Consider the following 57,671-nt stretch of genomic DNA (forward strand, 5'->3'; position numbering starts at 1 on the left):
AAAATTAAAAGGAAGAATATTGTAAAAATTCTATTCATTTACAAAACAATCTGCCCATCCTTCATCACCAACTTTCTATCCGTGCTTTCTGCCAAAACAGAGTTGTGGGTTACGATGACAAAGGTCTGATGATACTTGTCCCTTAAATCAAAAAATAATTGATGAAGCGCATCTGCATTTTTGGAATCGAGGTTTCCTGTTGGTTCATCGGCGTAGATAATTTTTGGAGAATTAATCAAAGCTCTTGCAACAGCAACTCTCTGAGATTCACCGCCGGAAAGTTGAGATGGCTTGTGATGCAATCGGCTCGCAATATTCAAATCTTCGAATAAAGAATGTGCTTTTTCCAAAACTTCTTTCTCGGAAATTCCGCCAATTCTGGATGGCAGAAGAACATTTTCCAAAGCCGTAAATTCCGGCAATAACTGATGATTTTGAAACACAAAACCAATATTTTTATTCCTGAATTTTGACAATTCACGGTCTTTCATTTTCAGAAAGCTATTGCCGTCTAAAGCGATGTCGGTTCCGTATTTATCAGGGTCAGAAGGATTATCCAAAGTTCCCAGAATTTGAAGAAGCGTGGATTTTCCTGCACCGGATTCTCCAACGATTGAGACCACTTCTCCGGCTTTTATCGTGATGTCAACGCCTTTCAGAACTTCCAGAGTTCCGTAGAATTTATGTATTTTTTTTGCTCGAATCATAGTATTGCTTTTGGCTTCCGGCAAATTGCTTTTAGCTTTTTTATTTTTTTGAATCTTTTGACTTTTTTCTTGTTTCTTAAATCTTCGTCAATTTAGCAAATTTCAGGATAAGATTTTTCTCGCCTTCATTTTTGAAAATCACTTTAGCTTTGATGTTTTGAGGGTCCGTTCCGTCCAGGAATTTCACTTCTCCAACACCGAAACGGTCGTGTCTCACCATATCTCCCACTTCTATATCTTGTGAGGATTGTCCGGCAGGATTGATGATTCTTGCTGTTGCAACATGTTTCAGTTGCTTTGGTGGTGTAACATTTAAGTTTCGTTCCAGTGTTTTCTTTTCCTCTTTCTTTTTAAAAAATCGAGGTTCGGAAGGCGCATCATCGAAGATATTGGAGTCCAGGCCGGAACGGTTGATGAATTTCAGTTCTGTGACTGGATTTATCATCTCAAGATATTTCGAATCGATTTCGCTTAAAAATCTTGAAGGTTCCGCATCTGTAATTTTTCCCCACTGGAATCTGGAAACGGCATAAGTGAAGAAAACTTCTTTTTCTGCTCTTGTCAAAGCGACATAAAACAAACGTCTTTCTTCTTCCAATTCTTCTCGTGTGGACGAACTCATAAAGCTCGGGAAAAGATTTTCTTCCAATCCAACCAAGTGAACTACAGGAAATTCCAATCCTTTTGACAAGTGAATGGTCATCAACGAAACTTTGTTTGTATCATCATCTTTATCATTTTGAGTATCAGCAGATAATGCAATATTCTCCATAAAATTGGACAAACTTGGATCGCCATCTTCCACCTGAATTTGCTCCTCGATAAAACCCTGCATCGAGTTCAGCAATTCCTGAATATTTTCCACTCTGGAAACACCTTCCGGCGTTTGGTCTTCTTTCAATAACTTAATAAGTCCGCTTCGTTTTGCCACTTCCATCGCAACGTCGTAAACATTTTCAGTTTTCAACATCACCTGGAAGGCTTTTATCATCGCCCAAAAATCGCCGAGTTTTGTGAGGATTCCATTATTCAAGCCTAATTGTGGCGCATAAAATCCGAGGTTGTCCAAAACCTGAGTTGTTGGAACATTCTGAGAATCTGCGAAAACAATTAGCTTATTCTGAGTCGTTTCGCCGATTCCTCTTGCCGGAAAATTGATGATTCTTGCTAAAGCTTCAGAATCGTTTTCATTTACCAAAAGCCTAAGATAAGCCAGCAAATCCTTCACTTCTTTCCTTTGATAGAAAGACAATCCGCCGTAAACCCGGTACGGAATGTTCTTTTTTCTCAACGCATCTTCAAACGCTCTGGTTTGCGAATTGGTTCTGTAAAGAATTGCAAAATCCGAGAAATGGCGTTGTTGGGTATTGTGTTTTTCGTAGATATTGGCAGAGACAAAGTTGGCTTCGTCCGCATCAGAAAGGCTTCGGTAAACTTTTATCTTTTCCCCGACTTCGTTCTCACTGAAAACATTTTTCTTAAATTGCTGTAAGTTTTTGGAAATCACAACATTTGCTGCATCAACAATATTTTGTGTCGAACGATAGTTTTGTTCCAAGGAAACCGTTATCGCATCCGGATAATCTTTTTTGAAATTCAGAATGTTGTAAATATTCGCACCACGGAATGAATAAATGGATTGTGCATCGTCCCCAACCACGCAAATATTTTCAAACTTGGAAGCTAAAGCTTTGACAATCAAATATTGAGAATGATTTGTATCCTGGTACTCATCCACCAGAATATATCGGAATCGGTCTTGATATTTTGCTAAAACTTCTGGAAATCTCGTGAGTAATTCATTGGTTTTCAACAATAAATCATCGAAATCCATTGCGCCGTTTCGGAAACAGGCTTCTACATATTTTTTATAAATCTCGCCAATCAGTCTCATATTCGCTTTTTCATCAGCTTCCATTAATTCAGGATTGTTGAAATAAGCGTTGACAGTAATAAGATTATTTTTATACTGAGAAATTCTCGAAAGAACTTTTTTAGCTTTATAGATTTCTGAATCGATGTTTAGGTCTTTGATGACCTTCTTCATCACATTCAGTGCGTCCTGCATATCGTAAATCGTGAAGTTGGATGGATAGCCGAGATAGTGACCTTCACTTCTCAAAATCCTGGCAAAAACCGAGTGAAAAGTTCCCATCCAAAGCGACTTCGCATCACTTGGACCTACGACTTTTGCGATACGCTCCTTCATTTCCTTCGCCGCTTTGTTGGTAAACGTCAACGACAAAATATTGAAAGGGTCTACTCCATTTTTTATCAGATGGGCAATCCGCATTGTCAGAACTCTGGTCTTGCCGGAACCTGCGCCTGCCAAAACCATCAACGGTCCTTGTAATGTGGTAACTGCCTCAAGCTGAGGCTCATTCAGTCCTTTCAGATAATCCATTCTATTCTCGAAATTTTAAGATAACAAAAATAGCGTTTTTTATGCAATTTTCCAGTCCATTATCATTTGATTTTGGTCGATTATGGGTAATTTTGCACTTGTAAAAAATGAAACCCTTGAACACTACTAAATCTAATAAAATCAAAGTTTGAAATCTGACTATCTTAAAAACGAACTCCTCTCCTTTTTCAAATTAAAACCTTCGCCGAGAAGCTGGCATATTCCTTTTTTGGCGGGACTTGCGGTTGGAATTCCTTTGATGTTTGGCTACTTTTTGGGCGACATCAGGTCTGCTCTCACAGCTAGTCTTGCGGGATTGGTCATCATTTATATTCCCAGCAACAGTGGATTTATCGAGACGATGATGAAGATGTCTGTCTGCTCGTTTGGGATGATTATTTCGTATAGTTTGGGATTGGCGTTTAGTTTTAATCTTTGGATTGCATCTTTGGTTTTCGGGATTATATCTACGGTTGCTTACTTTGTTGCAAGATATTTTAATCTAAAACCGCCGGGAAGTTTTTTCTTTATAATGATGGCCTCAATGGCAATCGGACTTCCACACGCGCCGGAATTGCTTCCAAAACGCGTTGGGATTTTCACGATTGGAACTTTGAGCGCTTGTCTTATTTGTTTGATTTATAGTTTGTTGATTTCAAAAAAGAAATTAAATAAAAGCGTAACAACTTTTAACATAAATCCTTATGTCAATCTCGTAGAATCCTTTATCATTGGGATTTGTATGTTGGTTTCGGTGTTTATTGGTAAGTTTTTTCAACTCGATTATCCTTATTGGATTCCGATTTCCAGTTTGGCGGTTTTACAAGGTGTGAATCAATATCATATCTGGAAACGAGGTGTGCACAGGATTATAGGAACAACCATCGGACTTGGAATTGCCTGGTTGATATTCTCCTACGTGACTTCTCCTTTGTGGATTTGTGTTTGTATTATCAGTTTACAGGTCATAGTGGAGATGCTGATCACAAGGCATTACGCATTAGCAGTTATGTTTCTCACACCAATGGGAATTTTGCTTGCCGAAACCGGAAGCGCTACTTCACTTGATCCTGATTACTTATTAAAAATGAGACTGATAGAAATATTAATTGGAAGTGCAATAGGTTGCATTGGCGGATGGTTTTTATATAATGAAAGAATCAGATTCAATTCTATTAAGCATCTGAGAAGATCAAAAGTGGTTTTGAAGAAAAGTTTTCAGAGAGATAAAATTTAAAGGTTTTCAAGAAGCAATTTCAATCTTTTAGAAACTTTTTCTTTTGAGTAATTATCAAAATTAAATTTCTGATTTTTCGTTTCTGAAAATTGAGTTTGCAAATCTGATTTTTCCTCATTAACAAATTCTAAATCAGAAGGATAACTAGATGGGAAAATAGCTGGTTTACCATATTTGACAGCGTCACCAATATTTCCGCTGATTTTTGTTTTCCCATAAATTTCTTTTATGGAAAAAAATTCGGTTTCAGTTTGAATTGGGCAATATAAAACATCAGATTTCAACATCCATTGGTCAAATTCTTTTTGTAAAATTTTTTCTTCAAAATATTGAATATTAACAAATTGAGGAATATCATTTATAATTAACTTCAATATTTCTAATTCTTTACCGGAAGCTTTTCCAAGAAAAATAACTTCATAGTTTTGATTAATATCTTTAAAGTTTTTCAGCTTTTCAAGGAAAGAAAAGTAATCTCGTCTGCTCTGGGAAACTGCACCAGGAATTACAATTCTAATTAAATCTTTTTCCGAAGCCTGAAAATTAAACTGATTGAAATAAATCGGGAAGAATTTCAAATTATTTTTCTTTGATGTTAATTCGTCTATTCCCAAAAGATATTTTGCTTTCTGGTAGACTTTTGGCGCTTCAAATAATCCTTCTTTTAATAATAACTTGAGTCTGTATTGCTGATCTTTCTTGAAAATACTTTTGAACAACTGCCATTTTTTAGCTTTTGTAAAGTTCAGATTATGGACCAGAACCGCCGTATTAAATTTCTCTGCAAGCATTTTGTAAAAAATAAAATGGCGATGAACAGTTCCAATAATTACCAAATCATATTTTTTCTTTTCCAAGACTTCCAAAAGCTCGGAATAATCCGTCAGGAAAACATTTTCGTAATGCAACTTCAGAATTTTATAAATCTTCTCTGAGAAATAAAAATCTACAGAAATTTCAGGCAAATCCTTTGCTAGTTCAAAAAAATTGTTGGCTAATTCTGCGTGTGTATCCAGTTCTATGTAAGCTATTTTCTTCATAATCCGAAGTTTTTGAAGAACTCTTTCCAGCGTAGATTTCGGATAAATTTGATTTCATCTTTATTCAGATCTCGTTTTTCTTTTTGACTTAAAAAGGAATTAATTGTAATCAAAAACTCTTTTGCGGAACGGTTTTTAAAACTGGATTTTGCAGAAGAAATCATTGCTAAAGGCAGATTAAGACCAATATTATAAAAATACTGACCGAGTTTTTCCGCCTTTTGATCTTTGTATTTATAAGCTGTAGGACGCAAATGTTTTACCCAAAGATCCTTAATCGTCACAACTTCCCAACCATTTTTTTTTGCCAGCAAAACATCCAGATTATCCCAGCCCAAAACTGCACGCAAACCGTTCATATCGTCGAAACAAGTCTTCCTGTAAGCTTTTATTGGACCACGAACGTGATCTTTGGATGATAAACTTTCGAAAACCCAGTCCTTTTTTGTATTGTTGAAATCAAAAATATTTTCACTTGGTAATTTGAGATTTTTAATCTGAGGATTTTGCTTATAATTCCTGATATAAACCAAACCGGAAACAACGCCGGATTTGGGATTTTTTTCAAAAACCTGATTTACTTTTTCTAAATAATTCCGGGGGAAAACAATATCTGCATCAAATTTACAAACCACGTCAAAATCATTAATATCAATAGATTCCAAACCTTTGTTAAAAGTTCTGACAACCTTCGCACCAGGCTGATGTTCAGATGTTTCCAAATCCAAAATTCTAAACCTTAGATCCTGACTTTTAAAATGATTAATAATTTCCGAGGTTCTGTCGGTAGAACCATCATTCACAACTATGCAAACGAAATCCTGAAAACTCTGCTTCTGCAAAGATTCCAAACAAAATGAAATGCTACTTTCTTCGTTGTGTGCCGGGATAATGATGAGGAATTTCAAATTGAATCAAAAATATTAGATGCGGAAAGTTACTGAATTTGCCGTAATTTTTACCATTGCTCAAAAAAATGTATTTTTAAAAATCACTTATTTATTAATAATGAAAAAATTAACACTTCTATTTTTACTTTTATTTATCCAATTATATTTTTCACAAAAAAAGTCAAGCCTGGAAATTCAATTACCTGATTTAAAGATAGATTCTATTTATATCACCTATCCTAGCGGTGCAAGAAATACACATCTTTTACATCATTACGAATTATCAACCACAGGCTCAAAAGTAATCAACGAGCAAGGCGATATCAAGCTTCCAGTCTCTGAAAATGTGAAAATCATTACAAAAATGGCTTATCCACAGCCTGCAAATGTTTCTTACTATGATGCTGTCAAAAATTATGGGATGCAGTCCAAAACATTTTTTATTGAAAACGGTAATTTAAAATTATTAATAAAAGACAATGAACTGAACTACGACTTTTTAGCATCTTCTCCTGCAAATATCGAGTATGATAAGCTTAAAATAATTCTTGAAAAATCTAATTCAAAACTAAAGCCTTTTGAAAATAATGATCCTAAAGATATTAATGCTAAAGAATTAGAACTTCAAAATTATATTAAAAAAAATACAAAATCCTTTGTGGCATTGTGGGAAATGGTGGATGACCTTTCCAAATATGGCTATCAACCAATCTATTCTGAAAATTTAAAATTATTTGATACCACAGTTAAAAAAACTTTTGTGTATAACGAATTCAGCAAACTTTTGAAATTGGAAGCTGATAATATTTTCCCAAATATTAATCTTGATAACAATAATCATTTATCAAAAGAAACTTTCAAAAATCACAGACTAACTCTGATTGATTATTGGGCAACATTTTGTCAACCTTGTATAAAGGATATGCCAAAATTGGTAGAACTTTATAGTCTATACAAGGATAAAGGCGTCAATTTTATTTCAGTTACGGATGAGCAAACACCTGATAGAATTGATAAAGCGAAACAAATCCTGAAAAAAAATAATGTCACCTGGGAAAATTATTTTGATAAAAACAAGGAATTCCCGAAAAAGCTGAATGCTGCAGGTTATCCGCTGCAAATTTTGGTAGATTCTGATGGGAATATTATCAAAAGAACTTACGGCGAATTGGATATAATCACAGAATTTTTGAAAAATTATTTGAATTGACATTTGGTAAAATTATCCATTTCTTAATATTATAAAATTCTGTAAAATTATTTTCCGAGGTATCTTTGCAGATTAATTTTTCAGTTATGGATGCAACGATTGATCAATCAGGGAATACTTCTGCTTCACTTATTTCTTATATTTTTTTCACATTTATAGGTTATTTCATTATCGGATTGTCGCTTTCTGTTTTACCTATTTTCATTCATCAGGGTTTGGGATTCAGTATGTTGGTTGCAGGAATTGTGATCAGTCTGCAATATGTAATGACGTTTGTGATGAGGGCGTATTCTGGAAAAATAGTAGATAACAAAGGTCCGAAACCTGCAGTTTTGGCGAGTATGCTGAGTTTTTCTGCAACAGGTTTTATTTTGATTGCTGCTTTTTATTTTAAATTCTCTCCTATTACGAGTCTTGTATTTCTTATCATAACTCGATTATTGACAGGTTGCGCCGAAGGAATGATTGGTGCAAGTCCCATTAATTGGGCAATTATGACTTTCGGAGAAAAACATACTGCAAAAATAATTTCTTACAATGGTGTTGCATGTTATGGCGCGTTGGCTTTAGGTGCTTCTTTGGGTGTTATGATTGTAAAGAGTTTCAGTTTTTACGGATTGGGATTTCTGATTGTTATTTTAGGATTAATCGGATATTTTTTTGCCAGAACCAAGGAAAATAAAACCGGAAAAAAATCTGAGGAAACACAAAAATCCTTCTGGAATGTTCTTGGAAAAGTCGCGCCATTCGGAATGTGTTTGGCATTGGGTGGATTGGGATTTGCAACTATTTCCACTTTTATCACTTTGTACTACGATTTTCACCATTGGGAAAACGGCGCACTTTGTCTCTCGGTTTTCGGGATATTATTTGTTATTTCAAGATTGATTTTCAGTAATGCAATCAATAGATTTGGCGGAATTAATGTCGCAATTGCCAGTTTAACTGTTGAAACATTGGGATTGACGATCATTTGTCTGGCAACACATCCGTACTTCGCTTTGTTGGGTGCAGGAATTACAGGATTAGGTTTTTCATTAATTTTTCCTGCTTTGGGCGTAATGGCAATGAAAACCGTTTCTTCTTCTAACAAAGGTTCTGCTTTGGCCGGTTACGGATTATTTATCGATCTTTCTTTAGGTATTACTGGTCCATTGATTGGCGGCGTTGCTGATTATTTTGGATTGGCATATATTTTCCCATTCAGCATTGCGATTGTTTTGTTAGGATTGGCGTTGGCCTATTTTCTTAAAACGAAACTGTCTGAATAAGGTCAGAATCTGGAAATATTTCATATTACTAGCATCCGAAATCTCAATTTTTATTTATAAGGAAATTTAGTTTTTATATGTCTTCGAGAGCCTCAGACTGATAATACTGACGTTTCCAACTCCACTCAGACTGACATTTTTTTGATGTAAAAGTTAATACTGGAACTGTCACACTGAGCTGAACTAAAGAGTTTTTCTGAGAATGACAGACAATATATTTTTGTGAAAGTTTCTTAGTCTGCAAAATCTGCAGCCCGACTTGAGTGGAAATCCTTTTTTGTGGCTGGAAAAGCCAGGCAAAAAGATTGAGAACAGAAGGCGGAAATAGCTGCCAAAATTATTATCATCCATAATTAAAAACTCGATTTTCAGAATTCGATAAAAAACACGATTTTTGCAGTCTCAAATTTTATTATGTCTTTAGAACAAGAAATCAGCAGGAGAAAAACTTTCGGGATCATCTCTCACCCCGATGCAGGAAAAACGACGCTTACAGAGAAACTTCTACTTTTTGGAGGAGCGATCCAGGAAGCGGGAGCGGTGAAATCCAACAAGATCAAAAAAGGAGCAACTTCCGATTTTATGGAAATCGAGCGTCAAAGAGGGATTTCCGTAGCAACCTCGGTTTTGGCTTTTGAATATAAAGGATATAAGATCAATATTTTGGATACGCCAGGTCACAAGGATTTTGCTGAAGATACTTACAGGACATTGACGGCTGTTGACTCCGTAATTGTTGTGATCGACGTTGCTAAAGGTGTTGAAGAACAGACGGAAAAGTTGGTTCAGGTTTGTAGAATGCGAAATATTCCGATGTTGGTTTTCATCAACAAATTGGATCGTGAAGGTAAAGATGCCTTCGATTTGCTGGATGAAGTGGAACAGAAATTGGGTCTTCGTGTGACGCCACTTTCTCTGCCAATCGGTATGGGAGCGGATTTTCAGGGGATTTATAATATTTGGGAAAAGAATATCCAATTGTTTTTGGAAGAGAAAAAACAGAAAGTTGGTGAGGCTATTAAGTTTGATGATATCAATGATGCTCAAATCGATGAGTTGGTTGGTGCAAAAGCAGCTGCGACGCTTCGTGAAGAATTGGAATTAGTAGAATCTGTTTATCCGGAATTTGACCGGGATGATTATATGAAAGGTGACTTGCAACCGGTTTTCTTCGGTTCGGCATTGAATAATTTTGGAGTTCGTGAGTTGTTGGATGCTTTCATCGAGATTGCGCCGAAGCCTCAGCCAAAGGAAAGTTCGACAAGAGTTGTGAAGCCTGAAGAGAAAAATTTCACTGGATTTGTGTTCAAAATCCACGCAAATATGGATCCGAAGCACAGAGACCGTTTGGCGTTTGTTAAAATCGTTTCCGGAACATTCAAAAGAAATGAAAATTACCTGCTTGTAAGAGAAGGCAAAAAAATGAAGTTCTCCTCTCCTAATGCTTTCTTTGCGGACAAAAAAGAAGTTGTGGACGAGAGTTTCCCTGGCGACATCGTGGGACTTCATGACACTGGAAATTTCAGAATTGGCGATACTTTGACAGCTGGCGAGAAGATCAGTTTCAAAGGAATTCCGAATTTCTCTCCTGAACATTTCCGTTATATTAACAATGATGATCCATTGAAAGCTAAACAGTTAGCTAAAGGAATCGACCAACTGATGGACGAGGGTGTTGCTCAGCTTTTCACATTGACAATGAACAACAGAAAGATCATCGGAACGGTTGGAGCGCTGCAATACGAAGTTATTCAATATCGTTTGGAGCACGAATACGGTGCAAAATGTACTTACGAACCTATCGGAATCCACAAAGCTTGTTGGGTTGAGGCTGATGAAAGGTCTGAGGAATTCCAGGAATTTGCGCGATTGAAGCAGAGATTCTTGGCAAGAGACAAATATGACCAATTGGTTTTCTTGGCAGATTCATCTTTCACGATCGTGATGACGCAGGAGAAGTTTCCGAATGTGAAGCTGCATTTCATAAGTGAGTTTGCTACGGCAGAGTAAAATATATGATCCGCAGAGTTTTCTGCGGATTTTTTTAGTATTATTTTTTAAGAAAAATAATTTATATTTGACTATTAATATTTCTAATTAATGGTTGACAAGATTACAAAATTTTATCAAATATTTAAAGAAACTAACTTCTATAAAAACATTTGGACTGACGCTGTTTGGAGTAAAGTTATATCTGCTGGAATCATTGCAATTTTAGGAAGCATTTGCGCTACTATATTCTTATTATGTAAAAGTTTAATTCTAAATATTTCATTTAGAGATTTGTATTCAAATTCACTTTTATTTTTTACTGAAAGTACAAGAATTAATAATACGCTAATTAGTTTATGTACATTAATAATTCTAGTTGCATTATTCTTTTTTTCAAAATCAATATACTTAAAATCTACCCTTTATAAAAGTAAGGATTATAGAAACTTTGAAGAAGAGCTTCCTTTAATTACAGAACATTCCACATCATTTTTTTCCTATAGAATAGCTAAAGCATTTCCTGGACAAAGAGGTTTAAGATGGTATGATGCTGAAGAAGCAAATAAAAGATTAAAAATTCTTTTAAAAGAACCTATAAGATTCAGAACAAATGGAAATTACGCAACTGGAGATCCAATTTGGTGGTTTAGAGGTCAAAGAGCAATGTTTATTGATATATTTAAGCCCTTAAGTAAAACTAAAATCTTATTAGGAATTGAACAAATTGAAATTGAAAAAATGGCTGTTTATGTTAGTGATTCATACTATAAATCCTTTATTTATATTCAAGCTAAGGCAGAAGAAACCACAGGAATTTATGATTTAAAAAAAGATGATATTGAATTATATAAAGAAATGTGGGGTTACTATACTGAGGAATATGGATTAATAGGAAAAAAGATAATTAGCAGACAAGAGTATGATGATGGTGCAGCAATAATTAATGGAAAAATTGTGGATGCATCAAATTCTGAACTTAGACTAAGACATCTTACGCCATATAATTTCATAATTGCGGCAAAGCAATCACCTTATAATAGTCGAAATTTTATGCGAGAAACTGGTGCTATGTTTGATGATTTATTAAAAAATAAACTTGAATTTGAAAGCTTTTTGATTTATTTGGATTCTTTAGAAAAGAAAGAATAATATCTCTTATTTTTCTCTATAACCTTATCCCAGGTATTATAACTAAAAATTAAAGAAACAATATTCTGCATTATACTTTTTTTTAAAAACAATTTTTAAAAATTATTGTAAATCACTTGTAAAACAAATTCAAAATCTTGATTTTCAAGCTATTAAAATATTACAAAAACAATCCATTTCATTTACAAATTAATCTTTGACAGCCTTGGTAGTTTTACATCAATAAAATTATCCAACATGAAAAAATTAATATTGACCGTTTTTGTTCTGACGACACTCACAATGTGCAATAAAGCAGAAATCCAAAGTGCAAATGAAACTATCAGCAATGCAGATTCGTTAATTGATAAAGCTTCAGAAAACGCAGAAAATTTTGATTCTACAGCTAATACAATTGTAGATTCAGTTAATCTGAAAGCTAAAGATCTTATCAAAAATAAAGAAGAAATTGAAAAAGCTTTTGACGACAGCAAGCAAAAAATCGATTCCATTTCCAAAGATGTTGAGAAATTTAAAAAAGAAATTGATGAGAAAAAAATCAGTTCCAATCTGGATTCGATAAAAAATTCAATAAAAAAAGAAATTCCGAAACCTGTAACGAAAACTGTAAATAAAATCGTTTACAGAGACAAACCAAAACCAGCTTCGATTATGAAGAAAGGCTATGTAGAAATTAATGTTGATGATATTGCAACCGGAAAATATTTGGTTCAGGAGCAAGTCCGAAAGTATGATGGCATCATCAAAACTGAAAATCTGATAAGTAATGATGAATTCCAGACCTACTATATCACAGCGAAAGTTCCGCTTCAGAAATTTGATTATCTAGTTGAGGAATTGGCAGATCTTGGAACTGTGAAAAATAAAAATGTTGAAATTGTCGGAAACGATTACAATCAAAACAGAATGTGCGACATCGAAATTACACTCTACGGCAACAAACTTCATCCAGCTGAAGATGACAAAGACAAAAGTTTCGGTTCAAAATCCATAGACGCAGTTTCCTCAGGCTGGGATGTCATTGGAAGCATTTTATTATTTCTCCTTCCCTTTTGGCCTGTATTTCTAATTGCAGGAATTGGATATTATTTCTACAAAAAGAAAAATAATAAAGATCAAAATATACCAGAGAATAAAGATACAAACCAGGATTCTTAAAATGAAAAAGACGCTTAAATTAAGCGTCTTTTTCTATAATAGAATAGTGTGTTTATTAGTTCATCAAGCTTTTGCTTAGATTAAGCGCATCTTGATTTGAACCATCATATTGCAATGATTTCGCAATATATTGTTTTGCTTTTTCCTTATCAGTATCCTTATCTTGGAACGCAATGAAGAAATATGCATAAGCTAAATTCTGTTTCGCAGCATCAATTTCCGCAGGTTTTACTTTAGCAATATATTGTTCGTAAGCCGCTTTTGCACCTGCATTATTCTTAGCAGATTGATTGGCATAGCCAATACTGTAGTAGGCTGGTGCCCAGTCCGGAATCACGGTTGTAATTTTATTCCACGTTGCAATTGCGGAGTTCCAGTCGCCTGCATCCTGATAAGCGGTTGCCAGTGTCACCATTGCCTGCGTATCATCTGGTTTTGAAGCAATTTGTTTTATAAGTGCATCAATTGTTGGATTTGCAGCGTTTGTTTGTGTTGTTGCGTTTGTTTCAGTTTTTACACTATCAGATGTTGTTTGCGTCGTTTGTGCATTTACGTAACCTGCTGTCAACATTGTTACTCCAAAAAACAAGCTTTTAATTTTCATTTCCGTTTTCATAACTTTTTGTTTTAATGTTGTTATAAGAATGACAACAACGGTTCCACAAACCCAAAAAATTTTCAAACTTTAAATTTTTTAAGACTTCGTTAACGAAAATCGACTCATAATTAAGAAAGTTTAAAACTCATATCGCATTTTAAGATTATTTTTTAAGAAAATTGGATTCACAGTTCAGTATTGGCATGAAAATTAGTATATTTACGTACTAAAAATTGACACAATTGGATATTAATTTACTAAAACAAATTATAGATCTTGCAGAAAAATTTGAAGATGAAACTATTAACAATGGTTACACTTGTGATATTGAAGGCTTTAAATCCTGGATCTCTAATTTTGAATTAAAGAAAAATCCTTCAACAGGTGCAGAACCGCAGTGGGAAGGAAAAGAAAATGGTAGAACAGCTGAAAGTTACATCAGCACTTTATTGGTTCACCTCAATAGATATGCTAAAAATTATTCTAAGTCAGCCATCGCTAATTCTGATTTTCATACGCAGGATGAGTTTAGCTATATGATCAATCTAAAAGCATTCGGATCTATGACGAAAACGGAACTTATTAAAAAGAATATTCACGATAAATCTTCCGGAATTCTGATCATTAATCGATTGATAAAACAAGGCTGGATAGAACAAACCAATTCTGCAATAGATAAGAGGTCAAAAGTGCTTCATGTTACGGAAGAAGGCGTTTCTGCGTTAGACAATCAAATGGAGAAAATCCGGTATGCAACCCAAATTGTGAGCGGAGATCTAACCCACACAGAAAAAATGGAACTGATAAGAATCCTTATTAAATTGGATAAATTCCACCAGCCCATATTCTCACGAAACATTGACAGCCAAAATCTTGTAGAAACGGTTTACAAAGATTATTCTTTCGGGAAAAATTAAAATATGAAGAAAAAAATTGCCATCATAGGTTCCGGATTTTCAGGAATTTCAGCTGCAGCTTACTCCGCAAAACTAGGTCACGAAGTTTATGTTTTCGAGAAAAACACCAGCGTGGGCGGACGTGCCAGAAGTTTCCAGAGTGAAAACGGGTACACTTTTGACATGGGTCCAAGCTGGTACTGGATGCCGGATATCATTGAAAATTTCTTTCATGATTTTAATAGAAAGGCTTCTGATTTTTACCAATTGGTTCCGCTAGATCCGCAATTTGAAATGGTTTTTTCTGATGGTTTGATGGCAATTCCTCAGGATTTTGATGCTATGAAAATTCTATTTGAAGAAACAGAGAAAGGCGCAGGGAAAAAGCTGGAAGAATTTATGAAAGATGCGCAGTTCAAGTACGAAGTCGGGATGAAGGATTACGTTACCAAACCATGTAATTCCTGGTTAGAATTTGTTTCGATTAAGATTCTAAAAAGTGCTTTCAGTCTGGATTTGTTAACAGATTTCAGCCAATTTGTTCGGAAATATTTTTCCAATCCAAAACTGATAACGCTGATGGAATTTCCTGTGATCTTCCTCGGTGCAGCACCAAAAGATATTCCGGCCTTATACAGTTTGATGAATTACGGCGGTTACAAATTAGGAACCTGGTATCCGATTGGCGGCTTCATCAAAATTATAGAAGCGATGCAGGAAATTGCTGCTGAACAAGGTGTTAAGTTCCATTTAAATGCTGATGTTGAGCAGATTGTCATTAATGATAAAAAAGCAAACGCAATCATAGTCAACGGAGAAAAAATTGAATTTGATTCCATTATTGCATCTTCCGATTATGAACATACAGAGAGCAAATTGTTGGCAAAAGAATACCGGAATTACGATGAAGATTATTGGAAAAAGAAAACCTTTGCGCCTTCCTGTCTCATATTTTATCTTGGAATCAAAGAAAAAATCCCGAATCTGAAACACCACACATTGTTTTTCGAAAATGATCTGGATCTACACACCAAGGAAATTTATGAAGATAAAAAATGGCCTTCCAAACCTTTGTTTTACGTTTGTTGTCCTTCCAAAACCGACAAAAATGTAGCACCGGAAGACTGTGAAAATGTGTTTTTATTAATGCCAATTGCTACCGGAATTTCAGATTCTGATGAGATGCGGGAAAAATATTTTCTGGAAATGATCAGCCGATTGGAAAAACATACAAAGACAGAAAATTTAGCTTTAAAAATTGATTATAAAAGAAGTTACTGCATCAATGATTTCGAAAAGGATTATAATGCTTTTCAGGGAAATGCTTACGGATTAGCCAATACACTAGCCCAAACAGCAGTACTGAAACCTTCTCTCAGAAATAAAAAAATAAAAAATCTATTTTATACAGGACAATTGACGGTTCCAGGCCCAGGTGTTCCACCAAGCATCATCTCCGGAAAAATTGCCGCAACAGAAGCCAATAAACAAATAACATCTAGCTATGAAAAAACTATTTGATGACCTATCCTTCAAGATAAGCAAACAGACCACAAAGCAGTACAGCACAAGTTTTTCGCTGGGCATTTTGGCATTATCTTCCAAGATCAGAAATCCAATTTACGCCATTTATGGCTACGTAAGATTGGCGGATGAAATTGTAGATAGCTTTCATGGTTTCGACAAACAGAAGCTTTTGTCCAGATTTCGGGATGAGACTTTTTTGGCTCTGGAAGAGAATATTTCCCTCAATCCTATTCTGCAGTCTTTCCAAGAAACGGTCAGTAGATATAAGATAGACCACGATCTCATCAAACAATTTCTCAATAGTATGGAGATGGATCTTCATAAGATTGATTATAATTCAGAACTTTATAAAGAGTATATTTTGGGTTCGGCAGAAGTGGTTGGTTTAATGTGTCTTCATATTTTTGTTGAAGGTGATAAGCAGGAATTTGAAAGGTTAAGACCTTTTGCAATGATGCTTGGATCGGCTTTTCAGAAGGTGAATTTCCTTCGGGATATGAAAGATGACTACGATGTTTTGGGAAGAACTTATTTCCCGAATGTTGATATCGCAGCGTTTGACAATCAGGTGAAGGCCGAAATAGAAAAAGAGATTGCATTTGAATTTCGGGAAGCTCTGGAAGGAATCAAAAAACTTCCGCCTTCTTCCAGATTCGGCGTTTATCTGGCTTACAGATATTATATTTCTTTGTTTAAAAAGATTAAGAAAACATCTGCCAGTAAAATTATTAATCAAAGAATCAGGATTTCTAACAGCAAAAAGATAACGCTGATGATGGGTTCTTATCTGGAATACAAAATGTTTTCTATATGAAAATCTTGAGCTTTGTGGTATTTTTTCCTATTTTTATGAGTACACAGACTTTGGATCTTGATAAAATAAGAAATGACTATCATAACGCCATTTCTGAAAAAGAATTATGCAGACAAATGCTGCAGACATTTGAAAAAAATGACAACAAAAATATCTATTTAGCTTATTATGGTGCATTGCAAACCATCTGGGCAAAGCATACCAACAATCCATTTGAGAAACTAAAAAGTTTTAACAATGGTAAAAGAAATCTGGATAACGCGATAAGCCAGCAGCCGGATCTTTTCGAAGCCCGGTTTTTGAGATATGCAATACAAAAAGAAAGTCCGGCATTCCTGCGGTACAAAAATGATATGAAAGAAGACAGGGATTTCCTTATCAAAAATATAAGAGAAATCCAAAATCCTTTTCTAAAAAAAATGGGTTATCAAATTTTAAAAAATTGAACAATGGTACATACATTAATAAGAACACAACAGATAAATTGTGATATCCAGGAGGCTTGGCAGTTTTTTTCGTCTGCTAATAACCTCGCTGTCATCACCCCAAAAGATATGAATTTCACAGTTATTACAAAACTGAAAAATGATGAGATCTACGAAGGAATGCATATAGACTACACAGTTTCTCCGGTACTGAATATTCCGATGAAATGGCAGACTCAAATTACACAAGTAGATTTCCAGAAAAGTTTTACAGATTTTCAAAAAAAAGGACCTTATAAATTGTGGAATCATTTCCATGAATTTGTTCCCAATGAAAATGGAGTTTTGATAAAAGATACGGTAACTTATGAGCTTCCGATGGGATTTTTAGGTGAAATTGCTCACAAACTTTTTGTGAAAAATAAGCTTAAAAATATCTTCGATTACCGACACGAAGTTTTGGAAGTAATGTTCAACAACAAAAGAGAAAGCAAATGAATTTCCTGATTATACTGGCCACTTTTTTCCTTATGGAAGCTTTCACTTGGGTTATTCACAAATATGTGATGCACGGTTTTTTGTGGTCTCTGCACAGAGATCATCATGACCACAGTAGTGATCCTCCGTTGGAAAAAAATGATTATTTCTTCGTTATTTTTGCGATTCCTGCAATTGTGCTGATGTACATTGGAACGATGAATGATTTTGATATCTGGTTCTACATTGGAATTGGAATTACACTGTACGGAATGTCGTATTTCTTTGTTCATGATATTTTTATTCATCAGCGTATAAAGTTTCTAAAGGATACAAAAAACCCCTATCTACTGGCCATAAGACGTGCTCACAAACAGCACCACAAACATATTAATAAGGAAGATGGCGAATGTTTTGGATTTCTTTGGGTACCGGTAAAATATTTTAAAATGTATTTTAATAAAGACAAAGCCTGATGATCCAATATACTTATCTGCTGATTAACTTTTTTACAGTCATCATCTGTTTTATTTTTTCTTTTCATCTTAAGATCAAATTCTACAGGCATTTTGGTGCTTTTATCAAAGCGTCGCTTTTGGTAGGTTTGGTATTTATTCTCTGGGATATTTGGTTTACGAAAAATGGTGTTTGGTGGTTTAATTATCGGTATTTAATAGGATTAAAAATTTCGGAATTGCCAATTGAAGAAATTATGTTTTTCATCTGCATTCCTTTTTCTTGCGTTTTTACCTATTTCTGTCTGGACAAATTTTTCAAACTTGATTGGAAACCCAGTTCTGAAAAAGTATTTGTTGTGATCGCATCCATTATGTTTTTGGGAATTGCGCTTTATTATCACGATAGAATTTATACTTTCGTTACATTTCTGTCGGCATCAATTAGCCTGTTGATACTAAAATTTATTTTAAAAGTAAATTGGATTGGAAAAGCTTCTTTCATCTATTTAATTTTAATGCCGGGATTTCTCGGAGTTAATGGAATCCTAACCGGAACAGGTCTGGACTCTCCTATCGTGAATTATAATCCCGAAAATTTCATTGGCTTCAGAATTCTCACAATCCCGATTGAAGATGTATTTTACGGCTACGAGATGATTCTTTGGAATTTGTTTTTGTTTTTTAAATTTAAAAAAAATGATTCTGAGGGATTGCAAGAAGATATTAATTGAATCAGATTAAAGCCTGTAACCAGTTCCTATCTGTGCCTAAATATTGGATATCGGGAAACTGATTCCTATAAATAAAGATGGAAAAGCAGACCGTAAACCTCCATTTATCACGAAATTCATACAAAGCTTCAGCGCCCAGAGAAGAACTAAAAGTCGAATTACAACTTTTAATCTTGCGAATATTATCTGGCAAATTGGGAATCAATAGTGAATTCCTCGATGTCAGCTTTAGGATTTAAGGGTTCTTCGCCGATGCAAGACACCAAAAAAAGCATTAGGAAAAGAAAAATAGCTTTTCATTACCTTTTTGTTAATAAAAATTACTGTAATTTCCTTACAGAGACGTTGGGCTGCTCACCTGCGGGAACAATGAAAATAGCATTGTCATTTACAGAATCGCCAATATCCAAATAATATGCAGCGATAATAGGAATGACAGAGCTTTCGTACTTACCGTCTTTTGTATAAGCCCAATAAGTCACATTCACATTTTGAGGCTTTAGTTTCAGATCCAGTTTTTTGGAAGTCAATTTTGCGCCGGTTGCATTCATGCAGTTTAGCTCAACAAGTGCCGTATTCATAACAATTTGTGGAGCGTTGCTCATTCTTAGGTTATAGCTTTTTGGAGAATTATTGACGAGCGTACCAGAAACCTTGTACCTGTCAAAGTTTTTGCCGCCCACGGTTATAGATTCTTTGTTTAAGATGTTAAAAGTTACAGCAAGTCCATTCAGATCAACTGTTTCGCCGTCAGCAATTTTTTGAGCACTCAAAAAAGGAAAAGTACAAAGCAAAATTAATATTGCTAAAGAAGTCAGATTTTTCATATTTACTTTATTTTTTAATTAGAAATTGTAGACTTTTGAATCATTAGGATCTTTAAAAACCAAGATCGATTTGGGATCGGGTTTTGAGCTGCTGTCTTTTGCCACAGAAGGATTTGAAGGATATTTTCCATTAGCAAATTCTAATGTTTTCCAGGCATTTCTGCTTTTTACCATCAAAACATTCCATCTATTTTTGGTTTCAGGGCTTATATAAATTGGTGTTTCCGTAACTGTAAAGCGGGTAATGATGTTGAGATCTGAATCCAGCAAAAGAAGAGAACAGCCACCTGTTCCGCAAAAATATGGTGAGAAAAAATTGATAAAAACCTCTTTTTTCCCATCATCATTCAGGTCAATTTCCTGAAAGCTGAATTTACGATCATTGCTGTCCAGCAATTTCAAATCTTCCGGCTTCAAATATTTTGACTTGATGACTTCCTTCAATTTATCAGCTAAAGAATCCGATTCTAAGGTTGTCGTTGCATTAGAAATTGTTTTGGTTTCAACTAAAGAATTTTTGCCAGAGTCAGCATTGGAAGAAGTGTCGGGCTTGTTATTTTTACTGCAGGAAACATTGGCACAACATACTAAAAATGAAAAAACAACATTTATAATTGCACCATTTTTCATAATAATAAATTATAATTACTAAATTAAAAATTTTATTTGAGATAATGCTTAATTCAATAACCTACAAACTGAATTTAACATAATAACTTTTTATATTAATTGATATAAGATTTCAAATCATCAGTGCCAGGGAAATTATTTTCAATTATTAAAGGATTCCTGAGCATCCCCATCCCTGATTTGCTTAAAAATTACAACGCAATGATGAGTTTAACTTATATTTCTTCCAAAAAAAACGATGGCAATACCTATTGCTTTTGACAAGTTGAAAATTTTTAATTAATAAATAGAAACAACACATTACATTTTAAAGAAAACCTCGAAAAGCAATCTGCTAATCGAGGTTTTTAAATATATAATTAAAGGTTTAGTGTCGTTACTTTACGATCATTTTCACAGTGTAAAGTTTGTTCGAGATTATCTTCAAAACATAAACACCTTTTGGCAAACTTTGATTGATGATAGAAGTCGCATTGTTATTGATATTTTTTGAGGAATAAAATAAACTTCCTGTCATATCATAAACATCGATTTTCTCAATTGGATATTTTGCTTTGATGTAGGTTCTTTCTCCGCTGTTAACCGGATTCGGATAAACCTGAATGCCGCTTTCTGATGAATTGTTGTTCGTCCCAAGCGTCTCACCTACTACTTCAAACTGAACTCTGTTCGAAACTTCATTATAAGAATCATTGGTAAACATCACAATGAAGTAACTTCCCGGCTCAGTCGGTAATTTATCTGTCGGAATCTCAGCATTTCCATTGGCAATACCATTAAAATACGTGTAACTTACCAAAGGATCGATATTTGGGTTGTCATCTTTGTGATAAATTCCCAACCAGTCTTTCACAATTCCGGGAGAATCTGTCCAAGTTGCCATAATATTTTCGTTCAGGTTATAAATCGTTTTGTTAATCATTAACTGTGTGATGTCATCTCCAATTTGGAAAAATATTTTGTTACCTACAGCTGTGTAACCGTCTTCAAGAAAATACTGTGCAAAGTAATAACCTTTGGAAAGTCCTGTGATGTTGAATGTTCCGCTGGCAGTTGTCACATAAGTCCATTTTGGGGAAGTGACAGCGGAAGAAGGTACAGTTCCCACTTTGTAAACACCTACCCAATCTTTGGACATTGCCGGTGCATTGGCGTAAGTCAGTTTTACCGTTCCAGTTACAGGATATGTATTTTGATCTGTTGCTAAAGAAACAGGCGGTCCAACGTAGAATGATTTTCTTGGAGCAATTTCTGTATAACCGTCATTCGCTAAAAGTGTTGCGTAGTATTGTCCTTTATTAGGTAATCCAGAAGAGAAAGTCATACTTCCGCTCACTTGTCCGCTGGTATATTTCCACGTTTGAGAAGGATTGGCAGAACCTGGTGTTTGTCCTTTTTTATAAATTCCGATCCAGTCTTTTGCATTTCCCGGCGTATCTGTAAAACTAATTTTAATGGGTTTATTCTGCTCATATTCTGTAGCGTCGGGAACAATCTGAGTATTCAGAACAGTGCTGTTGATGATTTTGAAAGACTTTACATCACTCCAGTCCGACCATTTTAGGTTTCTGTCTCTGTGTCTTACTTTTACATAATAAATACCGTTGGTCAAAGCGTTTTTAATAATGGTAGCTTTTGTAATATCAATATCAGCATTGATGTCTTTGGATTGATCTGCCCTACTTCCTACTGGACCGAAAAAATTCTCATAATCTCGGTAAACATCTTTTTCAATCACACTGAAGTCCGGGGTTTTTGACAATAAAAACTCAGTTGTGTTCAGCAATTCATCTGAATTAGTTTGATAGGCAGAGCTTTCTATGGTAATTGGCAACTCCATTTCCTGACCGGAGTAATTGTTTGTAATTGTTGGTTTCTCTGGAGCCGGTTTATTTTTATAATGATGAAATGAATCCATCAAAACATTATCTTTCCATTCGTAAACACTTCCTATGGAGTAAGCTTCGACATCAAAAGTTTTGTTAACAGTATCAACATCTATAATCTGATAAATCCAGTTTGAAAGTGTTTTCTGAACATCGTCAAAGTCCTGCTCTGTCGACATTCCCCAATACTGATCCCAGGCAACACCACCTGAAATGATCTGATACGTTGGAAAATTCTTCAATTGGCCCCTGTGATACAAATGATGATGTGCGCCGATATGCAAAATATGTTTGGAACTTGTATTCATTATTGGCATCACGGTATTTCTGATCCATGTTGAAATATCGCCTACATATTGCTCTGCCTGATAAGGTCTGTGGCCCAGAGAAACAATCCATTCAACTGTAGTATCCTGATTGGCAAGCGGTAAAATTTTATTAAGCCAAATAACCTGATCATTAGATGGATGTTCCGTGTCGAATGCAATAAAAAGCGTATTTCCAACTTGTCTGGCATAATAAGCTTCTGAACCGGAAGAAATGCCTTTATAAGTGACATCATCCAAAATATAATGATCGTAGTAAGCCTGCATTCCCAATGTTCCATAAGTTTCGTGATTTCCTACCAGCGTTTGGATTGGCAAAAATCCGGATAGTTTTTTGTTTTTTGAGAAATGAACATTTTCGTAATGATCCAGTGTTCCCACATCTACCTGATCTCCCACCATTACAGTCATCGCAATGTTGTCTGAAGGATCCTTGTCATAACCCCATTTCTTAGCGATTTGGCGTTTGGCAGCAGAAACTAAAGAGTCATATCTTGGAACACCCTTCATCTGATTGTCTCCCATAATCAAAAACCGGAGGTGACCGTCAACCGTTGCAGCTTGTCCCGGCAAAGGCAATGTTTTGAAAGAATAAATTTGTGAAGTACTGCTTCCTGTTTTGATTCTGTAATAGTATTTTGTGTTGGCAGTCAGGCCATCAATCTTTACAGAATGATAATAGTAATTTGCAGGATATCCGGTATCGGTTAAGATTTTGTTGGTTCCTGTTTTTGTTAAAGTTAACTGATTCTGAGAAGAACCGTACTCAACGATGGTTTCTGCATTTCCTGAAGTTTTCCAATTCACATAGATTGAAGTTGGTGAAGGTGCCTGCAAATAGGGAAATAATTCCTGTGCTGATGAGATTCCGAAAATCAGCATCAAGGCAAATAATAAAATAGATTTCATTTCTTTTCTTTTATAGATTTGCCGTAAAACTATCATTGAAGTATTACCTTATTAGTAATCAAATTTTAATTATGAATGAACTTTTTTAGTAATACATAAAAGTGTTTAGAAGAAATATTAACAATGTAATCGTATTCTCACAGGTTAATATCATATAAAATTAATATAGAAAAAATAAATACTGAAAATCAATGATTTAATAAATCTCATTATAAAATCGCATTTTTTATCTCGAAATCTTAGCAGTTATAATCTTTTTATTTTTAGCATTTAATTACAGATTATATCAAAATGTGATGCGTCACTGAAAAAAATCGGAAAATTTGTTAGCTGAAAAAGCAAAAACCACCTACATTATTTTGTAAGTGGTTGATTAAAAGTGGTCCCACCTGGGCTCGAACCAGGGACAACCTGATTATGAGTCAGGGACTCTAACCAACTGAGCTATAGGACCTCGTAAAATTGGTTAAATTTTGTGTTTGCAAAAATAGCAAAATTTCTTTATCTACAAAACGTTTTGTGGTTTTTCTTGACACAATTCTACCAACACACCATTCGTAGATTTGGGATGAAGGAAGACAACTAATTTGTTATCAGCACCTTGTTTAGGTTCTTCGGAGATGAAAATAAATCCTTCTTTTTTTAATCTTTCTATCTCGATTTGGATATTTTCTACACCAAATGCAATGTGATGAATTCCCTCTCCTTTTTTATCAAGGAATTTTGCAATCGGACTTTCGGGATTTGTGGCTTCCAGAAGTTCTATTTTACTTTCTCCAAGTTCATAAAAAGAGGTGGTAACGCCTTCCCTTTCTACAGATTCCTGTTTGTAATTTGCTTTCCCTAAAAGTCGGGCAAACAAATTATCTGAATTCGAGAGAGACCTGACAGCGATGCCGAGATGTTCTATTTCCATTATTGTTGTATTGAATTCTAAAAAATATTTGTCTGATTAAAAATTTAATTGACAAAATTTGATTGGATGACAAAATCCCTAGCCCCGATAGTAGTGGAAATCCTTTTTTGCGGGGACTCACTCCCTTTTGATTGGCTAAATTTGATGCAAAAAAGATTGCAACGGATAGCGGGATTTAGCTCCTAAAAAAAAATGTCAAAGTTCAAATATTGCAATTTGGAACTTTGACAAATTTGGTTTCTATTAATTGAATCCTTCGATGATTTTTGCGAAATCTTCGATTTTAAGCGCTGCGCCGCCAATCAATCCGCCGTCAACATCTGGTTGGGAGAAGATTTCTTTGGCATTGTCCGGCTTCACGCTTCCGCCGTAAAGGATGGAAACCTCGTCCGCCACTTCTTTGCCGTACTTGTCAGCAATCAGGCTTCTGATGTACGCGTGAACTTCCTGCGCTTGCTCTGCAGTTGCCGTTTCGCCTGTTCCTATGGCCCAGACTGGTTCGTAAGCAATCACTACTTTTTTGATTTCCTCAGCAGATAAAGTGAAAAGTGCGGTTTCTGTTTGGTTTTTTACGACTTCGAAATGTCTTCCGGATTTTCTCTCTTCCAATTTTTCGCCGTTGCAATAGATTGGCGTCAGACCTTTGTCCAAAAGTGCTTTTACTTTTCTGTTTGCGTGGCTGTCTGTCTCTCCGTGGAAAGTTCTTCTCTCGGAGTGCGACACCAAGCTTCCGTCTGCATCGATAGAAGCTAACATATCTACAGAGATCTCGCCTGTGTAAGCGCCACTCGCATATTCTGAAATATCCTGAGCAAAAACGCCCACTTCCCCATTTTTGAAAACTTCCTTCGCAGCAGTAAGATACAAAGCCGGCGGTGCGATGAAAACCTCGCAGTTTGTGGTGTTATTTTTTTTGTATTCTAAAAGCTGAGCCATTAATTCCTGTGCTTCAGCATAAGTTTTGTTCATTTTCCAGTTTCCTGCAACAATGTTTTTTCTCATTTTGATATTAATTTAAATTCCAAAGGTTTTTTAGAAGGATGTAAAATTTGTGTTCGTCATCGCTTACTTTGTTGTCAGCTTTGATGAGTGCTTTTGCAAATTGGATAAAGTCTTTTCTTTCAGCTTCGGTGGAATCTTCTTCGTAACATTTAGCGTGGAATTCGAAATGATCCTGCCATTGCTCCGCAGTTAATTGAGCAATGATTTCCAACTCGTCATCCAAATCGATACGGAACGGAAATTCTTCCGCCATATATTCCTGAATTTTAAGACCTTCTTCTGCTTTTATAATTCCATCAACAGCTGATAAAATCATTAGTAAATGATAGCCTGCTATGGGTTTGTTTGATTTTCTCATTATATAATCTATTCTTTATTTAAATAATCTTTTGCTCCCAATTTCTCAACCACTTTTCCTTTTTCCAAAATTAGAACAAAAGGATTGCTTCTGGCGATTGTTTTGATGGCAATCTCGTCCATAAGGTAGTTGGGGATTTGTTTGTAAAAACCGGGTTGAGTACTTACTCCGATAACTTTTGCTTTTTCTGATAAAGCTTTGGTTTCTGTTTTTTTGACTAATTCCGAAGCGGCTTCTTTTGGTTTGTAGGTAAATATAAGAATAACTCTCGGCTCCTTCAAAATATCGTCTGTGAAAGGATTTCCGTTCTCATCTTCGATTTTAAATTTAGAAACTTCGGATTCGTAACCTTTTTTGCTGAGTTCCGTTGTCGTTTTTCCCTCTTCGATCTGCCAAGTGGTATCTTTCCAATATTCTTTATTAATATATTCGTCCTGATCTACTTTTTTGACTTCATTGGTTTTGCTGTTTTTCAATGAATAAAAAGTTTTGTATTCTGAAGGATCTTTGGCAATTTTTTCTTTTTCGGCAGCTAAATCTGTCCCGATGGCGTAAGCACGGAAATCTATCATCGGTTCGTGGAAAATTCCTCGGTACATCACGAAAAACATAATCAGAATGAAAACGCTTAACAAGGGTAATTTTCCAAATCTTACCACTTCATCTTCTTCTCTTTTTCTATAAAGGAATGCTAATATGATTAATAAAACCAAAAGCGTAATATCTTTCCAGAACGATTGCCAAGGCGTGAATTTTAACGCATCTCCGAAACATCCACAATCTGTAACAACATTATAATAAGCTGAATAGAATGTCAGAAATCCAAAGAAAACACACAGCGCTATTAATGCATAAATGGTTTCTTTTAGTTTAATTTTCATTAATAACATAAAACCTAAAATCAGCTCCAGCAAAACCACAATGATAGAAAGTGCCAAAGCATATTTTTCCAGAAATGGCAGATCAAAAACAATGGGTGAAAAATATTCTTCCAATTTAAAAGAAAATCCCTTAAGATCTACCGCTTTTACAAATCCGGAAGCGATGAATATGATGGAGACAATGTAGCGTAAAATTGTTTTCATAGTTTTTTTTAGCTATTAATTTTTAAATTTAATCAAACAGAAAACTGCATAATTCAGCATATCAAAATAGTTGGCATCCAAACCTTCAGAAACCAAAGTTGCTCCATTATTATCTTCTATCTGTTTGGTTCTGAGAACTTTTTGATAAATTAAATCTGTGATAGATGAGATTCTCATTTCGCGCCAGGCCTCGCCGTAATCGTGGTTCTTACGTTCCATCAATTCTTTTGCTTTTTGGGCGTAAGAATTGTAAAGTCTTATTGTTTCTGCTTGGTCAGCATTGATTTCATCAGAAAAACCTTTCTCTAACTGAATCAATCCGATGATGGAATAATTCACTATTGCAATAAATTCATCCTCTTCACTTTCGTCCACCATTTTTACATCTGTCATCTGCAAAGTCCTTATTCTGCTGACTTTTATATAAATCTGATCTGTAATGGAACTTGGACGCAGCACGCGCCATGCGGTTCCATAATCTTTCATTTTTTTCTGAAATAAGTCTCTGCAAATCGTAATGACGCTATCAAACTGAGCGGATGTATTGGGCATAAATCTGTCTATTGGTTCAAAGATACAAATTTAGTTCATAGTTGAAAATTGAAGGTTATCAGTTTTTGTTCAATTCAAAATAACTTATCACTAATACCTTAAAACTCATAACTATATTTTATTTTTGTTTAATGAGTTTTTCCTTTACCAATTCTGACAATTCCAAATTCTTTTCTATTAATTGCAATGGCAGATTGATCGATCTGTCGAAACCAAAATTAATGGGAATTCTGAACTTAACGCCCGACTCCTTTTCTGATGGCGGAAAATTTAATAATGAAAAAAATGCGCTGAGACAAGCGGAAAATTTGTTAAAAAACGGTGCAACAATTATTGATATCGGCGCACAATCTACCCGACCAAAAGCCGAATTTTTGAAAGCTGATGAAGAAATCAAAAGGATTGGAAATGTGATTTCATTAATTAAAAAAGAATTTCCGGAAAGTCTGATATCGCTGGATACATTTTATTCAGATGTCGTAAAATTTGGCTATGATGAAGGAATTGACTTGGTGAATGACATCTCTGCGGGACAATTTGATTCAAAATTAATAGATACAGTTTCAAAAACAGGCTTACCTTATATATTAATGCATATCAATCCAAGCTATGAAGTAATGCATGAGAAAATTAAGTACGAGGATATTATTCTATCGATCAACAGTTTTTTTTCTTATAAAATATCAGAATTGAAACAAAAAGGAATCAAAGACATTATTCTGGATCCTGGTTTTGGATTTGGGAAAACCGTGGAAGATCAATATAAGATGATTGAGGATTTTGAATATTTTGGTTTTGGAAAGTATCCTGTATTGGCAGGAATTTCAAAAAAATCATTTATTTACAAACCCCTTGGAAAACTGGCAAATAATGTTGAAAAAGAAACTTTGGATCTGCATTTGAAATTAATTGGAAAGGGTGCAAAAATCATCCGTCTACATGATCCGTACGTTCTGAATATCTAACTGTTTTTTCACAATTCATATTATCTTTATGCTCCTGAATCAGTCTATTACCTATTATCAATCTCATTAGTACGTTTAGGATAATTAATTAATCCAGAGTAAAGTTAAAACACAGATTTTTTTAATTTAATAACGTTTGTTAAATTACATTAATACTATTCTTTATAATTAATAGTTACATATTATGTTAAATTGTAAATAAATTTTTAAAAATTAGTCAAAAAATCAACGATGGTTTGGTTTTTTTTCATAATTTTGAAATGAATCAAAAAAATAAATTTAACATTATGAGAAAAATTCTATTTTCTTTATTTGCAACGGCAGCATTATTTTCTACCGATGCAATGAAAGCACAAACTGTATTATTCCAAGACGACTTTGAATCGTACACAGATTTTGCGATTGCCAATGTGGGAAATTGGACACTACTGGATGTAGATGCTAAACCTACATTTGGATTTACTGGCGTTACATATACCAATGCTGGCGTAGCAAAATCTTTCCAGGTTTTCAATTCAACATTGACTACACCACCTTTAGATCCTACTGACACATCAGACTGGACTGCCAGATCAGGTGTTAAAACAATGACGAGTTTTGGTGCGAACTCTGCTCCTTGGAGTAATGACTGGTTGATCTCTCCTCAAGTACAGGTAACAGCAGGCCAGGGAGCGACTTTAAGTTTTTGGGCAAAAAGCTGTGATGCTACTTATGGTGCTGAAAAGTTTAAAGTTTTGGTTTCTACAACAGGAACTGCAGCGGCAAACTTTACAGCAATTACACCTGTAATCACAACTCCTTCAGATGTAACTTGGCATGAATACACTTACAGCTTAAATGCTTATTCTGGCCAACAAATTTACGTAGCAATCCAATGTACATCAGATGATCAGTTTGGATTTGCTGTAGATGATTTCAAAATAGTAAGTGCTGTTCTTCCAACTGTAGCTCCAAATTGTGCTACACAGGTTGCGCCTGCAAACGCTGCGACCGGCATTAGCTATTTAACGCCTGCAACTCTATCTTGGACTGCTCCTACAACAGGAGAAACTCCTTCAAGCTATGATGTGTTTTTTGGCACAACTGCAAATCCTACAACTTTATTAATAAATACAACAGGGACCAGCACTACAGCTACAGGACTTTTGGCTTCTACGACATATTACTGGAAGGTAATTGCTAAAAATTCTGCAGGTTCTGCAACTGGATGTTCAGAATTCTCATTCACAACAGCTGCTAACCTATTTGCTCCATATTGTGGACCACTTGTATATTCTAGTGGTGTTGAGCCAATAACTTCAGTTGTTTTTGGTGGAATGACAAACACTTCTGCTGCGGCTTTAGGTGGAACAGCACACGAATCATTTGTAGATAAGGTGGCTGCAGTAAACAGAGAGGGAAGTTTCCCAATCAAATTACAAGGTAATACTGGTGGGAATTTTACAACCAAATTTATTGTGTTCATTGACTGGAACCAAGATGGTGATTTCTTAGATGCGGGTGAAACTTATTTTGACACTGCAGCGACAACTGTTCAAGTAGTTAACTCTACAGGTGTTGACAGTAAAGAAGCCGTAGGAAACATCGTAGTTCCTGCTGGTGCAATGCTAGGAAACACAAGAATGAGAATTAAGAAAAACTTTAGCTCTACAACCTTCTACCCTAACCCTTGTTTCTCAGCAGGTACTCTTGCAGCTGGAGCAAATACTGGATATGGACAAGCTGAAGATTATACAGTGAATGTAGGTGAGAAATTAGCAGTTTCCGAAACTTCTAAAAACAGTATCAAATCTTATCCAAACCCAGTTAAAGACATCTTTAATATTGAGGCTCAGGGTAAAATCAAAACTGTAAAAGTTTATGATGCTACAGGTAAACAATTATTCACAAAAGACTTGAGTGAAGCTAAATCTCAAATTGATTTCAGCAGATTCAACGCTGGTGTTTACGTTGTGACTACTTTATTGGAAGACGGAACTTCTACTTCTACTAAAGTGATCAAGAAATAATATTTTCTAAAATAACAATTTCAATCCCGTCAAATTTTGACGGGATTTTTCATGTCAATTTCTTTCTAATTTTTACAATTAAAGCATAAATCAACAATAAAATCCAAATTAATTTGAAAATAAAACAATTGTTTAGATAATTTTGTTAACTTTGAAATTAACCAAAAAAATAAATTTTTATTATGAAAAAAAATCTACTAAAATTAGCATTTTTGACTCTGCCATTATTTGGCTTTGCTCAGACTTACTGCGGACCTCTGACATTTACAAGTCAGGTAGAACCAATTTCTCTGGTCAATTTTGCAGGAATTAATAATTCTACCAGCGCAGAAATTGATGGAACGCCCTCACACGAATTTTTCCTAGACCAACAGGGAACTGTCATCAAAGGATTATCTTATGACATTACATTGAAAGGAAACACCAACGACTTCGTAGAGTTTGGGTTGGAATTCAGCAGTAATTTCATGGTATTTGTTGACTGGAATAAAGATGGTGATTTTGCGGACGCAGGAGAAACCTATTCAGCAGGTGAAATTACAGGATCTACAGGAACAGACAGTAAACAGCTGGTATATTCTATTTCAATACCAGCAACTGCAACTCCAGGATCTACGAGACTGAGGGTTAAAAAATTATTCGGAACCACAAACCAGAATGATCCGTGCTTAGGAACATCTTATGGGCAGGCAGAAGATTATACGCTTAATGTTTTAGAAGCTACTGCTTGTACTGGAGCGCCTGTGATAGGAACGTCTACTGCTTCTGTTTCAAATATATGCCTGGGGACATCTTTCTTGCTTAACTCAACCACAGCAGCAACTTCCGGCTACAAATACCAATGGCAAAGCTCCACAGACAGCGGAACGACTTGGACTAATTTGGGAGCTTCCCAGAACTTTCCAAATTACACAGTGGCTTCCCAATCTGTAAGCACACAATATAGATTGATAGTAACTTGTACAGACACCAGCCAGACTTCTACATCGAACGTTGTAACGGTTACGCAAAACGCAGCAAATCAATGCTATTGTACCAATGCCATTAATTTCAATTGCGCAGATGGCGATGTTATCCAGAATGTTACTTTTGGCGGAATTAACAATGATTCACAATGTGGCTCCACAACAACAGGATATTCTAACTATACATCATCTGTTTCTCCGGCTAATGTAACTACAGGAAGTTCTGTTGAATTCTCAGCGAAAGTAGGGCCTTCTGGAGACGGCTGGCTATATGAATCTGTAGGTGTATGGATCGATTATGACCAAAATGGTGTTTTTGATTCTAATGAATACACATACATCGGAACTGGGCTAAACGAGGTTCTTACTCAAAATATCACCATTCCGGCAGGTGCATTATTAGGAAACACAAGAATGAGAGTTGTAGTTGCAGCATCTACAGCAGAAGCATTCACAGATGAATACAGATGTGGACCACTATTAGCGAATAACAATTATGGTGAAATGGAAGATTACACGGTAACGATAGGAACACTTGCAGTTTCAGAAACTTCCAAAAATAGTATCAAAGCTTATCCAAACCCAGTTAAAGACATATTTAACATCGAGGCTCCGGGTAAGATCAAAAATGTAAAAGTTTATGATGTTACCGGTAAACAATTATTTACCAAAGACCTGAATGATGCTAAATCTCAGATTGATTTCAGCAAATTCAACGCTGGTGTTTATGTTGTTACAACTTTATTAGAAGACGGAACTTCTACTTCTACGAAGGTGATCAAAAAATAAAATTTTTAAAATATTAAATTTAATCCCGCCAAATATTGGCGGGATTTTTTTTATGCTAACTGTTTGTAGTTTAGAAAAAAGTTGTACTTTTGCAACTCGAATTTTTAATTAATAAATTAACATTATGAACAATTACGAAACTGTTTTCATTTTAACTCCCGTTCTATCTGATGCTCAGGTGGAGGAAGCAGTGAAAAAATTTGAAGATCTATTGACTTCAAACAATTGCGAAATCGTTGCCAAAGAAAATTGGGGACTTAAGAAATTAGCTTATCCTATTCAATTGAAAAAGAATGGTTTTTACACACTGATCGAATTCAAAGGAGAAGGAACTGTAGTTGCAGATCTTGAAACTGCTTTTAAACGTGATGAGAGAGTGATCCGTTATTTAACAACTAAGTTAGATAAACACGCTATCGATTACGCAGTAACAAGAAGAAGCAAAATCAAATCTGCTAAAGCTTAATTATTAACCTTTTAAAATTTTAAAATCATGGCAATAGATGATATGGCAAAACAAGCCTCTGCCGGAGGCGAATCTGAAGTAAAATTTCTTACTCCACTTGATATCAATACAAAAACTGATAAAAAGTACTGTAGATTCAAAAAATTTGGAATTAAGCATGTAGATTACAAAGATGCTGACTTCCTTTTACAATTTGTAAACGAACAAGGTAAAATCTTACCAAGAAGATACACAGGAACTTCTCTTAAATATCAGAGAAAAGTATCTGCAGCTATCAAAAGAGCAAGACATCTTTCTTTGATGCCTTACGTAGCAGATCTTTTGAAATAAGACAAAAATAAATAAAGGAAGTAGGTTCGCCTGCTTCTTTTGTTGCTGAATAAATCAATTAATTCTAACGATTTAGATAAGAGATAAAAGATAAGAGATAAAAGATTTTAAATCTTGCTTCTTGACTCTTTGTTCTTGGCTCTAAAACTAAAACGGACAACAACAATGGAAATTATCCTAAAACAAGATGTAGAGAACTTAGGACTTGAGTTCGATACAGTAAATGTAAAACCGGGTTACGCTCGTAACTTTTTACTACCTCAAGGTTTTGCTTTATTAGCAACGCCTAAAAACAAAGCAGCTCTAGAGGCTACTTTGGAATCCAGAAAAGAAGAAGAAGCTAAATTGGTAGCTGCTGCAAATGCTGTAGTTGATCAATTGAAGAAAACATCTATCGTTATTCCTGCAAAAGTAGGTTCTGGCGACAGATTATTCGGTTCTATCAATAATGCTGACCTTGCTGCTGCTTTGGCAAAAGCTGGTGTAAACGTTGATAAAAAATATATCAAAATCCCTGGAAACACAATCAAAAGAACTGGTACAGTGACTGCATTGATCAGACTTCACAGAACTGTAGAGTACAACTTTGATTTTGCTATCGTTTCTGATGCTCCGGTAGAAGCTCCTAAACCAGCTGCTCCAAAAGCTAAAGTTGAGGAAGAAACTTCTTCTGAAGAAGCTTAATTAGATTTCAAAAATCATAAAAAAACCATCCCGATTTTCGAGATGGTTTTTTTTTTAATGTATTTCTAAGATTTATTCGACTTCCAAGCGTTGAAAAATGTCTTAACTTTCGCTAAACTGTAGCCACTTCCCTCTTCCAGAACCGCACTGTCCTGAGTATGAATTTGTTTACCATTTTCATCCAAAATGATAAAAACAGGATAACCAAATTTATCTCCCGGATTTCCGTAGCTTGTAAATATTTTTTCATTTTTATTTTCCGGAGACCAGTTCAAATGGTAATAAACATAATTATCATCTACCAATTTTTTAAGTTCGGGCGTCTCCTGTACGTAATTATTAAATCTCAAACACCAGATGCACCAGTTACCACCAGCCTGAATCAAAACATTCTTATGCTCTTTTTTAGCAAGGGCAACAGCATTTTTAATTTCTAACTCGGCATTGGCTTCCGGATGGTAAGGCTTGGGAAGCTTTGCCTTTTCTTCCGCCGCAGCTTTCTTTTTCGCTTCCATCTGTTCTTTGGTAATCGGAGTTTCCGCAGTCTGCGCATTCAAAGTAGAAAAAGTGACCAAACTTCCAATTAATACCGTTTTTATAATTGATTTTTTCATTTAAATTTATTTATTGATTTTTACAACATCAAATTTAAACAATTATCCAGCCATTTTTCAGTATATTTGCCAATAAACACGATCGTTTGAATCAATTTCTCTTTAATATATTATTAGTTATTTCAAAATTACCTTTGAGGATATTATATATATTTTCAGATGTTTTGTTTTTCATTAATTATTATATTATTGGTTACAGAAAAAAAGAGGTTTTGGAGAATCTGAAAAATTCGTTTCCCGAAAAATCTGATGAGGAAATTAAAAATATTTCCAAAAAATTCTTCTCCAATTTCTGTGATTATCTTGCTGAGATGCTTAAGGCATTTACAATCAGTAATGTAGAATCCAGGGTCAGAATGCAACATTTGAATCAAGATCTTTTCCACGAAGCTAAAGCAGAAGGTAAGAACATAATTCTTCTGTCAGGTCATGTTTTCAATTGGGAATGGTTTAATGCTTTGAAAACAATTGTTCCTCAGGAAAATTCACATCCTGTCTACCGGAGAATGAGCAGTAAATTTTGGGAAGAGAAAATCAAAATGATTAGAAATAGATTTAATAATAAATCTTTGGAAGCCAACGATGTGATAAAACATATTTTTCGCAATCCAAATGACGGTAATTCTATTTATATGTTTGTTGCAGACCAGACTCCGAATATTAATTCAGTGAACTACGGACTTAAGTTTCTGAATCAGAGAACACCAGCATTTGTAGGTTATGATAAACTATCCACAAGGATGGATATGGTTTTCATCTTTTGCGAAATGAAAAAAGTAAAACGGGGTTATTATCAGGTCAATTATCACAGAATTTATCCCGACGGAGAAAAATTTGTAGAGCATGAAGTTGTAAAAAAGTTCCACGAATTACTGGAAAATACCATCAAAAAAAGACCAGACAATTGGCTTTGGTCTCACAGAAGGTGGAAATATAAAGACTCAATAAAAACCTACGAAGATTAGATGACTGTCGCAATTGCCATCCTAAACTGGAACGGAAAAAACTGGCTGGAAAAATTTCTTCTTTCCGTACTAAAATATTCTTCCGAGGCAGAAATTTACGTTATAGATAACGCTTCAACGGATGACTCTATTCAATTTTTGAAAACAAATTTCCCAACGGTTAAGATTATTCAAAACCAAAGAAATTCCGGTTTTGCAGCTGGTTATAATGAAGGTTTAAAATCCATCAAATCAGACATATACTGTTTACTCAATTCTGATGTGGAAGTTACAGAAAACTGGATCTCGCCAGTCGTACGATTGTTTTCAGAAGATCAGACTATTGCAGCAATCCAACCAAAAATTATGGATTACAATCAAAAAGATAAGTTCGAATTTGCTGGCGCCGGAGGCGGATTTATTGACAATTTGGGATATCCATACTGCCGCGGCCGAGTATTTGACGATATTGAATTTGATAACGGACAATACGACGATGAAACAGAAATTTTCTGGGCATCAGGTTGCTCTCTTTTTATCAGATCCGAGGATTTTTGGAAAATGGATGGTTTTGACGAGAGATTCTTTGCCCATCAGGAAGAAATTGATCTTTGCTGGAGACTAAAAAACTCAGGAAGAAAGATCTATTACACAGGGAAATCTACAATATACCATGTTGGTGGTGGAACATTAAAAAAAGAAAATCCTAAAAAAACCTATCTCAATTTTCGGAATAATCTGACGATGATGCTTAAGAATCTACCATCTCCAAAAGCTTTTTTTATCTTGTTTTTGCGACTTCATCTTGATGGTTATGCGGCATTTTATCTGGCTTATAAAAATGGATGGCGATTTCTCTTGGCTGTCCTCAAAGCGCACGTCTATTTTTACATCCAGCTTCCAAAGTCAATTCAATTACGACAAAAACATCAGATTGATCCTTATTATCAGACAAAATGGTTGATGTTTAAACATTTTTTAGGATCAAAAAATAGTTAATCAATGAACTTCATAGCCCTAGATTTCGAAACTGCGACTCACGAGAAAAACTCAGCATGCGAGCTGGGAATCTGCATCGTGGAAGATGGCGTGATCAAAGAAACCAAATCTTGGCTCATAAAACCACCCTCTTTTCCTTATTTCAATTACCACAACGTTGCTGTCCACGGCATCAATCCGGAAGATGTCCGCCACTCTCCTACTTTTGGCGATATTTGGTACGAGATAGAGAATTTGATGTATGGCAATCTGATGATCGCTCACAATGCATCTTTTGATGCTGGCGTTTTACGTGGATGTCTGGATCATTATGGTTTTTTCACGCCAAAAATTAATTATTTGTGTAGCATTGGCGTTGCGAAAAAGGCTTGGAAAGATCTGAAAAGTTATGGATTGAAAAGTCTGGCGGAACATCATCAAATAAATTTCAACCACCACAGAGCAGATGCTGATGCGGAAGTTTGTGCAAAGATTTCCCTTTTAAGTTTCGAAAGGTTAATGATTTCCAGAAACGATGAGATTAAAGAAGTATTTAATAAAAAGATTAAGTTCCTATAAATAAGCTTTAAAAGCTTATTGAAAATTTGACAATACTAATTACTCAAAACCTCCGTAACCAAATTAAACTTCGGAATACTCACATTGAATGTACCCTTCTCAAAATTCTCAAAAATATAATATCCTTCCATATTTCCAACACCAGATTTTAAGATCACATTTGAAAAATAATTAAAGGTATCACCACTTTCAATCACAGGGGTTAACCCAATCACGCCGGCACCTTCAACTTCTGTAAATCCAAATCCAAGATCATATATGGTCCACTTTCTGGAAAGCAATTTTACAGGAAGGCTTCCAAGATTCTCAATTTCAATATTATACCGGAAAACAAAACGGTTTTCAGAAGGATAACTGTTAAAATTGTCATACTCAGTCGTCACACTGACTTTTATTTCGGAAGTATTTTTTGACACCATTTTATTAGATTTAATTTTGAGATACAAATATCCCGCCGATTATTTGATTAAAAAATTATCTTTTGGTTAAATCGTTTTCAATTTTTAATTTCATTTTATTCAGTCGCTTAATTTTCTTAATTTTGTGGTAATCTAAAAAAGTAAAAAGAAAGAAATGAATTCCTACAAAAACCCATTGGAAGAGCGCTATTCCAGTGAAGAAATGCTGTTTAATTTTTCTCACAACAACAAGTTTAGAACTTGGAGAAAGCTTTGGATAGCTCTCGCTGAAATCGAAAAAGACCTTGGCTTAGAAATCACAGACGAGCAAATAGCTGAACTGAAAGCCAACGCAGAAAACATCGATTATGACAAAGCGGCAGAATATGAGAAAAAATTTCGCCACGACGTGATGGCTCACGTTCATACTTACGGTGATGTTGCGCCTTCAGCAAAGGGTATTATTCACTTGGGAGCAACTTCCGCATTTGTAGGAGATAATACAGATTTAATCCAAATTCGTGACGGACTTTTAATCATTAAAAAAAAGTTAGTCAATGTGATGAAGAATCTAGCCGATTTTTCTATTCAATATAAAGATCTTCCAACTTTAGGATTCACACACTTCCAACCAGCTCAGTTAACGACTGTTGGAAAAAGAGCGACACTTTGGTTACAGAGTTTAGTTATTGATATCGAAGAACTTGATTTCTTCTTAGAAACATTAAGATTCAGAGGTGTAAAAGGAACAACTGGAACTGCAGCAAGTTTTCTGGAACTTTTCAACGGCGATTATTCCAAAGTAAAACATTTAGATAAAGAATTATCAAAAAGATTCGGATTCGAGAAAGTTTTCGGCGTTTCCGGACAGACTTATGACAGAAAAATTGATGCGAAAGTTGTTGCCTTATTAGGAAATATCGCTCAATCTGCACATAAATTTACCAACGATTTGCGTTTACTTCAAAACCTTAAAGAAGTGGAAGAACCATTTGAGAAAAACCAAATCGGTTCATCTGCAATGGCTTACAAACGTAATCCAATGAGAAGTGAAAGAATCGGAGCTTTGGCAAAATACGTAATGTCTTTGACGACAAGTTCTGCAATGGTAGCTTCTACGCAATGGTTTGAAAGAACTTTGGACGATTCTGCTAACAAAAGATTAACCATTCCTCAATCATTTTTAGCAGTTGATGCTATCCTATTGATCTGGAATAATATTATGAACGGAATCGTAGTTTACCCGAACAGAATCAACAAACACATCGAAGAGGAACTTCCTTTTATGGCGACGGAATATATTATTATGGAAGAAGTGAAAGCTGGAGGGGACCGTCAGGAAATCCACGAAGTAATCAGACTTCATTCTATGGAAGCTTCGAAAAAAGTGAAAGAAGAAGGTAAGGAAAACGATTTGATCGAAAGGATTTTGAACGATGAAACGTTAAAACTTGATAAATCAAAATTAAAAGAAGTTCTCGACCCGAATAACTTTATCGGTTTTGCACCAATTCAAACGGAAGAATTCATCGCAAATGAAGTTCAGCCTATTTTGGATGCCAACAGCGAATTGATTGGTTTGGAATCTGATCTAAAAGTATAATATGTGCAGCTTCGGCTGCATTTTTTTGTTATAAAATAAATCTAAATAACGATTTTAGAATGAAAGCTAAAATCTCATATCTATAAAAATGAACAAAAGAATTTTCGTAGAAAAAAGAGGAATTTTCGATGTAGAAAGTCCAAAGATTTTTGATGACGTAAAAGCGGTGGTTCCGTCGATCAAAAATGTAAAAGTGTACAATGTGTACGATATTTTCAATTTGAACGATGGTGAGTTCGAAAAAGTGGTAAACAGCACTTTCGTTGATCCGGTTACGGATATTCTGCACGAAGAAAAACCTGCGCAGGGAATCTTTTTCGCAATGGAATTTTTGCCTGGACAATACGACCAGCGTGCCGATTCAGCTCAACAGTGTATCGCCTTACTGACTGAAAATGAAAAGTCTAAAGTAAGAAGCGGCAAGCTTATCGAGTTCGAAGGAGTTTCCGAATCTGATGTAGCAAAAATCAAAGACCTTCTCATCAACAAAGTAGAATCTCAGGAAAAAGATTTGTCAATTTTAAATATTCCTGCAGAAGAAACTCCGTCAAAGGTTTTGGTTCACGAAAATTTCATCAATTTTGATGATGTTCAGTTGGAAGAATTCTTCAACAATCACGGTTTTGCATTAGGATTGGATGATTTGAAATTTATTCAGGAATATTTTAAAACTGAAAAAAGAAATCCTACCGAAACTGAACTGAAAGTTTTAGACACGTATTGGAGTGACCACTGTCGTCACACAACGTTTGAAACAGAATTGTCAAATATTGAATTTGAAGGACAGTTTAAACATACATTGGAAACGATTTTCAATGATTATATCGAAAAAAGAAAATTCTTAGGACGTGAATTGAAACCAATCTCTCTAATGGATTTGGCAACAGTTTGCGGAAGATATTTCCATAAAACAGGCAACTTGGAAAACTTGGTGGTTTCTGATGAAATCAATGCTTGTACAATCCAGATTGAAGCTGAATACGATGGGAAAAAAGAACCTTGGTATTTATTATTTAAAAATGAAACACACAATCACCCGACGGAAATTGAACCTTTCGGAGGTGCTTCAACGTGTTTAGGTGGTGCGATCAGAGATCCTTTGTCAGGACGTTCTTTCGTTTTTCAGGCGATGAGATTAACGGGTGCTGCAGATGTTTTGGAACCGGTTGATAAAACTTTACCGGGAAAATTACCTCAAAAAACAATTACAAAACAGGCTGCAAACGGTTATTCTTCTTACGGTAACCAAATCGGTCTGGCGACTACAATGGTTTCTGAAATCTACGATGAAGGTTACAAAGCGAAAAGAATGGAGGTTGGTTTCGTTACCGGCGCCGTTCCTGTAGATTGGGTGAGACGTGAAAAGCCTGAAGCTGGCGACTCTATCATCATTTTAGGTGGTGCAACAGGTCGTGACGGTGTTGGTGGAGCAAGCGGAAGTTCAAAAGAACAGGACGAAACTTCAATTCACACAATGAGTTCTGAGGTTCAGAAAGGAAATGCCGTTGAAGAACGTAAAATCCAGAGATTATTCAGAAATCCTGAAGTGACGAGACTGATTAAAAAATCTAACGATTTCGGAGCTGGTGGAGTTTCTGTAGCCATCGGCGAAATCGCTGATTCTTTAGAAGTTAATCTGGATGTTTTACCTTTAAAATATGAAGGTTTGAACGGAACAGAGCTTGCCATTTCTGAATCTCAGGAAAGAATGGCGGTTGTGGTTGAACCAAAAGATAAAGAACAGTTCATCAAATTCTGTGAGGCTGAAAATATTGTGGCTGTAGAAGTTGCAAAAGTAACAGATTCAGGAAGAATGCAGATGTTCTGGAAAGGCGATAAGATTGTTGATCTTTCAAGAGAATTCCTGGATACAAACGGTTGTTCTAAAAGTCAGGAAGTTAAGATTACGCATCTTAATGAAGCAAAAGAAGAAACTCAAACTTTTAACGAAGAGAATTTCTTGAAAATTCTTGCAGATAAAAACGTTGCCTCTCAAAAAGGTTTATTGGAAATGTTTGATTCATCCATTGGTGCGACTACCGTTGCGATGCCTTTAGGTGGAAAATATCAGCAGACTTTGATGGAAGGAAGTGCTCAAACGTTACCGATTTTAGGAGCAAAAGATATTGAAACAGTTTCTTTCGCAAGTTGGGGATTTGATGCTGAAATTTCAAAGCAAAACTCATTATTGGGAGCTTCTTATGCAGTCGTTGAAAGCGTTGCGAAAATCGTTGCAATGGGCGGCGATTACAAAAATATCAGATTAAGTTTCCAGGAATATTTTGAGAAATTAGGTCAGAATCCTGAAAAATGGGGCAAGCCTTTGGCTTCACTTTTGGGAGCTTACGATGCGCAGATTAACCTTGGTTTGGCTGCCATCGGTGGTAAGGATTCGATGAGTGGAACGTATCAGGATTTGAATGTTCCGCCAACATTGATTTCGTTTGCTTGTGCGAATGGAGAAAAGAAAAATGTGATCTCTCCGGAATTTAAACAGGCAGGAAATAAACTGTATTTCTTCAACCATATTCCACAGGAAAACGGACTTCCAAACTATGAAAATTTGAAATCAGTTTTTGAATTGATTTTCGAAAATATCAAAGCCGGAAAAATCGTTTCTGTGAAGACTATTAAAGAAGGAGGAGTTGCAGTAGCTTTAGCGAAAATGAGTTTCGGAAACAGATTAGGAGCTGAAATAAATATCGCTGATGAGAACGTTTTATTAGCTAAAAATATTGGAAGTTTAATTATAGAATCAACTGAAGAATTAAGTTCGGTTTATCTTCAATTAATCGGTGAAGTTAAAAATTCAAATAATTTGGAAATCAATAATTTGAGTTTTGAAATCGAAAAATTACTCGAAGCCAATACAAAAACTTTTGAGAACCTTTTTTCAACAGTAGAAAAAGAAAAAATAACGTTTGAACTGGATTCAAAACTGAACTCAATCAACCCAAGAAATATTCAAATCAAAAAACACGGAATCGCTCAGCCGAGAGTTTTTGCACCGATTTTCCCAGGAACAAATTGCGAATACGATACATTAAATGCATTCCAAAAAGAAGGTGCAATTGTAAGCAGTTTGCCTTTGATTAATATCAACCATCAGTTACTTGACGAGAGCATTGATGCGTGGGTAAAAGAAATTAAACAATCACAGATTTTAGCATTCTCCGGAGGTTTCTCTGCAGGTGACGAACCGGATGGTTCTGCTAAGTTTATTGTGAATGTTCTGAAGAATGAAAAGATGAGGAATGCTGTTCACGAACTGCTCGACAGAGACGGAATGATCATCGGAATCTGTAACGGTTTCCAGGCTTTGGTGAAGTCAGGATTGTTGCCTTATGGTAGAATTAAGGATCTGGATGAAAATTCTCCAACGTTGGCTCACAATGCGATCAGAAGACACATCTCTCAAATGGTGAATGTGAAAGTTCTAAATGACGAATCGCCTTGGTTGAAAGGAATGATAGATCAGGTTTTCACCATTCCGATTTCTCACGGAGAAGGTCGTTTTATGGCTTCAGAATCGGAAATTCTGAAGTTGTATGAGAACGGACAGATTGCAACGCAATACTTAGATTTAGATGGAAACATCGCTCACGGAATGCCGTTCAATCCAAATAATTCTTTATTTGGGATTGAAGGAATCACAAGTCCTTGTGGTAAAATCTATGGTAGAATGGGACACCCGGAACGTTTTGCAGAAGGCTTGATGAAAAATATCCCAACTGCGAATTACCATAACATTTTTAAAAACGGAGTAGAATACTTTAAATAAACTGATGGCTTCTGACAATTGGCTTTTAGCTTAAAAATATAGCTTTCAAACCTAACGGATTTTCAAAATCCGTTAGGTTTATTGTTAAAATTTTATCGTCAAATTAAATCACTCGGAAATTATTTCAAATAACTATAACATAAAATCTACTGTCATTAATGGCAATCACTTTTCCGATCTGTCAGGATTCTACGAAGAAGTTTCTACAGTCTTAATGGAAGGTGTGGATTGGAAAGTCGGAACTTTAGATGGCTTTGAAGATATATTGTACGGAGGTTTCGGAGTTTTTGAAAGTAAAGATGAAATAGAAATCATTTGGAAGGATTCTCAAAAATCAAAGGAAGCTCTAGGTTTTGAAGCAACGAAAGAATTTTACGAAAATAAAATCAGACAGGGAAAACCTTTTAATATCCATTTTGCTCAACAAAAATTGGATGATTTGATTGCCGGAAACGGACAAACCTTATTTGATATTCTGATTGAAATTATAGAATCGCATAAGAACATAACCTTAGTTTTAGACTAAAAATTGAAGAAGAAAATGAAGTATGGATTATTTTTCGGTGACAGCACAACTTATGGCGAATACGATGGCGTGTTCGGAGGTTGGGTTGATATTCTTAAAAGATTTGCTTTACAGAAATACAATGAAGGAAGCAGTGAACTGATCCTTTTTAATTTGGGAATTGGTGGTGAAACTTCAGAAGGTTTAGTCAGAAGAATTCAGAATGAAATGTCAGTTAGAAATGCGGAGGATGGAAATGTAGTTTTTCTCGGCTATGGTGCTAATGATTTGGCTGTGAAAGATGGAAATCAAATCGTAAATTCTAGACAATTTAAAGCTAATATTGAAAAAGCAATTCAACAGGCAAAAGTATTTTCAAAAGAAATTTATCTGGTAAGTATTCTTCCTGTTTCTGATAGAATTGATTCTAAAATCTCATCAACTGGAAAGATTAGAACAAACGAAGACGTTTTGGTTTACAATCAAATCCTTAAAAATATCGCAACTGAAAACGCATTGAATTACATTGATTTTTATTCGGCTTTTTTGGAAAACAAAGAGATTCTGCTTTCCAAAGACGGTGTTCATCCCAACGAAAAAGGATATGAAATGATGGCAGAAATCGCCCTTCCAATTATCGACAAATACTTGTAAACATTCATCAATAAAGGCTTAAAACCTTTCTCAAATCGGGGAAGGTTTTTTTGTGAATTAATTTTTAGCACAGTCTTTGAATCAATCATAAAAATCTAAGATTATGAGTGCGGGAAATATCACAACAGTGCTGCTGAAAATATTAAAATGGCTGGGAATTACGATTGCTTCTGTCCTATTTCTAATGTTCATCATTCCGATTCTATTTCCTGGACAAATTTCGAATCAGGTCAAGATATTCGCCAACAAACATTTGGCTGGCGAACTCGATTATAAGAAAACACACCTTAGTTTTTTCCGTCACTTCCCTTCTCTCACGGTTTCTGTGGATGATTTTCTATTGAAAGGTTCCAAACCTTTTGAACAAGACACGCTTCTCGCGGCCAAGGAAGTTGCGGCTGGAATCAATCTTAAAAATCTGATTTTTGATGGCGAGATAAAAATTGATGAAATCTATGTGAATGACGCTACAGCCAACGTTTTCGTCAATTCCAAAGGTCAGGCAAATTATAATGTTTATGTTTCCAAACCTTCGGAAAAGCCGAAAGATACAACGGAAGCTGGAGCATCCATCAAATTAGATTTAATCAAACTGAAAAACTGGAACATCAAATACAATGACCACGCAGCCAATGTTTTGGTAAATGCAAAAGGTCTTAATTACACAGGAAAAGGTGGATTGAGCGAAGATATTTTCGACCTCGAAACCGACCTTGGAATCGACAAACTTGATTTTGCTTTGAACCGAATTTGGTACGCCAAAGAAAAGTCACTTCACGCCGATTTGATTACGAGAATCAACACCAATGCCTTGACTTTTGTCTTGAGAAAAAATGAGTTGAGAATCAATGAACTGCCTTTGAAATTCACCGGTTTCGTCAGTATTTTGAAGGATGGTTATAATCTGAATATCAATGCGGCGTCGGAAAAAACAACGATTAAAGATATGTTGTCCGTTTTGCCTCCGCAATATTTAGGTTGGGTGAAGGATACGAAAATCGAGGGAAATAGTGATTTGTTCTTTAGTTTAAAAGGCAGATTCAGCGAGCCGAAAAACCAAAAACCAGATGTGAAAGCCAGTCTGAAAGTGAACAACGGTTTCGTTTCCAACAGCAACGCGCCAGTGCCGATGAACAATCTGAATTTGGATTTGAATGTTGATTTACCTTCGCTTGATACGAATAAACTCCTACTCGATTTGAGGAATTTGAGTTTTGACTTAGGTAAAAATAATAAGTTCCGAGCCGTTGTGAGAACGCAGGGAATGGACGAAATGAAAATCAATGCCAACATCAAAGGTGGAATTGATTTGGCAACATTGGACTCTGCTTTAGGATTGAAAGATATTGAATTGAAAGGTTTGATGAATACGGATATTCAATCGAATGGGATTTTCAATCTTGACAAAAAATTATTCCCGAAAACAAAAGGTTATCTGAATCTGAAAAACGGTTGGCTGAAAACGAAATATTATCCGAATGCGATTCAAAACATCAATATTTTAGCGAACATTTATAATACAGATGGGACTTTCAAAAGTCTGGGCGTGAAACTCGACCCTTTCAAATTTGATTTTGAAGGCAATCCGGTTTTCGTGAATGCTGATTTGCAAAACTTCGAAGACTTATTGTATAAAGTCAGAGCAAAAGGTGTTTTGAATATTGGAAGAATCTATCAGGTTTTCAAGAAAGAAGGATTTGATGTCAGTGGTTTGATAATGGCGGATTTATCTTTAAATGGTCGTCAAAGTTACGCGACAACGGGACAATACAGCAAGCTTGATAATCGAGGGAACTTAATCCTGAAAAACATCAAAGCAACTACAGAATATTTACCAAAATCATTCTTCATCAAAGAAGGAAACTTCGAATTTGAGAATGAAAAAATGTGGTTCAGAAAGTTCTTTGCGAATTATGGTAAATCCGATTTTGCTTTGAATGGTTATCTTTTAAATACCATCAATTATTTTATCGAAAGAAAAGGAACATTACACGGGAAATTCCATCTCAAGTCCAATTATATTTTGATTGATGAGTTTATGGCGCTGAAAGAAGGCGACAACAAAGACAAATCGTTGGCTGTAGAATATGCGAAAGAAGAAAATCCAAAAAGCAGCGGTGTTGTGATTGTTCCAACAAACCTTGATGTTTCATTGGAAGCAAATGCGAAAAAAGTGGAATTCAAAGGACTTGGACTGAATAATCTGGTTGGTTTGGCTTCTGTCAACAAAGGCGAAGTGTACCTTAAAAATACAACCTTCGACATTGTTGGCAGCCGAATGGGAATCGATGCGAGATATCAGAACGAATCGCCAATTACAGCCAATTATGACGTCGCTTTGAAGGTTGATAACTTCGATGTTCAGAGAGCTTACAAGGAAATCGATATGGTTCGTGAAATGGCAACTGCAGCCAAAGACGTGAAAGGAATTGTGTCTTTGGATTACAAACTGAAAGGCGATTTTGACGGCAATATGAAACCGATTTATCCTTCACTTGAAGGTGGCGGAAATGTGAATTTGAAAGATGTCGAAGTCAAAAACCTGAAAATGCTTTCAGCAGTCGGAAATGATATTGGAGCAAATGCCTTCAACAATCCTGATATGAAAGGCGTTGACATCAAAACAAACATCAAAAACAATTTGATTCACGTGGACCCGTTCACTTTCAAAGTTTCAGTTTTGCGACCATCAATCAGCGGAACTACCAGTTTCAACGGCCTACTCGATTTCCGAATCAGAGTTGGATTGCCACCTGGCGGTTGGATTGGCTTCCCGGTAGTAGTCACAGGAACGCACGAGAAACCGAAAATCAAAATCTTCAGTAAAACCGGACAAGGAATTATGGATGCTCTTTATAATACAAAATCGAATAAAGTCATCCGTGAGGAAAAACGGGCTGAGAAAAAAACCAGAGCGCAACAACGAAAAGACAAACGTGCGCAGGAAAAGAAAGCTGAGAATGCGGAGAAGCAGGTTAGTAAAGATGTGAAAGAGAAATAATGCGAGAGCTCCAATTAGGTTTGGAGATTTTTGTTATGAGTTAATTACATTATAATTTATTTTCAAATTCATTTATATAAAGTACAAATTGTTCTTTGATAATTTTATCAATATTAGTCCTATCTGCATTAATCCCATAGTGTTGAATTTCACTGTAGATTAAATCATCTTTTGCCCAATACAGTAAAGTTAAATTTTGAAATTCATTATCCATATCAAGTTCATAAAAAATATCTCTGATTTCTCTCAGAACCTCGTAATAACTTTTCGTTTGATCGAGATTAGATTTTATCAAATAATAAACGTATTTTTTTATAGTATCTAATTTATCAGAATAGTCTAGTTTTAAGTCCGATAATACTTTGCTCGTTAATTGTTGTAGTTCAAATTGATTATAAGGTTTTGAAATTCCCGCAAGTTGATACAAGCTATCTTCTTCATATCCTGCTTCCATCATTTCAATAGCCCAATCAATCCAGCTTTCGTCAATGTCAGCGTTACAGGCTTTTTCTTTAAGTATTTTATGCGTAGATAAAACAGGCTCTTTCATTTGTTTTCAATTTCAACCATAAAAATACCTTAATTCTAACATAATTCTAAAAAATAAAAGTCATTTAGTTACAAACACATCTGTTTCAAACAAAAGTAAGTCATTTGGTTACAAACACACTTGTTTGTGACTTCCGACAAAGTTGATTGGTTACAAATACTATTGTTTTAAACAAAAGTAAAAGTTGTTTTGTTACAAATACACTTGTTTATGACTTCCGCCAAAGTTGTGCAGGTTTCAAACAGACTTGCGAAGCATTTATGACGTTTTTCAGAAAATGAATTATTTGTTAACAAAACTTTTTGGTAATTCAGGAAAAGCTTTATTTTTAGGCAAAACAAAACAATGTCATATTATCCATTAACCAGCATACCCGATTATTACTCAATAGACAGCCTATTAACCGAAGAACACAAGCTTATCCGCGAATCTGTACGCAGCTGGGTGGAAAGTTTTGTAATGCCGAAAATAGATCAGGCAGCACAAGATCACACCGATATTCCAGGATTGATGAAGGAATTGGGCAACATCGGCGCTTTGGGACCTTACATTCCTGAAGAATATGGCGGACCAGGATTGGATCAGATTTCTTACGGATTAATTATGCAGGAACTGGAAAGAGGTGATTCAGCGGTTCGTTCTGCGGCTTCTGTTCAGTCTTCGTTAGTAATGTTCCCAATTTTTGAGTATGGTTCTGAAGAACAAAAAAAGAAATACCTTCCAAAATTAGCATCAGGCGATTTGATTGGCTGTTTCGGATTGACGGAACCCAATCACGGTTCTGACCCATCATCTATGGAATCAAAATTCACAGACCAAGGCGATCATTATCTTCTTAATGGTGCAAAAATGTGGATCACAAATTCTCCCGTTGCAGACATTGCAGTTGTATGGGCAAAAGGCGAAGACGGAAAAGTACGGGGAATGATCCTTGAGCGCGGAATGGAAGGCTTTACAACACCAACTACGCATAACAAATGGAGTTTGAGAGCTTCCAAAACCGGCGAATTGGTTTTCAATAATGTGAAAGTTCCGAAAGAAAATCTTCTTCCAAATATTGAAGGTTTGAAAGGTCCACTTTCTTGTCTTAATTCAGCGAGATATGGAATTTCGTGGGGCGTAATTGGTGCTGCGATTGATTGCTATTGCACCGCTGTTCAATATTCCAAAGAGAGAAAACAGTTCGGGAAACCAATTGGCGGATTCCAGCTTCAGCAAAAGAAACTGGCAGAATTTCTGACTGAGATTACAAAATCACAATTGCTTTGTTTCCAATTAGGAACGCTTAAAAATGCATATAAAGCTTCGCCAGCACAAATATCTATGGCGAAAAGAAACAATGTAAAAATGGCCATCGATATCGCCAGAGAATCCCGTCAGATGCTTGGTGGAATGGGCATTATGGGAGAATTCCCAATGATGCGTCACGCAGCCAATCTGGAATCTGTCATCACTTACGAGGGAACACACGACATCCATTTGCTGATTACCGGAATGGATATTACAGGCATCAATGCCTTTGGATAAAGACCAAATCAATCTTATATATTTTAAAAGAGAAAACCTACGGAAATATTTTCGTAGGTTTTTTCGTTTAAAAAATATTAATCCTTCGAGAACCAGTAAGCCATAAAATGAAAAGATATTGTCTCCTATTTATTCTTATTTCTGTTTTAAACTTTGCACAGAATTTTCCTTTAAAGCTTTCCAATGCAGCAATTGAACTTACGAAAGATAAAGTGGTCTATGATCCCGCTTATTTTGTTTTAAAATATCCAAACGGCGATGTTCCCGCTGATAAAGGTGTTTGTACCGATGTTGTGATCCGTACTTACCGTAAATTAGGAATTGATCTGCAAAAAGAAGTTCATGAAGATATGGTAAAGAATTTTTCAAAATATCCTAAAAAATGGAATTTGAAAAGACCCGATTCAAATATCGACCACCGAAGAGTTCCAAATTTACAGGTATTTTTTGCTAAATTTGGGAAATCAAAACCATTATCCAAAGATCCCAAAGATTATATTCCTGGCGATATTGTGACTTGGGATTTGCCAAAGAATCTGACACATATTGGAATTGTGGTTAATAAGAAATCACCTGACGGCAAACGTTTTATGATTGTTCATAATATCGGAGCGGGACAGGTTTTGCAGGATTGTCTTTTTGACTGGACGATTACCGGGCATTATCAATATCAGAAATAGAAATTAGAATTTAGATGTTAGAGATTAGATTAAAGATGAGAAAGTGTATTCTATTGCTGTTCGTGAATTGTTGTTTTTTATTTCAGGCTCAGAATCTTAAAATTATTCAGAAACCAATTGATTATTCTAAGGGAAAAATCAAGCTGAGTCTGGAATATATGAAAGAGCATCATGATCTGGATCAAAAAACGCCCAAGATTACTCCGAAAATAATTGTTTTACATTACACAGCAGGCGGAACTGTAGAGTCCAATTTCAAATATTTCAATAATCTGTATCTGGAAAACCAGAGATCAACTTTAAAAAACCAAAGTCCTCTGAATGTTTCTTCTAATTTTATTATCGACAGAGATGGGACAATCTATCAATTGGTAGATCCCGAAATGTTTGCAAGACATACAATCGGCCTCAATTATTGTGCAATCGGCGTTGAGAATATCGGAAGTAAAGCACAACCTTTGACCGACAAACAAGTGGAAGCCAATGCAGAATTGGTAAGATATTTAACCAAAAAATATCCGATTGAATATCTCATCGGACATTCTGAATATGGCGTTTTCCGGAATTCTAAACTTTGGAAGGAATCCAACCCAAAATATTTTACTGGAAAAGCTGATCCGGGCGATGATTTTATGAAAAAAGTGAGAGGTAAATTAACAGATTTGAAGTTGAAAAGTCAGCCGTAAGCTTACAATTATGAGATTATTTTTCTAATAATTTTTTCAATTTCCTGAGATCTGTTCACCGTCATAAAATGTCCACCTCCTTCAATCATAAAATCAGCTTTCACATTTTTAAAAGGAATAATTCGATCTATATTTCCGTGAATATGAATCACATTTTCCGGAATTGTTTCATTTTTCCAATTCACAATTTCATTGATTGCCCAGGAGAAAAAGTTGGGATTTGTATCTTGAAGAATATTTTTTAATAATTGTTTCTCAGATTCTGTTTCGATTCCAAACATCCAATTCGTGACAAAGTTTTGCTTTTTGAAAACGGATTTCGGAATTAATTGATTAAGTTTTAATCTTCCTGAGATCCGGTTAAATTGTGGAAGTTCAAATTTATTTTTCGCAGATGCAATTAGAATTATTTTTTCGGTTTTAAGGATTTTAGAAATCTCTACAGCAACCATTCCACCGAAAGACAACCCAATGAGAATCGGATTTTCAGTCGTTATTTTTTTTGAAATTCTTTCAGCATAATGTGCTAAAGATTCATTTGTTAAAGGATCAATCCAATCAATAAATTCAACATCCAAATCTCTGAAGTCAATATTATCAAAAACCCTTCTGTCCACGCCAAGACCACTGAAAATATAAATCTTATTCATTTTCCTAATTATGATTTTCAATTTAACAAAAAAGACTGAATTTCTTCAGTCTTAATATTCTATCTTTTCCAAAACCCAATTGCAAAAAGCAATGAGCCAAAAGCTATTTATAACATTTTCAAGTTGTTCACTTCTAGTTCCGTTAAGATTCTCCAGTGTCCTCTTTTGATATTTTTCTTGGTAAGTCCTGCAAACATAACTCTGTCCAGCGCTTCCACTTCGTAACCCAATTTTTGGAAAATTCTGCGTACTACTCTATTCCAACCAATGTGAATCTCGATTCCAACTTCATTTTTCGGTTTTCCTTCGATGAAAGAAATGCTATCCACTTCTGCAACACCTTCTTCCAAACGAATTCCTTCGCCAATCAGTTTCATGTCATCGTTAGTCAGTTTTCTGTCAAGCGTCACGTGATAGATTTTTCTCATTGCAAATGATGGATGCGTGAGTTTTTTCGTGATGTGACCGTCGTTTGTCAAAAGAATAACGCCTGTGGTCTGTCTGTCCAATCTTCCAACTGGGAAAATTCTGTATGGCGACGCATTTGCTGTCAAATCCATTACAGTTTTTCTCGCTTTTTCGTCTTTGGTTGTTGAGATGTAACCTTTTGGTTTGTTCAATAAAACATAAACTGGTTTCTCAGGCGTGATATTTTGGCTGTCGAAAACAACTCTATCGGTCTTCTGAACCTGATAACCCATTTCTGTCACCACCTTTCCGTTCACTTCCACAAGACCTTGAGAAATCAATTCGTCCGCTTCTCTCCTACTGCAAATGCCTGAATTTGCAATATATTTATTAAGTCTGATGGTATCTTTGTGAACTTCCTTGCTGATCTTTTCAAACCTTCTCTTTTGGATGAAAGATTTGGTTTTGTCCTCAGCGGTTTCCGGTCGGATGTATGGTTTTTTGTTCGTAGGCTTTTTATTAAATGGTTTTTTATCACCATTTTCGTATTTGTCTCTGCTGTCAAAATTACGTTCGCCACCTCTTGTAGTTTTTGGTTTGCGCGTACCTCCAGCCGGTCTGTTTCCAGCCGAACTTCTTGATCCTGCTCCAAAACTTGGTTTTTTATCGCCAGATCCGGATTCACGGGAGTTTTCCGAAGGCCTGCTTTTGGACGTTCTTTCGCCAGAGCTACGGGAGTTTCCAGAAGGTCTGCTAGTACCTGCACTTCTTGGTTTTTTGTCTCTTTCTGGTCTTTTTCCGTCTTCGCTCATTTCTAAAAATTTTTGCAAAGATAGTGAATTAGTTAAGAGTTACGAATTCTGAGTTTAAGAATTCCGAAAATTGAGAATAATGTAATTTTAAATTCCGAATTTATTAAAACCGTTTATGGAAAATATAATCTGTATTGATTGGTTCCAGTCCGGCTTGTTTCATCAGTATCGCGATTTGTCCCCGGTGATAAGTAGAATGATTTATGAAATGGAAAATGATCTCCTGAATTGTATTTTCAAATACATTTCCTCTGGAATTTTTATAATTGATTTTTTCAGTAATGTTTCTTTCATCAAGGATTTTGGAACAATTGATAAAATTTTCAGAATTGATTTTTATTAATGAATCGTCAGCATTGATTTGCCAGACTTCAAATTGATTATCATTAAGTATTCTCGCATTCCAAATCTGATGTGCATTCAGAATATGATTGAGAACATTCTTGCTTTTCTCACACCAGAGCGAACTATTTTCCAGATAATTTTCTATCAATAATTGATTGAAGAGCTGATTATATTCTAACAGATCCTGAAAATGCTCTTTCATTATTCAAACATTTCTGCTAGACGAACTGGTTTTATTTCAGAAGAATTATAAAGTTCGGGAATCGATTTTTTAACTTCCAGTTTCGGATAAAGATTGACACCAATGATTTTAATTTTCCCCTCTTCTACCCAATTTTGTTCTTTCGTACCGTGATTAAAAATTATTTTTTGAATTTCTCCAGATTTTAAAAGTTCAATATAACCGCCTTTTTCTTCTATTTTAAGGAATAGTTTCCAGGATTTTTCAGCGAATTGTTGCGTGATGTTTTCTACAAAATAACTTCCGGAAGCAGCATCTTCAAAAACATTGATAATGCTTTCGTAAGCCAAAACGATTTGTTGTTTGAAGGAGATTTCTTTGGAAAGTTCAGTTGGATTTTCGATTTTGTAATTATTGCAAAAAACGGCGTCCGCTCCTCCAATCATTGCTGAAGCCAATTCCAATGTGGAACGTATCAGATTGTTGTCCTGATCGTTTCTAGCTTTATTTCGTAAAGTTGTCTCAACAAAAATATATGGGATCAAATCTTTTCCAAACTCTTTAGAAAGCTGATTGAATAGATATTTAAAAGCTCGGATTTTAGCAATTTCAAAAAAATATTGACTTCCAACTGCAAATTTGAAAATTAATTTTTCCAAAATCTCATAACCAAATTTTTCAACCAATTCTTTCGATTTAGCTAAAGCAAAACCCAATTGCTGGATAATGGAAGCGCCGGAATTTTGATGAAAACTAACATCTATGCAAATGTTTCTTTCAAATGATTTTGAGAGCAATTCACCAACAAGATGTTCGTTGATCTCAGCTTTTTGATCATCAGAAAAAACATCAATTAAAGAAAAATAACGGTTGGATTCTTCTGCTAAAATATGTTCTGCAAGGTCAGCATCATTAATGAAAATCGATTTCTCATCAAGATTTTCTACATTCTCATTAAGCAAAAAAGCGAATGCCTGATCTTCCAAACCTCCCTGATATTCTGCAACAAGATGTGTGCTTTCTTCTACTTTGGGAAGGATTTTGTATTCAGAATTATTGTGATAATAAGGTTTTACTTCAATATTTTCCAGATTCTCCTTTTGAAGAATCTCGTAGATGTTTTCTGTTTTGAGTTGCTTTTTTACAAGCTGTTCCCAATCTTCCAATGCACTCATTCTGAAAAATATTTTACTTCTTAGCGATTTTAGAACTATCTACCACCAGGATGAAAATTTCCTCATTTGGTTTTTTCATAAAGTAATTTTCTCTGGCGTATTTTTCTTTTTCGTCTTTGTTATTCATCAGTTTACGAAAGAATTTGTCATTCTTTTCATATTCTGTTTTGTAAAAAGCGAGCTGCTTTTCGTAGCGGTTTATTTCACCATTCAATTCATTGATAACCAAAAAAGAAGTGCTGTCAAAGAATATCATCCAGACTAAAAATCCAATAAACGTCAACAGATATTTGTTGAAGACATACGTTTTTAAAAACTTCAAAGTCGGCGATTTTTTCTTGATATCCTTGATTAGTTCTTTCATAACTAATGAACTTTTTTAAGCGAATTATTGATAACGGTTGTAAGAAAATCAATGGCCACCGAATTCTGTCTCATATTCGGAACAATAAGGTCTGCCTCATTTTTGGAAGGCTCTATGAATTCCTGATGCATGGGTTTCAAAGTCGTTTGGTAACGATGCAGAACTTCCTGAAGATCTCTTCCTCTTTCCTGCGTATCTCTACGGATTCTTCTAATTAATCTTTCGTCTGAGTCTGCATGTACAAAGACTTTCAGATTGAATTCTTTCAGCAATTCCTTATTAGTTAAAACCAAAATCCCTTCGACAATCAAAACATTTTTGGGTTCAACTGTAACGTGATCTCCCGTTCTGGAATGCGTTACGAAAGAATAAATCGGCTGTTCTATACTTTGATGGTTTTTCAGTGCTTTCACATGTTGCAACATCAGGTCAAAATCAATGGATTTTGGATGGTCATAATTAAGTACTTCCCTTTCGGACAGAGTAAGATTTGGATTATCGTGATAATAATTATCCTGAGAAAGCACGTTAACGCCTTCTATATTGAGTTGTTGAAGAATCTTATTAACAACAGTAGTTTTTCCGGAACCTGTTCCACCGGCAATTCCAATCACGAGCATCTTTTACAATTTTTACAAAAATAATATAATTTTCAGTTACACTCATTTTTAATATTGAAAAATTGAAATTTAGACCCAAAAAAACCAGTCGAAACTGGCTTTTTGGTTATCGTGATCCGTTTGATCTCTGGGAATTATTTTCTGTTGGAGTTTGTTGTGGCTGCACTCTTATGTTATTTTGTGTGCCAGACCTTGTACCACTTTGTTGTGGCTGAACTCTGACATTATTTTGAGATTGGTTTCTCATACCGCTATTTGTATTAGGCTGAATCCTGATGTTGTTTTGTGATCTGGTTCCATTTTGAATCCCTGTACTTGGCTGAACTCTGATGTTATTCTGATTCCGTGTACCGTTTTGTTGATTTCGGATTGCCGATTGAGACTGTGATCTTGTCCCAGTAGAAATTTGATTCTGTAAAGAACTTCTTCTTGGAGACACAATCACATTATTTCGTCCTCTTTTTGAATTATAGACCGTTCCATTTCTGTAATAATTGTTATTATAATCCAGATAAACTACGTTTGGCGCATACCAAAATCCGTCCGGAGACTGGTAATATCCATCTCTATAACCATCCGAATATCCTTGAGAATAATTATCGCTATATCCATAACTGTTGTTTGAACCATAACCATCAGAAGCTGTAGTTGCAATACAAGATGTCAAAGCAATTGCTAGAAAAGACGGAACTAATATTTTAAATAAATTTTTCATTCTTGTAAGTTTTAATTACCATCGTAATTGATAGTAATCATATAGTTACAAAGAATCTGCCAACTTAAATTTTGGAAGATTTTACAATGAAATTGATTTGATTGATGAAAACTATTCTTCCGGCGAAATCCCTAAAATATAATAAAATACAGCCAAATCTCTGGCGAGAAACTCACGGGTATGATTTCTGTAGAAACTTTCATTTTTAGTCACATCCTGAGCATCAAAACCCAATGCATTCATCCCATTATTTCTCGCAAAAAACAATGCCCGGAGATTATGAAAACCCTGTGAAACAATGATTACATTTTTCTGATTATAAGTATTTTTACAATTCAAAATACTCTTGTGTGTATTGAAACCTTTTGGATCTTTGATGATGATGTTTTCCGGAACACCTTCATTATAAACCAGGAAATTCTTCATCGCTTCAGTTTCGTCATAGTTCTCGCTTTTCTCTCCGCTAACGATGATTTTCTTGATTTTTCCGTGATGATAAAGAGTTCCGACGGCATCCATTCTCGCTACAAAATAAGGATTGGCAACACCAGAACGCATTTTCGGAGATGTTCCTAAAACTAAGGCGCAATCTCTCGGAGGCACTTTGCTGATTCTGTTGTAAGTCCGGCCACTTGTAAGCGAATACACCCAGAAATTTGCTAAAATCATCAGCAAAAATCCGGCTTCCAAAAGCCTGAAAGCTATTTTGAAAAAGTTGGTAAACGCCTGAACCATAATTAAACCATATCAAAATCTAAGAAAATCTCCTTGCTCATCGCAATAGCTGTACAAGGTAAGATTTTTCCCTGATGTTTTTCGTTATCTGTCAGATATTCGTCTTCCGTCATATCCACTTCGCCACTTTTCAAATAACAAAGACAGCTACCACAAATTCCGGATTTGCAGGAATAAGGCAGTTTGTAACCCAAATCCAACAGTTGATGAAGGATTTTTCGTTCGTTATTTTTAAGAATAATGCCGTCTTTTTCTATGTGATTGAATTTGATTTTAATTTCAACATTTTCAATCAGAGGAAATTCTTTTTCGGTTGGATAGATGTCTTCATTGTAAGCTTCGAACAACTCAAAATGAATATTTTTCTTCGGAATTCCGTGGTTGTAGCAGGCGTTTGCGACAGATTTTATCATTGCTCCTGGACCACAAATCAAAACTTTATCTGTGCTGTCCCAAATTGTAGATTCTTCGTCATCTTCATCTAAGTGAAGGATTTGATTAATGATAAGCGACACTTTTTTCTCATCAATTCTACCTTGAAACAACTTGTCTTTTACAGGTTCTTGCGAAATGAAATAGAAACATTCTAATCTTCCGCCAGATTCTATTTGAAGCTTTTCCAATTCATCTTTCAGGATAATATCTTCGTAACTTTTATTGCCATAAAAAAGGAAAATTCTCGTCGATTTTTCTCCGAACAAAATATTTTTGATATGGCTAAGGATTGGTGTAATTCCAATTCCGGATGCAAAAGCAATGATTGTCCGTTTCTCGTTTGGTTTTGCAGGAATGAAAAATCTTCCCAACGGTTCGCTCACAGAAATTTCGTCGCCAATATGATAATGTTGAAACAGGAAATTGGTTGAACTTTCATCGCCATTAATTTTGATTGCAAGTTCGATTTTGTTCTCGAAAGGTGCAGAAATAAAGGAATAATCGTTCTGGATTTCTTTTTCATTAAAGTGATATTTGAGCGTCACATATTGCCCGGCACGAAATTGAAATCGGGATTTCAAAGCTTCAGGAATCTCCAATTCCAATGCAAAAGCATTTTTTGTCAATTGGCGTTTTTTAGCTATTTTTAGCCTGTGAAACTGAGGTTGGTTGGCTACTGTTAATTGATTTTCCATTGTCAAGAATCAAATTTAATGAAAATTGACAGAAGAAAAAATCTAAATTCAAGACAAGCTCGTAAATTCATTTAAATTAAAATTCTATGAAAAAGATAATATTATATTCATTCCTGTCACTCAGTTTCTTAGCCTGTAAAAAAAACGATGAGAAAGTTGCTGAAACGCAAGCCAAAGAAGATTCAATAAAAATTGAACCAACGAAAACCGAAGCCGATGTTGCGGAATTGGTAGAATTTTCTCCCGAAAAAATGTCAGCTTACATTCAAAATAAAAATTCCGATACTTTATATGTGACCAATTTTTTCGCGACTTGGTGCGGACCGTGTATGCACGAGATTCCTTTTTTCCAC

Annotated in this window: 57 protein-coding genes and 1 tRNA gene (2 of these 58 running past the window's edge); 31 read left to right on the forward strand and 27 right to left on the reverse strand. The window is 35.3% G+C overall.

Annotated features, from left to right (window positions below):
* From OPU68_RS05570 to OPU68_RS05580, 3 genes are all read right to left on the reverse strand, one after another.
* Window positions 1-38, reverse strand: the 5' portion of a protein-coding gene (locus OPU68_RS05570) for a hypothetical protein (RefSeq protein ID WP_498473013.1). Its footprint begins 703 nt before the window's first position; 38 of the gene's 741 nt are visible here — the first part of the coding sequence; it begins with the start codon at window positions 36-38; its stop codon lies off the left edge, out of view.
* Window positions 39-707, reverse strand: coding sequence for an ABC transporter ATP-binding protein (locus OPU68_RS05575; RefSeq protein ID WP_498473014.1), 669 nt, complete (start codon window positions 705-707; stop codon window positions 39-41).
* Between the two features lie 76 nt (window positions 708-783).
* On the reverse strand, window positions 784-3,111 hold the full coding sequence (locus OPU68_RS05580; RefSeq protein WP_498473015.1) for an ATP-dependent helicase: 2,328 nt from the start codon (window positions 3,109-3,111) through the stop codon (window positions 784-786).
* Between the two features lie 148 nt (window positions 3,112-3,259).
* On the opposite strand from OPU68_RS05580, the gene OPU68_RS05585 reads away from it, so the two are divergent.
* Entirely contained in the window at window positions 3,260-4,348 is a 1,089-nt protein-coding gene (locus OPU68_RS05585; protein WP_498473016.1) for an FUSC family protein, read from the forward strand.
* On the opposite strand, the gene OPU68_RS05590 is transcribed toward OPU68_RS05585, so the two are convergent.
* The gene (locus OPU68_RS05590; RefSeq protein WP_498473017.1) at window positions 4,345-5,388 is read right to left on the reverse strand and encodes a hypothetical protein; all 1,044 of its coding nucleotides are present in this window, start codon (window positions 5,386-5,388) and stop codon (window positions 4,345-4,347) included. The two genes, OPU68_RS05585 and OPU68_RS05590, sit on opposite strands and share 4 nt — an antisense overlap.
* On the reverse strand, window positions 5,385-6,296 hold the full coding sequence (locus tag OPU68_RS05595) for a glycosyltransferase family 2 protein (RefSeq protein WP_498473018.1): 912 nt from the start codon (window positions 6,294-6,296) through the stop codon (window positions 5,385-5,387). Before OPU68_RS05595 ends, OPU68_RS05590 begins: the two co-directional genes overlap by 4 nt.
* Window positions 6,297-6,396: 100 nt before the next feature.
* On the opposite strand from OPU68_RS05595, the gene OPU68_RS05600 reads away from it, so the two are divergent.
* The 5 genes from OPU68_RS05600 (at window position 6,397) to OPU68_RS05620 (ending at window position 13,058) form a co-directional block, all read left to right on the forward strand.
* A complete protein-coding gene (locus OPU68_RS05600) occupies window positions 6,397-7,488 on the forward strand; it encodes a TlpA family protein disulfide reductase (RefSeq protein ID WP_498473019.1) in 1,092 nt (363 codons plus the stop codon).
* 86 nt (window positions 7,489-7,574) lie between these two features.
* Entirely contained in the window at window positions 7,575-8,759 is a 1,185-nt protein-coding gene (locus tag OPU68_RS05605; RefSeq protein ID WP_498473020.1) for an MFS transporter, read from the forward strand.
* Between the two features lie 414 nt (window positions 8,760-9,173).
* Window positions 9,174-10,769 carry a peptide chain release factor 3 gene (locus OPU68_RS05610; protein ID WP_498473021.1) on the forward strand — a complete coding sequence of 532 codons (1,596 nt, stop codon included), beginning with the start codon at window positions 9,174-9,176 and terminating at the stop codon, window positions 10,767-10,769.
* A 90-nt stretch (window positions 10,770-10,859) separates the two neighbouring features.
* The gene (locus OPU68_RS05615; protein ID WP_498473022.1) at window positions 10,860-11,900 is read left to right on the forward strand and encodes a hypothetical protein; all 1,041 of its coding nucleotides are present in this window, start codon (window positions 10,860-10,862) and stop codon (window positions 11,898-11,900) included.
* Between the two features lie 237 nt (window positions 11,901-12,137).
* The gene (locus tag OPU68_RS05620) at window positions 12,138-13,058 is read left to right on the forward strand and encodes a DUF4349 domain-containing protein (RefSeq protein ID WP_498473023.1); all 921 of its coding nucleotides are present in this window, start codon (window positions 12,138-12,140) and stop codon (window positions 13,056-13,058) included.
* A gap of 55 nt (window positions 13,059-13,113) precedes the next feature.
* Here OPU68_RS05620 and OPU68_RS05625 read toward each other — a convergent pair whose 3' ends face one another.
* Window positions 13,114-13,674: a tetratricopeptide repeat protein gene (locus OPU68_RS05625; protein WP_498473024.1), complete on the reverse strand. Its 561-nt coding sequence runs from the start codon at window positions 13,672-13,674 to the stop codon at window positions 13,114-13,116.
* Between the two features lie 224 nt (window positions 13,675-13,898).
* Here OPU68_RS05625 and OPU68_RS05630 point away from each other — a divergent pair, with 224 nt between their 5' ends.
* From OPU68_RS05630 to OPU68_RS05660, 7 genes are read left to right on the forward strand one after another with little or no spacing between them, the layout of a single operon-like run.
* Window positions 13,899-14,573 (forward strand): MarR family winged helix-turn-helix transcriptional regulator, encoded by a 675-nt coding sequence (locus OPU68_RS05630; protein WP_498473025.1) that lies wholly within the window; start codon window positions 13,899-13,901, stop codon window positions 14,571-14,573.
* Between the two features lie 3 nt (window positions 14,574-14,576).
* Complete coding sequence (gene crtID, locus OPU68_RS05635; protein WP_498473026.1) at window positions 14,577-16,073, forward strand: bifunctional phytoene desaturase/3,4-desaturase; 1,497 nt, start codon at window positions 14,577-14,579, stop codon at window positions 16,071-16,073.
* Window positions 16,057-16,893, forward strand: coding sequence for a phytoene/squalene synthase family protein (locus OPU68_RS05640; protein ID WP_498473027.1), 837 nt, complete (start codon window positions 16,057-16,059; stop codon window positions 16,891-16,893). The genes crtID and OPU68_RS05640 overlap by 17 nt, the downstream gene beginning before the upstream one ends.
* Window positions 16,890-17,339 (forward strand): hypothetical protein, encoded by a 450-nt coding sequence (locus OPU68_RS05645; RefSeq protein WP_498473028.1) that lies wholly within the window; start codon window positions 16,890-16,892, stop codon window positions 17,337-17,339. The genes OPU68_RS05640 and OPU68_RS05645 overlap by 4 nt, the downstream gene beginning before the upstream one ends.
* Before the next feature lie 3 nt (window positions 17,340-17,342).
* Window positions 17,343-17,816: an SRPBCC family protein gene (locus OPU68_RS05650; protein WP_498473029.1), complete on the forward strand. Its 474-nt coding sequence runs from the start codon at window positions 17,343-17,345 to the stop codon at window positions 17,814-17,816.
* Window positions 17,813-18,271, forward strand: coding sequence for a sterol desaturase family protein (locus OPU68_RS05655; RefSeq protein WP_498473030.1), 459 nt, complete (start codon window positions 17,813-17,815; stop codon window positions 18,269-18,271). The genes OPU68_RS05650 and OPU68_RS05655 overlap by 4 nt, the downstream gene beginning before the upstream one ends.
* Window positions 18,271-18,984 carry a lycopene cyclase domain-containing protein gene (locus tag OPU68_RS05660; protein ID WP_498473031.1) on the forward strand — a complete coding sequence of 238 codons (714 nt, stop codon included), beginning with the start codon at window positions 18,271-18,273 and terminating at the stop codon, window positions 18,982-18,984. Before OPU68_RS05655 ends, OPU68_RS05660 begins: the two co-directional genes overlap by 1 nt.
* A gap of 320 nt (window positions 18,985-19,304) precedes the next feature.
* Here the strand turns inward: OPU68_RS05660 and OPU68_RS05665 are convergent, their stop codons facing one another.
* The 9 genes from OPU68_RS05665 to OPU68_RS05705 form a co-directional block, all read right to left on the reverse strand.
* Window positions 19,305-19,811 (reverse strand): hypothetical protein, encoded by a 507-nt coding sequence (locus OPU68_RS05665; protein WP_498473032.1) that lies wholly within the window; start codon window positions 19,809-19,811, stop codon window positions 19,305-19,307.
* An 18-nt stretch (window positions 19,812-19,829) separates the two neighbouring features.
* A complete protein-coding gene (locus tag OPU68_RS05670; protein WP_498473033.1) occupies window positions 19,830-20,441 on the reverse strand; it encodes a COG3650 family protein in 612 nt (203 codons plus the stop codon).
* 376 nt (window positions 20,442-20,817) lie between these two features.
* The gene (locus OPU68_RS05675; RefSeq protein ID WP_498473034.1) at window positions 20,818-23,562 is read right to left on the reverse strand and encodes a fibronectin type III domain-containing protein; all 2,745 of its coding nucleotides are present in this window, start codon (window positions 23,560-23,562) and stop codon (window positions 20,818-20,820) included.
* A 380-nt stretch (window positions 23,563-23,942) separates the two neighbouring features.
* Window positions 23,943-24,016 (reverse strand) — tRNA-Ile (locus tag OPU68_RS05680).
* 51 nt (window positions 24,017-24,067) lie between these two features.
* The gene (gene mce / locus OPU68_RS05685) at window positions 24,068-24,478 is read right to left on the reverse strand and encodes a methylmalonyl-CoA epimerase (protein WP_498473035.1); all 411 of its coding nucleotides are present in this window, start codon (window positions 24,476-24,478) and stop codon (window positions 24,068-24,070) included.
* Window positions 24,479-24,721: 243 nt separating this feature from the next.
* Complete coding sequence (tpiA, locus tag OPU68_RS05690; RefSeq protein ID WP_498473036.1) at window positions 24,722-25,480, reverse strand: triose-phosphate isomerase; 759 nt, start codon at window positions 25,478-25,480, stop codon at window positions 24,722-24,724.
* A 7-nt stretch (window positions 25,481-25,487) separates the two neighbouring features.
* A complete protein-coding gene (locus OPU68_RS05695; protein ID WP_498473037.1) occupies window positions 25,488-25,838 on the reverse strand; it encodes a tellurite resistance TerB family protein in 351 nt (116 codons plus the stop codon).
* An 8-nt stretch (window positions 25,839-25,846) separates the two neighbouring features.
* Window positions 25,847-26,923 carry a BT_3928 family protein gene (locus tag OPU68_RS05700; RefSeq protein WP_498473038.1) on the reverse strand — a complete coding sequence of 359 codons (1,077 nt, stop codon included), beginning with the start codon at window positions 26,921-26,923 and terminating at the stop codon, window positions 25,847-25,849.
* 15 nt (window positions 26,924-26,938) lie between these two features.
* A complete protein-coding gene (locus OPU68_RS05705; protein ID WP_498473039.1) occupies window positions 26,939-27,475 on the reverse strand; it encodes a DUF1599 domain-containing protein in 537 nt (178 codons plus the stop codon).
* Between the two features lie 131 nt (window positions 27,476-27,606).
* On the opposite strand from OPU68_RS05705, the gene folP reads away from it, so the two are divergent.
* From folP to rplI, 6 genes are all read left to right on the forward strand, one after another.
* Complete coding sequence (gene folP / locus OPU68_RS05710) at window positions 27,607-28,440, forward strand: dihydropteroate synthase (protein ID WP_498473040.1); 834 nt, start codon at window positions 27,607-27,609, stop codon at window positions 28,438-28,440.
* 287 nt (window positions 28,441-28,727) lie between these two features.
* Entirely contained in the window at window positions 28,728-30,449 is a 1,722-nt protein-coding gene (locus OPU68_RS05715) for a T9SS type A sorting domain-containing protein (RefSeq protein ID WP_498473041.1), read from the forward strand.
* 182 nt (window positions 30,450-30,631) lie between these two features.
* Window positions 30,632-32,203 carry a T9SS type A sorting domain-containing protein gene (locus OPU68_RS05720; RefSeq protein ID WP_498473042.1) on the forward strand — a complete coding sequence of 524 codons (1,572 nt, stop codon included), beginning with the start codon at window positions 30,632-30,634 and terminating at the stop codon, window positions 32,201-32,203.
* A gap of 124 nt (window positions 32,204-32,327) precedes the next feature.
* Window positions 32,328-32,669 carry a 30S ribosomal protein S6 gene (gene rpsF / locus OPU68_RS05725; protein ID WP_028122361.1) on the forward strand — a complete coding sequence of 114 codons (342 nt, stop codon included), beginning with the start codon at window positions 32,328-32,330 and terminating at the stop codon, window positions 32,667-32,669.
* 27 nt (window positions 32,670-32,696) lie between these two features.
* Entirely contained in the window at window positions 32,697-32,999 is a 303-nt protein-coding gene (gene rpsR, locus OPU68_RS05730) for a 30S ribosomal protein S18 (protein WP_028122362.1), read from the forward strand.
* 165 nt (window positions 33,000-33,164) lie between these two features.
* Entirely contained in the window at window positions 33,165-33,683 is a 519-nt protein-coding gene (gene rplI, locus OPU68_RS05735) for a 50S ribosomal protein L9 (protein WP_498473043.1), read from the forward strand.
* A 65-nt stretch (window positions 33,684-33,748) separates the two neighbouring features.
* Here rplI and OPU68_RS05740 read toward each other — a convergent pair whose 3' ends face one another.
* Complete coding sequence (locus tag OPU68_RS05740; RefSeq protein ID WP_498473044.1) at window positions 33,749-34,297, reverse strand: thioredoxin family protein; 549 nt, start codon at window positions 34,295-34,297, stop codon at window positions 33,749-33,751.
* An 86-nt stretch (window positions 34,298-34,383) separates the two neighbouring features.
* Here OPU68_RS05740 and OPU68_RS05745 point away from each other — a divergent pair, with 86 nt between their 5' ends.
* Genes OPU68_RS05745 through OPU68_RS05755 form a run of 3 tightly spaced genes read left to right on the forward strand, consistent with a single transcriptional unit; the run spans window position 34,384 to window position 36,798 of the window.
* A complete protein-coding gene (locus OPU68_RS05745) occupies window positions 34,384-35,262 on the forward strand; it encodes a lysophospholipid acyltransferase family protein (protein ID WP_498473045.1) in 879 nt (292 codons plus the stop codon).
* On the forward strand, window positions 35,263-36,240 hold the full coding sequence (locus OPU68_RS05750) for a glycosyltransferase family 2 protein (RefSeq protein WP_498473046.1): 978 nt from the start codon (window positions 35,263-35,265) through the stop codon (window positions 36,238-36,240).
* A 3-nt stretch (window positions 36,241-36,243) separates the two neighbouring features.
* Window positions 36,244-36,798, forward strand: coding sequence for a 3'-5' exonuclease (locus OPU68_RS05755; protein ID WP_498473047.1), 555 nt, complete (start codon window positions 36,244-36,246; stop codon window positions 36,796-36,798).
* A 35-nt stretch (window positions 36,799-36,833) separates the two neighbouring features.
* On the opposite strand, the gene apaG is transcribed toward OPU68_RS05755, so the two are convergent.
* On the reverse strand, window positions 36,834-37,217 hold the full coding sequence (apaG, locus tag OPU68_RS05760) for a Co2+/Mg2+ efflux facilitator ApaG/CorD (protein WP_498473048.1): 384 nt from the start codon (window positions 37,215-37,217) through the stop codon (window positions 36,834-36,836).
* Window positions 37,218-37,371: 154 nt separating this feature from the next.
* Between apaG and purB the strand changes: the two genes are divergently transcribed.
* The 5 genes from purB to OPU68_RS05785 all read left to right on the forward strand — a co-directional run bounded on the left by purB (window position 37,372) and on the right by OPU68_RS05785 (window position 46,740).
* Window positions 37,372-38,799 (forward strand): adenylosuccinate lyase, encoded by a 1,428-nt coding sequence (gene purB / locus OPU68_RS05765; RefSeq protein WP_498473049.1) that lies wholly within the window; start codon window positions 37,372-37,374, stop codon window positions 38,797-38,799.
* An 88-nt stretch (window positions 38,800-38,887) separates the two neighbouring features.
* Window positions 38,888-42,580, forward strand: a complete 3,693-nt coding sequence (locus OPU68_RS05770; protein ID WP_498473050.1) for a phosphoribosylformylglycinamidine synthase — start codon at window positions 38,888-38,890, stop codon at window positions 42,578-42,580.
* Between the two features lie 214 nt (window positions 42,581-42,794).
* Window positions 42,795-43,106 (forward strand): barstar family protein, encoded by a 312-nt coding sequence (locus tag OPU68_RS05775; protein WP_498473051.1) that lies wholly within the window; start codon window positions 42,795-42,797, stop codon window positions 43,104-43,106.
* Between the two features lie 15 nt (window positions 43,107-43,121).
* Window positions 43,122-43,739 (forward strand): SGNH/GDSL hydrolase family protein, encoded by a 618-nt coding sequence (locus OPU68_RS05780; protein ID WP_498473052.1) that lies wholly within the window; start codon window positions 43,122-43,124, stop codon window positions 43,737-43,739.
* A gap of 103 nt (window positions 43,740-43,842) precedes the next feature.
* Window positions 43,843-46,740: an AsmA family protein gene (locus tag OPU68_RS05785; RefSeq protein ID WP_498473053.1), complete on the forward strand. Its 2,898-nt coding sequence runs from the start codon at window positions 43,843-43,845 to the stop codon at window positions 46,738-46,740.
* A gap of 49 nt (window positions 46,741-46,789) precedes the next feature.
* On the opposite strand, the gene OPU68_RS05790 is transcribed toward OPU68_RS05785, so the two are convergent.
* A complete protein-coding gene (locus OPU68_RS05790; protein WP_498473054.1) occupies window positions 46,790-47,290 on the reverse strand; it encodes a hypothetical protein in 501 nt (166 codons plus the stop codon).
* A 345-nt stretch (window positions 47,291-47,635) separates the two neighbouring features.
* Between OPU68_RS05790 and OPU68_RS05795 the strand changes: the two genes are divergently transcribed.
* The 3 genes from OPU68_RS05795 (at window position 47,636) to OPU68_RS05805 (ending at window position 50,183) form a co-directional block, all read left to right on the forward strand.
* Entirely contained in the window at window positions 47,636-48,817 is a 1,182-nt protein-coding gene (locus tag OPU68_RS05795) for an acyl-CoA dehydrogenase family protein (protein ID WP_498473055.1), read from the forward strand.
* 107 nt (window positions 48,818-48,924) lie between these two features.
* Window positions 48,925-49,497, forward strand: a complete 573-nt coding sequence (locus OPU68_RS05800) for a DUF1287 domain-containing protein (protein ID WP_498473056.1) — start codon at window positions 48,925-48,927, stop codon at window positions 49,495-49,497.
* Window positions 49,498-49,532: 35 nt separating this feature from the next.
* Complete coding sequence (locus OPU68_RS05805) at window positions 49,533-50,183, forward strand: peptidoglycan recognition protein family protein (RefSeq protein WP_498473057.1); 651 nt, start codon at window positions 49,533-49,535, stop codon at window positions 50,181-50,183.
* An 8-nt stretch (window positions 50,184-50,191) separates the two neighbouring features.
* Here OPU68_RS05805 and OPU68_RS05810 read toward each other — a convergent pair whose 3' ends face one another.
* From OPU68_RS05810 to OPU68_RS05850, 9 genes are all read right to left on the reverse strand, one after another.
* Window positions 50,192-50,833, reverse strand: a complete 642-nt coding sequence (locus OPU68_RS05810; RefSeq protein WP_498473058.1) for an alpha/beta hydrolase — start codon at window positions 50,831-50,833, stop codon at window positions 50,192-50,194.
* Window positions 50,834-50,940: 107 nt separating this feature from the next.
* Window positions 50,941-52,053 (reverse strand): pseudouridine synthase, encoded by a 1,113-nt coding sequence (locus OPU68_RS05815; RefSeq protein WP_498473059.1) that lies wholly within the window; start codon window positions 52,051-52,053, stop codon window positions 50,941-50,943.
* Between the two features lie 103 nt (window positions 52,054-52,156).
* Entirely contained in the window at window positions 52,157-52,600 is a 444-nt protein-coding gene (locus OPU68_RS05820) for a DinB family protein (RefSeq protein ID WP_498473060.1), read from the reverse strand.
* Window positions 52,600-53,754 (reverse strand): methylmalonyl-CoA mutase family protein, encoded by a 1,155-nt coding sequence (locus OPU68_RS05825; RefSeq protein WP_498473061.1) that lies wholly within the window; start codon window positions 53,752-53,754, stop codon window positions 52,600-52,602. The genes OPU68_RS05820 and OPU68_RS05825 overlap by 1 nt, the downstream gene beginning before the upstream one ends.
* Before the next feature lie 13 nt (window positions 53,755-53,767).
* Window positions 53,768-54,118 (reverse strand): FtsB family cell division protein, encoded by a 351-nt coding sequence (locus tag OPU68_RS05830; RefSeq protein WP_498473062.1) that lies wholly within the window; start codon window positions 54,116-54,118, stop codon window positions 53,768-53,770.
* 2 nt (window positions 54,119-54,120) lie between these two features.
* On the reverse strand, window positions 54,121-54,738 hold the full coding sequence (gene udk, locus OPU68_RS05835) for a uridine kinase (protein WP_232706540.1): 618 nt from the start codon (window positions 54,736-54,738) through the stop codon (window positions 54,121-54,123).
* A gap of 106 nt (window positions 54,739-54,844) precedes the next feature.
* The gene (locus OPU68_RS05840) at window positions 54,845-55,453 is read right to left on the reverse strand and encodes a hypothetical protein (protein ID WP_498473063.1); all 609 of its coding nucleotides are present in this window, start codon (window positions 55,451-55,453) and stop codon (window positions 54,845-54,847) included.
* 111 nt (window positions 55,454-55,564) lie between these two features.
* Window positions 55,565-56,122 carry a SanA/YdcF family protein gene (locus OPU68_RS05845; protein WP_498473187.1) on the reverse strand — a complete coding sequence of 186 codons (558 nt, stop codon included), beginning with the start codon at window positions 56,120-56,122 and terminating at the stop codon, window positions 55,565-55,567.
* Window positions 56,123-56,190: 68 nt separating this feature from the next.
* A complete protein-coding gene (locus OPU68_RS05850; protein ID WP_498473064.1) occupies window positions 56,191-57,318 on the reverse strand; it encodes a 2Fe-2S iron-sulfur cluster-binding protein in 1,128 nt (375 codons plus the stop codon).
* 86 nt (window positions 57,319-57,404) lie between these two features.
* Here OPU68_RS05850 and OPU68_RS05855 point away from each other — a divergent pair, with 86 nt between their 5' ends.
* Window positions 57,405-57,671, forward strand: partial view of a TlpA family protein disulfide reductase gene (locus tag OPU68_RS05855; protein ID WP_498473065.1) — the 5' portion only. The gene runs 303 nt beyond the window's last position; only the first 267 of its 570 coding nucleotides appear in the window; the start codon lies at window positions 57,405-57,407; its stop codon lies off the right edge, out of view.

The sequence above is a fragment of the Chryseobacterium sp. TB1-D10 genome, assembly GCF_059803555.1.

Bases quoted from the DNA above. Each gene is read 5' to 3' on its own strand.
- OPU68_RS05815 (WP_498473059.1), bottom strand. From the start codon at position 52,053: ATGAGCGAAGACGGAAAAAGACCAGAAAGAGACAAAAAACCAAGAAGT.
- OPU68_RS05620 (WP_498473023.1), top strand. From the start codon at position 12,138: ATGAAAAAATTAATATTGACCGTTTTTGTTCTGACGACACTCACAATG.
- OPU68_RS05750 (WP_498473046.1), top strand. From the start codon at position 35,263: ATGACTGTCGCAATTGCCATCCTAAACTGGAACGGAAAAAACTGGCTG.
- OPU68_RS05720 (WP_498473042.1), top strand. From the start codon at position 30,632: ATGAAAAAAAATCTACTAAAATTAGCATTTTTGACTCTGCCATTATTT.
- OPU68_RS05810 (WP_498473058.1), bottom strand. From the start codon at position 50,833: ATGAATAAGATTTATATTTTCAGTGGTCTTGGCGTGGACAGAAGGGTT.
- OPU68_RS05700 (WP_498473038.1), bottom strand. From the start codon at position 26,923: ATGAAAACAATTTTACGCTACATTGTCTCCATCATATTCATCGCTTCC.
- OPU68_RS05785 (WP_498473053.1), top strand. From the start codon at position 43,843: ATGAGTGCGGGAAATATCACAACAGTGCTGCTGAAAATATTAAAATGG.
- rplI (WP_498473043.1), top strand. From the start codon at position 33,165: ATGGAAATTATCCTAAAACAAGATGTAGAGAACTTAGGACTTGAGTTC.
- OPU68_RS05820 (WP_498473060.1), bottom strand. From the start codon at position 52,600: ATGAAAGAGCATTTTCAGGATCTGTTAGAATATAATCAGCTCTTCAAT.
- OPU68_RS05705 (WP_498473039.1), bottom strand. From the start codon at position 27,475: ATGCCCAATACATCCGCTCAGTTTGATAGCGTCATTACGATTTGCAGA.
- OPU68_RS05825 (WP_498473061.1), bottom strand. From the start codon at position 53,754: ATGAGTGCATTGGAAGATTGGGAACAGCTTGTAAAAAAGCAACTCAAA.
- tpiA (WP_498473036.1), bottom strand. From the start codon at position 25,480: ATGAGAAAAAACATTGTTGCAGGAAACTGGAAAATGAACAAAACTTAT.
- OPU68_RS05640 (WP_498473027.1), top strand. From the start codon at position 16,057: ATGAAAAAACTATTTGATGACCTATCCTTCAAGATAAGCAAACAGACC.
- folP (WP_498473040.1), top strand. From the start codon at position 27,607: ATGAGTTTTTCCTTTACCAATTCTGACAATTCCAAATTCTTTTCTATT.
- OPU68_RS05660 (WP_498473031.1), top strand. From the start codon at position 18,271: ATGATCCAATATACTTATCTGCTGATTAACTTTTTTACAGTCATCATC.
- OPU68_RS05655 (WP_498473030.1), top strand. From the start codon at position 17,813: ATGAATTTCCTGATTATACTGGCCACTTTTTTCCTTATGGAAGCTTTC.
- OPU68_RS05740 (WP_498473044.1), bottom strand. From the start codon at position 34,297: ATGAAAAAATCAATTATAAAAACGGTATTAATTGGAAGTTTGGTCACT.
- OPU68_RS05610 (WP_498473021.1), top strand. From the start codon at position 9,174: ATGTCTTTAGAACAAGAAATCAGCAGGAGAAAAACTTTCGGGATCATC.
- udk (WP_232706540.1), bottom strand. From the start codon at position 54,738: ATGCTCGTGATTGGAATTGCCGGTGGAACAGGTTCCGGAAAAACTACT.
- rpsF (WP_028122361.1), top strand. From the start codon at position 32,328: ATGAACAATTACGAAACTGTTTTCATTTTAACTCCCGTTCTATCTGAT.
- OPU68_RS05605 (WP_498473020.1), top strand. From the start codon at position 7,575: ATGGATGCAACGATTGATCAATCAGGGAATACTTCTGCTTCACTTATT.
- OPU68_RS05575 (WP_498473014.1), bottom strand. From the start codon at position 707: ATGATTCGAGCAAAAAAAATACATAAATTCTACGGAACTCTGGAAGTT.
- mce (WP_498473035.1), bottom strand. From the start codon at position 24,478: ATGGAAATAGAACATCTCGGCATCGCTGTCAGGTCTCTCTCGAATTCA.
- OPU68_RS05695 (WP_498473037.1), bottom strand. From the start codon at position 25,838: ATGAGAAAATCAAACAAACCCATAGCAGGCTATCATTTACTAATGATT.
- OPU68_RS05840 (WP_498473063.1), bottom strand. From the start codon at position 55,453: ATGAAAAATTTATTTAAAATATTAGTTCCGTCTTTTCTAGCAATTGCT.
- OPU68_RS05580 (WP_498473015.1), bottom strand. From the start codon at position 3,111: ATGGATTATCTGAAAGGACTGAATGAGCCTCAGCTTGAGGCAGTTACC.
- OPU68_RS05790 (WP_498473054.1), bottom strand. From the start codon at position 47,290: ATGAAAGAGCCTGTTTTATCTACGCATAAAATACTTAAAGAAAAAGCC.
- OPU68_RS05795 (WP_498473055.1), top strand. From the start codon at position 47,636: ATGTCATATTATCCATTAACCAGCATACCCGATTATTACTCAATAGAC.
- OPU68_RS05625 (WP_498473024.1), bottom strand. From the start codon at position 13,674: ATGAAAACGGAAATGAAAATTAAAAGCTTGTTTTTTGGAGTAACAATG.
- crtID (WP_498473026.1), top strand. From the start codon at position 14,577: ATGAAGAAAAAAATTGCCATCATAGGTTCCGGATTTTCAGGAATTTCA.
- OPU68_RS05775 (WP_498473051.1), top strand. From the start codon at position 42,795: ATGGAAGGTGTGGATTGGAAAGTCGGAACTTTAGATGGCTTTGAAGAT.
- OPU68_RS05670 (WP_498473033.1), bottom strand. From the start codon at position 20,441: ATGAAAAATGGTGCAATTATAAATGTTGTTTTTTCATTTTTAGTATGT.
- OPU68_RS05675 (WP_498473034.1), bottom strand. From the start codon at position 23,562: ATGAAATCTATTTTATTATTTGCCTTGATGCTGATTTTCGGAATCTCA.
- OPU68_RS05665 (WP_498473032.1), bottom strand. From the start codon at position 19,811: ATGAAAAATCTGACTTCTTTAGCAATATTAATTTTGCTTTGTACTTTT.
- OPU68_RS05645 (WP_498473028.1), top strand. From the start codon at position 16,890: ATGAAAATCTTGAGCTTTGTGGTATTTTTTCCTATTTTTATGAGTACA.
- OPU68_RS05590 (WP_498473017.1), bottom strand. From the start codon at position 5,388: ATGAAGAAAATAGCTTACATAGAACTGGATACACACGCAGAATTAGCC.
- rpsR (WP_028122362.1), top strand. From the start codon at position 32,697: ATGGCAATAGATGATATGGCAAAACAAGCCTCTGCCGGAGGCGAATCT.
- OPU68_RS05850 (WP_498473064.1), bottom strand. From the start codon at position 57,318: ATGGAAAATCAATTAACAGTAGCCAACCAACCTCAGTTTCACAGGCTA.
- OPU68_RS05615 (WP_498473022.1), top strand. From the start codon at position 10,860: ATGGTTGACAAGATTACAAAATTTTATCAAATATTTAAAGAAACTAAC.
- OPU68_RS05780 (WP_498473052.1), top strand. From the start codon at position 43,122: ATGAAGTATGGATTATTTTTCGGTGACAGCACAACTTATGGCGAATAC.
- purB (WP_498473049.1), top strand. From the start codon at position 37,372: ATGAATTCCTACAAAAACCCATTGGAAGAGCGCTATTCCAGTGAAGAA.
- OPU68_RS05600 (WP_498473019.1), top strand. From the start codon at position 6,397: ATGAAAAAATTAACACTTCTATTTTTACTTTTATTTATCCAATTATAT.
- apaG (WP_498473048.1), bottom strand. From the start codon at position 37,217: ATGGTGTCAAAAAATACTTCCGAAATAAAAGTCAGTGTGACGACTGAG.
- OPU68_RS05805 (WP_498473057.1), top strand. From the start codon at position 49,533: ATGAGAAAGTGTATTCTATTGCTGTTCGTGAATTGTTGTTTTTTATTT.
- OPU68_RS05770 (WP_498473050.1), top strand. From the start codon at position 38,888: ATGAACAAAAGAATTTTCGTAGAAAAAAGAGGAATTTTCGATGTAGAA.
- OPU68_RS05650 (WP_498473029.1), top strand. From the start codon at position 17,343: ATGGTACATACATTAATAAGAACACAACAGATAAATTGTGATATCCAG.
- OPU68_RS05755 (WP_498473047.1), top strand. From the start codon at position 36,244: ATGAACTTCATAGCCCTAGATTTCGAAACTGCGACTCACGAGAAAAAC.
- OPU68_RS05845 (WP_498473187.1), bottom strand. From the start codon at position 56,122: ATGATTTTAGCAAATTTCTGGGTGTATTCGCTTACAAGTGGCCGGACT.
- OPU68_RS05800 (WP_498473056.1), top strand. From the start codon at position 48,925: ATGAAAAGATATTGTCTCCTATTTATTCTTATTTCTGTTTTAAACTTT.
- OPU68_RS05830 (WP_498473062.1), bottom strand. From the start codon at position 54,118: ATGAAAGAACTAATCAAGGATATCAAGAAAAAATCGCCGACTTTGAAG.
- OPU68_RS05715 (WP_498473041.1), top strand. From the start codon at position 28,728: ATGAGAAAAATTCTATTTTCTTTATTTGCAACGGCAGCATTATTTTCT.